The sequence below is a fragment of the Saccharopolyspora sp. NPDC047091 genome (assembly GCF_040643635.1).
GTDB lineage: Bacteria > Actinomycetota > Actinomycetes > Mycobacteriales > Pseudonocardiaceae > Saccharopolyspora_C.
Genome location: NZ_JBEYUS010000004.1, coordinates 124,205 through 181,875 on the forward strand (window position 1 = coordinate 124,205; position 57,671 = coordinate 181,875).

The 57,671-nt window shown below is 70.0% G+C and carries 35 protein-coding genes and 2 pseudogenes; 7 read left to right on the forward strand and 30 right to left on the reverse strand.

Going from position 1 to position 57,671, the window contains the following annotated elements; all coding sequences use genetic code 11:
• The 12 genes from ABZ805_RS03660 to ABZ805_RS03715 all read right to left on the reverse strand — a co-directional run.
• The coding region (locus ABZ805_RS03660; protein ID WP_358433771.1) for a toxin glutamine deamidase domain-containing protein at positions 1 to 11,333 on the reverse strand (11,333 nt) is incomplete at its 3' end.
• 199 nt (positions 11,334 to 11,532) lie between these two features.
• On the reverse strand, positions 11,533 to 12,171 hold the full coding sequence (locus tag ABZ805_RS03665; RefSeq protein ID WP_358433774.1) for a hypothetical protein: 639 nt from the start codon (positions 12,169 to 12,171) through the stop codon (positions 11,533 to 11,535).
• A complete protein-coding gene (locus tag ABZ805_RS03670) occupies positions 12,168 to 12,605 on the reverse strand; it encodes a YbaB/EbfC family nucleoid-associated protein (RefSeq protein WP_358433776.1) in 438 nt (145 codons plus the stop codon). Before ABZ805_RS03670 ends, ABZ805_RS03665 begins: the two co-directional genes overlap by 4 nt.
• Before the next feature lie 116 nt (positions 12,606 to 12,721).
• On the reverse strand, positions 12,722 to 16,036 hold the full coding sequence (locus tag ABZ805_RS03675) for a right-handed parallel beta-helix repeat-containing protein (RefSeq protein WP_358433779.1): 3,315 nt from the start codon (positions 16,034 to 16,036) through the stop codon (positions 12,722 to 12,724).
• Between the two features lie 94 nt (positions 16,037 to 16,130).
• Positions 16,131 to 18,827, reverse strand: coding sequence for a hypothetical protein (locus tag ABZ805_RS03680; protein ID WP_358433782.1), 2,697 nt, complete (start codon positions 18,825 to 18,827; stop codon positions 16,131 to 16,133).
• A gap of 7 nt (positions 18,828 to 18,834) precedes the next feature.
• On the reverse strand, positions 18,835 to 20,184 hold the full coding sequence (gene eccB / locus ABZ805_RS03685; protein WP_358433785.1) for a type VII secretion protein EccB: 1,350 nt from the start codon (positions 20,182 to 20,184) through the stop codon (positions 18,835 to 18,837).
• Positions 20,185 to 20,188: 4 nt separating this feature from the next.
• Complete coding sequence (eccD, locus tag ABZ805_RS03690) at positions 20,189 to 21,586, reverse strand: type VII secretion integral membrane protein EccD (RefSeq protein WP_358433788.1); 1,398 nt, start codon at positions 21,584 to 21,586, stop codon at positions 20,189 to 20,191.
• The gene (eccCa, locus tag ABZ805_RS03695) at positions 21,583 to 25,593 is read right to left on the reverse strand and encodes a type VII secretion protein EccCa (RefSeq protein ID WP_358433791.1); all 4,011 of its coding nucleotides are present in this window, start codon (positions 25,591 to 25,593) and stop codon (positions 21,583 to 21,585) included. Before eccCa ends, eccD begins: the two co-directional genes overlap by 4 nt.
• A 40-nt stretch (positions 25,594 to 25,633) precedes the next feature.
• On the reverse strand, positions 25,634 to 28,315 hold the full coding sequence (locus ABZ805_RS03700; protein ID WP_358433794.1) for a hypothetical protein: 2,682 nt from the start codon (positions 28,313 to 28,315) through the stop codon (positions 25,634 to 25,636).
• A 134-nt stretch (positions 28,316 to 28,449) separates the two neighbouring features.
• Positions 28,450 to 29,244, reverse strand: a complete 795-nt coding sequence (locus ABZ805_RS03705) for a hypothetical protein (RefSeq protein ID WP_358433796.1) — start codon at positions 29,242 to 29,244, stop codon at positions 28,450 to 28,452.
• Between the two features lie 115 nt (positions 29,245 to 29,359).
• Positions 29,360 to 29,659, reverse strand: coding sequence for a WXG100 family type VII secretion target (locus ABZ805_RS03710; RefSeq protein WP_358433799.1), 300 nt, complete (start codon positions 29,657 to 29,659; stop codon positions 29,360 to 29,362).
• Between the two features lie 62 nt (positions 29,660 to 29,721).
• On the reverse strand, positions 29,722 to 30,045 hold the full coding sequence (locus ABZ805_RS03715) for a WXG100 family type VII secretion target (RefSeq protein WP_358433802.1): 324 nt from the start codon (positions 30,043 to 30,045) through the stop codon (positions 29,722 to 29,724).
• Positions 30,046 to 30,296: 251 nt separating this feature from the next.
• On the opposite strand from ABZ805_RS03715, the gene ABZ805_RS03720 reads away from it, so the two are divergent.
• Positions 30,297 to 30,704, forward strand: coding sequence for a CAP domain-containing protein (locus tag ABZ805_RS03720; protein ID WP_358433805.1), 408 nt, complete (start codon positions 30,297 to 30,299; stop codon positions 30,702 to 30,704).
• Between the two features lie 33 nt (positions 30,705 to 30,737).
• Here the strand turns inward: ABZ805_RS03720 and ABZ805_RS03725 are convergent, their stop codons facing one another.
• Positions 30,738 to 31,268, reverse strand: coding sequence for a hypothetical protein (locus tag ABZ805_RS03725; protein WP_358433808.1), 531 nt, complete (start codon positions 31,266 to 31,268; stop codon positions 30,738 to 30,740).
• Positions 31,269 to 31,595: 327 nt separating this feature from the next.
• Positions 31,596 to 31,904, reverse strand: coding sequence for a hypothetical protein (locus tag ABZ805_RS03730; RefSeq protein WP_358433811.1), 309 nt, complete (start codon positions 31,902 to 31,904; stop codon positions 31,596 to 31,598).
• A gap of 610 nt (positions 31,905 to 32,514) precedes the next feature.
• Here ABZ805_RS03730 and ABZ805_RS03735 point away from each other — a divergent pair.
• Entirely contained in the window at positions 32,515 to 33,264 is a 750-nt protein-coding gene (locus tag ABZ805_RS03735; RefSeq protein WP_358433877.1) for a response regulator transcription factor, read from the forward strand.
• 135 nt (positions 33,265 to 33,399) lie between these two features.
• On the opposite strand, the gene ABZ805_RS03740 is transcribed toward ABZ805_RS03735, so the two are convergent.
• The gene (locus tag ABZ805_RS03740) at positions 33,400 to 34,755 is read right to left on the reverse strand and encodes a LuxR C-terminal-related transcriptional regulator (RefSeq protein WP_358433814.1); all 1,356 of its coding nucleotides are present in this window, start codon (positions 34,753 to 34,755) and stop codon (positions 33,400 to 33,402) included.
• 224 nt (positions 34,756 to 34,979) lie between these two features.
• Here ABZ805_RS03740 and ABZ805_RS03745 point away from each other — a divergent pair.
• Together ABZ805_RS03745 and ABZ805_RS03750 are read left to right on the forward strand one after the other, a co-directional pair.
• Positions 34,980 to 35,471: pseudogene (locus ABZ805_RS03745) on the forward strand (ATP-binding protein); the annotation flags it as partial.
• A 189-nt stretch (positions 35,472 to 35,660) separates the two neighbouring features.
• Entirely contained in the window at positions 35,661 to 37,679 is a 2,019-nt protein-coding gene (locus ABZ805_RS03750; RefSeq protein ID WP_358433879.1) for a hypothetical protein, read from the forward strand.
• A 159-nt stretch (positions 37,680 to 37,838) separates the two neighbouring features.
• Here the strand turns inward: ABZ805_RS03750 and ABZ805_RS03755 are convergent, their stop codons facing one another.
• The 3 genes from ABZ805_RS03755 to ABZ805_RS03765 form a co-directional block, all read right to left on the reverse strand.
• Complete coding sequence (locus tag ABZ805_RS03755; protein WP_358433817.1) at positions 37,839 to 38,522, reverse strand: response regulator transcription factor; 684 nt, start codon at positions 38,520 to 38,522, stop codon at positions 37,839 to 37,841.
• 312 nt (positions 38,523 to 38,834) lie between these two features.
• Positions 38,835 to 39,011 (reverse strand): hypothetical protein, encoded by a 177-nt coding sequence (locus ABZ805_RS03760; RefSeq protein ID WP_358433820.1) that lies wholly within the window; start codon positions 39,009 to 39,011, stop codon positions 38,835 to 38,837.
• A gap of 461 nt (positions 39,012 to 39,472) precedes the next feature.
• Positions 39,473 to 39,928: a helix-turn-helix domain-containing protein gene (locus ABZ805_RS03765; protein WP_358433822.1), complete on the reverse strand. Its 456-nt coding sequence runs from the start codon at positions 39,926 to 39,928 to the stop codon at positions 39,473 to 39,475.
• Between the two features lie 1,044 nt (positions 39,929 to 40,972).
• Here ABZ805_RS03765 and ABZ805_RS03770 point away from each other — a divergent pair.
• On the forward strand, positions 40,973 to 41,728 hold the full coding sequence (locus tag ABZ805_RS03770) for a methyltransferase domain-containing protein (protein ID WP_358433825.1): 756 nt from the start codon (positions 40,973 to 40,975) through the stop codon (positions 41,726 to 41,728).
• Between the two features lie 91 nt (positions 41,729 to 41,819).
• On the opposite strand, the gene ABZ805_RS03775 is transcribed toward ABZ805_RS03770, so the two are convergent.
• The 11 genes from ABZ805_RS03775 to ABZ805_RS03825 form a co-directional block, all read right to left on the reverse strand.
• Positions 41,820 to 43,223 (reverse strand): GGDEF domain-containing protein, encoded by a 1,404-nt coding sequence (locus tag ABZ805_RS03775; protein WP_358433827.1) that lies wholly within the window; start codon positions 43,221 to 43,223, stop codon positions 41,820 to 41,822.
• A 555-nt stretch (positions 43,224 to 43,778) separates the two neighbouring features.
• The gene (locus ABZ805_RS03780; protein WP_358433830.1) at positions 43,779 to 44,567 is read right to left on the reverse strand and encodes a class I SAM-dependent methyltransferase; all 789 of its coding nucleotides are present in this window, start codon (positions 44,565 to 44,567) and stop codon (positions 43,779 to 43,781) included.
• A gap of 94 nt (positions 44,568 to 44,661) precedes the next feature.
• The gene (locus ABZ805_RS03785) at positions 44,662 to 45,750 is read right to left on the reverse strand and encodes an MSMEG_0565 family glycosyltransferase (protein WP_358433833.1); all 1,089 of its coding nucleotides are present in this window, start codon (positions 45,748 to 45,750) and stop codon (positions 44,662 to 44,664) included.
• Positions 45,747 to 46,583 (reverse strand): carbon-nitrogen hydrolase family protein, encoded by an 837-nt coding sequence (locus ABZ805_RS03790; RefSeq protein ID WP_358433836.1) that lies wholly within the window; start codon positions 46,581 to 46,583, stop codon positions 45,747 to 45,749. Before ABZ805_RS03790 ends, ABZ805_RS03785 begins: the two co-directional genes overlap by 4 nt.
• A complete protein-coding gene (locus ABZ805_RS03795) occupies positions 46,580 to 47,425 on the reverse strand; it encodes a carbon-nitrogen hydrolase family protein (protein ID WP_358433838.1) in 846 nt (281 codons plus the stop codon). The genes ABZ805_RS03790 and ABZ805_RS03795 overlap by 4 nt, the downstream gene beginning before the upstream one ends.
• Positions 47,422 to 48,882 carry an MSMEG_0567/sll0787 family protein gene (locus tag ABZ805_RS03800; protein WP_358433840.1) on the reverse strand — a complete coding sequence of 487 codons (1,461 nt, stop codon included), beginning with the start codon at positions 48,880 to 48,882 and terminating at the stop codon, positions 47,422 to 47,424. The genes ABZ805_RS03795 and ABZ805_RS03800 overlap by 4 nt, the downstream gene beginning before the upstream one ends.
• On the reverse strand, positions 48,879 to 49,976 hold the full coding sequence (locus tag ABZ805_RS03805; RefSeq protein ID WP_358433843.1) for an MSMEG_0568 family radical SAM protein: 1,098 nt from the start codon (positions 49,974 to 49,976) through the stop codon (positions 48,879 to 48,881). Before ABZ805_RS03805 ends, ABZ805_RS03800 begins: the two co-directional genes overlap by 4 nt.
• Before the next feature lie 138 nt (positions 49,977 to 50,114).
• Complete coding sequence (locus ABZ805_RS03810; RefSeq protein ID WP_358433845.1) at positions 50,115 to 50,636, reverse strand: MSMEG_0572/Sll0783 family nitrogen starvation response protein; 522 nt, start codon at positions 50,634 to 50,636, stop codon at positions 50,115 to 50,117.
• A gap of 26 nt (positions 50,637 to 50,662) precedes the next feature.
• Positions 50,663 to 51,490 (reverse strand): amidohydrolase family protein, encoded by an 828-nt coding sequence (locus ABZ805_RS03815; protein WP_358433848.1) that lies wholly within the window; start codon positions 51,488 to 51,490, stop codon positions 50,663 to 50,665.
• A gap of 8 nt (positions 51,491 to 51,498) precedes the next feature.
• Complete coding sequence (locus ABZ805_RS03820; protein ID WP_358433850.1) at positions 51,499 to 52,809, reverse strand: MSMEG_0569 family flavin-dependent oxidoreductase; 1,311 nt, start codon at positions 52,807 to 52,809, stop codon at positions 51,499 to 51,501.
• Positions 52,806 to 53,096, reverse strand: coding sequence for an MSMEG_0570 family nitrogen starvation response protein (locus ABZ805_RS03825; RefSeq protein ID WP_358433853.1), 291 nt, complete (start codon positions 53,094 to 53,096; stop codon positions 52,806 to 52,808). The genes ABZ805_RS03820 and ABZ805_RS03825 overlap by 4 nt, the downstream gene beginning before the upstream one ends.
• A gap of 1,395 nt (positions 53,097 to 54,491) precedes the next feature.
• Between ABZ805_RS03825 and ABZ805_RS03830 the strand changes: the two genes are divergently transcribed.
• Entirely contained in the window at positions 54,492 to 54,659 is a 168-nt protein-coding gene (locus ABZ805_RS03830) for a hypothetical protein (RefSeq protein ID WP_358433856.1), read from the forward strand.
• Positions 54,660 to 54,729: 70 nt separating this feature from the next.
• Here ABZ805_RS03830 and ABZ805_RS03835 read toward each other — a convergent pair.
• Positions 54,730 to 54,981 (reverse strand): annotated as a pseudogene (locus tag ABZ805_RS03835) (WhiB family transcriptional regulator); the annotation flags it as partial.
• A gap of 263 nt (positions 54,982 to 55,244) precedes the next feature.
• Between ABZ805_RS03835 and ABZ805_RS03840 the strand changes: the two are divergent.
• On the forward strand, positions 55,245 to 55,448 hold the full coding sequence (locus tag ABZ805_RS03840; RefSeq protein ID WP_358433859.1) for a hypothetical protein: 204 nt from the start codon (positions 55,245 to 55,247) through the stop codon (positions 55,446 to 55,448).
• Positions 55,449 to 57,671 lie beyond the last annotated feature (2,223 nt).

Here is a 57,671-nt window from a genome sequence, read left to right on the forward strand (position 1 = left end):
TTCGCGTCCTCCCTGGCCTTCGCCTCCGCCTTGGCCCTCTTCGCCTCCGCTTCCGCCCTCGCCTTGGCTTCCTTCTCGACCTCGGCTTCCGCCCTCGGATTCGGCTGGGGCTGGGACGTCGGACGCGGCGGTCGCTGCGTTCCGGCGGACGGCTGCGCGCCGGATTGCAGGGCGGTCAGCGCGTTCTCGACCTCCTGGACGCGCTGAAGACCGGCCTCGCCCGGGTTCTCCCTGAAACGGGCGAAAACACGCTCCAGACGATGCACCGGGGTGCCCGGCGGCATGTCCAAGACCTCGCAGACCCACTCCAGCGAACCCGGCTTCGACCTCGGCTCCGGCTTCGCCTGAGTTCTCGGCTCGGGCTCGGCCGGTCGATTCGGACGGGGTTCCGGCTTCGGTTCCGGCTCGGGCTGCGACTCGGGCTCGGGCTGCGCCGCCGCCTGCGGCTGGGATTGCGCACCGGACCGCGACAACTCCGCCAGCGCGTTCTCGATCTCCCGAGCACGCTCCGGGCTCAACGACCCGGCATACCGGTAACCCGCGAAGGCACGTTCCACACGATGCACCGGCGCACCGACCGGCAGCCCCAGCTCGTGGTAAACCCAGTCGGAAGAGCCGGCACGCGACCCCGGCTTCGGCTGCGAACCCGGCTTCACCTCCGGCTCGGGCCGCGGCTGGGCCTTCGGCGGCTCCGGCCGGGCCGCCGGCTTCGGCGATGGCGGCTTCGCCTGCGGCTCTGGTTCGGGGCGGGCTTGCGGTCGCCGAGCCGGACTTCTCTCCGGGCGCGGTCCCGGCCTGCTGTCGTTCGGCTCGTGCTCCGCCTCGGATTCGGAATCGGATCCCGGGTCGGACTCGGAGTCCGAGACGTCGTCCGGGTCCGAGTCCACGTCGAAGTCCGACCCGATCTCGTCGTGGTCGTTCTCGACACCCTCGCCATCGCGACGATCGGGCTGCGCGGAGGGACGCCGTTCGGCACGAGCGGACCCGCCGTGCTCGATCTCCTCCAGTTCCGCCGCGGAGTACCGGGTCGAGGCGAGCGCGGTCCGCTCGACCACGTACCGGGTCTTCCGGACCGTCCGGGGGAAGAAGGTGCCAACGGTCGCGGTCTCCCGGCGCCTGCGCACCCGGAACCGCACCAGGCCGCGGTTGTCCGCCACCGCGATCCGGCCACCGGGCAGCAGCGAGGACCGGTGGCTGCCGACGAACACGTCGACGTCGTGCCCGAGTTGCGCCAACCGCCTGGTCAAGTCCGCGAGGAGCGCGTCGTTCTCCAACGGATCGGTCAGCAGCAGCAGCTCGGGCTTGTGGCCCGCGCGCTGCGAGTCGGCGAGCAGGTCCAGGAACCTGTCGCCGCGAACCAGGTACTCCGCGACGGTGGAGCCGCTCGCCCACACCGTCTTGGTGCGGCTTCCGCTCTTGACGGGGAGCTTGAACATCCCGTCACCGTTGCCGAGCGCCAAGATGGCCGGCTCGTCGAAGGGCGCCTCCGCCTCGCTACCGGCGACGGCCGTCGTGGCACGAGCCGGCTGGCCGGGAACCGTCCGCATCACGCGGATGCGGTCCGCGGTGCGCGCCCAATCCTGGACCCGCGCTGCCCGGTCCGGGTCGGCCTCCAGCAGGATCCCGTTCGGCCGCCCGTCGTCGGTGCGCAACGTCTCCCGATCGACGTCTTTGCGCCGGAATTCGAGCGGACGCCTGCGGGAGTCCTCGCCCTGGAACCCGGGGCGCGACTTGCGACGGCTGAACAGCCCCGCGCCCCGGCCGGTGGGACCGGCGGGCACGGGTTCGTCCGCGGTTTCCAGCGGTGTCGGGTCCAAGTGCAACTCGTCCTTCGACGTCACCGGGGCCAGCCACACCTCCAACGGGTCCGTGTCGAGATCCGCGAACCACCCGATCTGATCGTCGAGGAACACCGCTCGGCCACCGATGTTCTTGACCCGGAAGAAGTGGCCGTCGCCGTCGCCCTGGTCCCGATAGACGAGCGCCTGCGAACCTTCGGGTCGCCCCTTGATGTGCTCCGCGATGCCGACATACCCGTCCGGCTGCTGGGAGAACTGCAACCCTGTCCGAGCCTCCACCTCCTGGCGGTACATCGGGCCGCTCGGCTGCGCCGTGAACTCGCCCGCCCGTTCCGGGTGGTTGTCCGCGTTCACGCCCTGCACCGAGGTGATCTGGCAGTTCGTGTCGCTGCCAGGCACACCGTCGAGGTAGTTCTGCCGGTTCACCAGGCCGATGTCCGGCACGTTCTCGTTCAGGAATTCCGCACCGGCCGCGGGATCATTGGCGAAGGTCGACGCCGACACCATGTCCGGCAATCGGGCGTCCTGCTGACCGGGCTCGGTCAGCGCCGCCACCGACTCCACACCACCCCGGCCGTACCGGACGGCCGACTCCAGCGCTTGGTAGCCGCTTCCCCGCTCACCCGCGAACCCCTCGCGGTCGCTCCGGCGCGGCCGGAAGACGTCGAACAGCTCCCGCATGCCGTCGGAATCCGTGGCAGCGGACAGGAACCGGAACGAACCGTGCTCGGAGAGGCCGTCGAAGGCCTCCTGCTCGACAGCGGCGCCGAGCAGCCGCCCGCCCTCGCCCAGCGACCCGCTGGAGTCGAGCGGGCCGGACGAGGCGAACGGTCCCGCCGGGACCAGGGGCTCGCCGGTGTCGAGCGCCACCGTGTCGAACCGGGAGTTCCACAGGTCCTGCTCGGGCCCGTTCCCGGTCGACAGGATCGACTCCCGGACCGACCGCAGCACGTTCGCGGAGTCCTCGCCCCCGCCGTTGTACATCGCCAGGGCGTGCACGGCCCGCTGCTCGCCGAGGTGCCGCTGGAGGTGGTGCTGCGCGGACACCAGCGACAGCCCGGACCTGGTGAAGTCCACCAGCAGCACGTTCTTGTCCGCCGGGATCTCGCCCAGGAATTCGTCGAAGTGCTGCCCGAGCAGATCCTGCTCCGCGTCGCTGAGCATCCGGGTGCCCGGACCGTCGAACGCGCCGTGCGCGGCGGAATCCGGGTCCGGCGCCGCCCGGAAACCGGACAGCGGGAACGACATGGCCTGGTGCCCGCGCGATCCGAGGGCCGTGATCACCGCCGCGGGGCTGCGTCCCAGCCCCACGTAGGCGAAGCGGTCCGGCGGGTACTGGTCGACGATGCGCCGCGCCAGCTCGTTCGTGGCTTCGACGACGCGCTGCTGGTCGATCAGGTGCTGCCTGCCCCGCTCCGGACCGGCCGCACCGCCCCGGCCGGTGGGCTGCCGCGAATCGGTGGAGCCGTCGCCGTGACCGGGCCGGTCCCGCCGCTCGCCGGCCGAGGAGTTCGAGGGCACGACCTCGTCGTAGGCAGGAGGCGGGGGCTCGTACCCCGGTGGCTGCTCCTCCCGCACGTACGGGGGAACCGGATCGTCGATCTGCTGCCCCAGGTCGTCCACCGGCCGCGGTGCCGCCGACTCCTCGACCGACTCGTCCACCGGATACAGCAACGGGCGAGGTCTGGTCTCCCGCGCCACGTCCGGATCGCGCTGCGGGGTGATGAAGGTCGAATCGGTCCGCGCGAACGAACTGGGCCCGCGGGTACCGGAAGTTGCCGTCGCCGAGGCACCCGCCCTGGTGCGGCGCGGGTTGCGCCCGTCGGATCCACCCGCACCAGGCCCCCGCACGCCCTGCCCCAGCGGCATGTGGGTAGGCGCCATCACGCGATCAGTCGGCGCCTCGTAGAAGTACAACGCCTGCGCGGGAGTCCTGGCCCCCATATCGCCGGCCTGCCCGTCGAAGTACACGACCCAGTCGAACAGGTTGAGCGCCGTCAGCCAGTGCCCGATGCCCGCCTGACTCTGGAAGAGCGGGCCGTGGGAGCCGTGCGGCAGCCGGTCGACGTATTCGTCGACGGACTCGTAGGACCGGGGCGGCGTGGGATTCAGGTCGGCTATCACCTCGACCACACGCCGCGGCACGATGCCGCTCGGCCTGGCGCGGAAATCTCCCCTGCTCGCGCGCTCCGGGAAGTTCCTCGAGTTGGACGTGTTGATCGCGGCGGCCGCGCAGTTGGTCCGGTGCCCGGGGACGTTCTTGTCGTAGTTGTCCTTGTTCACCCGCAGTTGCAGCGCGAAGTACCTGCGCACGAACCGCTCCCGGCGAGCCGGATCGTCGGCGAAGGTCTCCCAGGAGATGACCCTAGGCCGCCCGGTGGTGTTCGGCGGAGTGCGGGAGAGGTCGTCCTGCACCTGGTCGAGCAAGGCCCTCGTGCGCACCACCTCGGCCTGCGCCGATTCCGTGAGCACCGGCGGCGAGGCCACCGCAGCGGCACCGCCGTAACCGCCGTAACCGCCGTACGGACCCGTCCCGTAGTACGGATCCGCGCCGTAGTACGACGGTCCCGCCGAGGACATCCCGACGGGGTTCCGCATCCACTCGTCGGGCAGGAAGAGGTAGTCGAACTGCTCGGTGTCCTGCAACGTCCCATCACGGAGATAGGCGGCGATCTGGTCGATGTTGCGCGCGTCGTAGGTGTACTGAACCCCGTTCCCATCGCTGGGTGTCATCCACACCGCCACCTGCTGACCGGAAGCGTCGAGTTCCACGGTGAACGTGTGCGTCGCGTCCAAACCCGGCCGGGTGAACACGATTCGGCGCGCCCGCCCGTCCGGGCGGTCGGACACGGCGGCCGAGGCGTCGGCGAAGTCGAGGGGGTAGGCGGCGCGCATCGATGCCTGGTCGAAGAAGCGGGTGAAGGCCGAGTACGCCTGCGGCATGCTGATTCCGGGCTGCCGCTCCAGGATGAGCTGGTCGGCCTCCTCCACGTCCAATTCCTGCGCCGCGACCGAGATGATCGTGAACCCGCTCTCGACCCGCCGCCCCATCTCGGTGTACCGGCTCGGCGCCAGCAACACCTCCGACTGATCAGGGTTGATCTCCCGGGCGTTGCCCTGCCGCCCGCGCAGCTCCGGCGGGTACGACAGCGCGATCAGCGCGTGCGACGGCTGGGTCCTGATCTCGAAGATCGCGTACTGCGAACGACCGCCCCGGTTCCGCGTCCACTCGCGCACCATGGCCGGATCGAGCGACGTCGACGACGGCAACCGGTCGACGAACGTGTTCGCACCGCGATCGGCCGAACCCATCCGGACCGCCCGGTACAACGTGACCGAGTCGCGCGCTCCCTCGGCATCGAGGAGGTCGTGGGCGTGGTCGTAGAACCGCTGAACGTGATCGCGAAGGGTGTCCAGCCGCTCCCCGGTGGTGGTGATCCGTCCGCCGTCCCCGCGGTGGCCCGTGAACATCCCGATGACGGCGCTCTGCATGAAACGCCGCAGTTCGCCGTCGCGCTGCGCCTCGCCCAGGTGCACGTCGGCCGTTCGGCCGAGCACCGCCGGACCCGAGCGCGACGACCGGGAGGAACGGGACGAACGGCTGGACCGTTCCGTCGTGCCGCTGCTGCGGACGTCGTCTCGGCGGGATCGTCCGGATCGGGAAGACGATCCGTGGTGGCGGTGGCGCCGGTGGCCGTCGCCGTGCACCAGATCGGCACCCTCGGTCGGCGCGTCCAGCGGCGCGGTGACCTGGGGCAACACCTGATCCGTCGATACCGGGGCGTAGAAGATCTCACGCGGTCCGGGCGGCATGTCGCTGAATTCCAGCCCACCCTGCGACTGCACGTGGTGGAGACCCTCGCTGTCCTTGTGGAAGAACGAAGCCGTTGATCCGTCGATCACCAGGCCGAACGAATCGTTCGGCTGCTCCGCGAGCAACCGTTCGTTGACCTCGGTCCAGCTGCGGGCGGGTCGAAGCGACACCCCGAGCTCGTCCTGGATCCGCGAGCGGCTGACCGGACCACTGGGATCCGCCCGGAACGACCTGCCTTGCGCGAGGGTGTTGATGCTCTGCACCGCCACGTTGAGGCAGTTGGTCCGCCTGCCCGCGGCGACCCTGGTGTCGCTCGGGTCGTCGAACTCCGCGCTGTTGACCGACTGCACGTCCGAGTAGCGCTCGCGCAGGTAGCGCGCCTCCGCTTCCGGGCCGTCGAAGGAGGCGTCCGACACCACCCGCGACGAGGCGGGCGGAGTCCGGGACAGGTCGTCATCCGACTGGCCGGGCAGGTCCCTAGTGCCGGCGGGCGGGTCCTGCTCGACCGTCGCCGCCGCACCCGGGGTCGCACTCGGCGTAGCAGGGGCTTCCGATGGAACGTCGCCCTCGGAGCGTTCCAGAGCGGCCCGGTAGCGCAGCGCCTGCACGACCTGGTCGTTGGCGGGGTCGTGCGCATTGCGGTGGGCTTGCTCGACGTACCGCCCCAGGGGGGAATCACGGTCCCTGAACTCGCGCACCGCGTCGGCGATGGGTCGGACGTTCTCCGGCCTTGGCGCGTTCGGCGGCAGGCTCCGCAGCCGTTCCCCGACCCGCGCCCGTTCGTCGCGCACCATTGCCACGACCCGGTCCAGGCCGTCCGTGGTCAGCGGCATCGGGAGCTCGGCATCGCGGAACATCCACCGCGTTTCCGCCGAGGTGTCCACCATCCGGCCGACCACCTCGGCCTCGCGCCCACCGCCGAGCGCCTCGGTGACCGCTGCGCCGTGCCAGTGCAGGAGTCCGAGCATGTGCCCGAGGTCGCCGATGGTCATCCCGGAGTCGTCCGGGTTCTGCTCGACGTGCCGACGCAGCGTCTCCAGCGACTCCAAGGCCGTGTCCGCGCTCATCGCCCAGGTCAGATCGTTGTCCTCGTCGAGGAAATCCGAGGCGCTGCGCGCGTTCTCCTGCCCGGTGGCGGCGGCGGTCCAGTCCGTTCCCCCGGCCAAGCCGCGGGTGACCGAACTCAACCTGTCGGCCACTGCCGGATCGTGCCGGGGGTAGGCGGTGCTCCCGTCGTGCAGCGACAGGTAGGGCCGGCCGACGAGAGCCGCGAGGTTCGTGGCGTTCGCGCCCTCGATCGCCGCCGGCAGGTCACCGAGCTGGAACAGCTGCCAGAACACGTCCTGCGGCAGACCACCGGTGCGCAGGACGAGCACATCGTCCGGCCCGAGCCCGGCGATCACCTCGCCCAGGTCGCTGTCGGTCACGTCGGCGTAGCGCAACCACGGGGCCTCGTGCCCGGGCACGTACTCGACCCGCGAATCGGAGATCTCCAGCATGATCGAAGGACGGCCCGGGTTCGACGCGTGAATCCCCTCCGCAAGGTGCGCGGACACGCCGGGACGCACGAACGGCTCCACGTTGCGCATGCCGTAGATCGGCATCAGATCCACCCGCGCGGGCCCGGTCACCGCGTCGACGACCGCGTGCACACCCGCGACCCGGTCATCACCCCGCATGTGATCGCCGATGAAGCCCTTGAGCTCCGCGGGATCGTCGATGCGCGGTACCTCGAACCGGTACAGGGCGTTCGGATCGATCTGCTCGTCGAGGTCGACGATCGCGGGTTCCGCGTTCGGATCGGGCCGCGACAGGTGCACGCGGGTGCCCGTCTCCCAGAGGTAGGGCTTGAGCACGATCGCTTCGTTCGCGCCGAAACGGTCGAGGAAGTTCGCGGCTTCCCGGACGTTCGCCGGACCGATGGCGTCGTCCGCGGCGCTCAGCACGACGCGATCACCGGCACCGTGCCAATCGGGCGATCCCAGTTCGACCACCCGCACACCATCGTCATTCCCGACGAGCCGGCGAAGCTTCGCGATCGGCTCGGCATCGCCCACGAGCGTGATCTCGCCGCGCACGCCGAGTCCGCGCAGCGACTTGACCAACGTGGTCGCCGCGGCCTGATGCCCGAAGTTCCGGGCATCGGCCACCGCGATGACGACGCCATCGCGATTCAGGTCCGCGACCAACGAGGCGGAATCCTGCTGCTCAGCGCCCTGCGGCCGAGTCACCGCGGATCGGTCCGCGCCGGGCTGGGCGGACTCCTCCTGCCGCGGAGCGTCCTGCACCTGCCGGTCGCGGTCCGGTCGGTCCTCCGATCGCGGGTCGGAGGTCGTCCGGCCGGAATCCGGCCGGGCGGGCGGCGGTGCTTCCTGTCCGGTCGTCGGGGAGTCCTCCGCGACGGACTGCTGATCGAACTCGTCGCCGGTGTCCACCGGCGAGTAGACCGGGATCAGCTCGTCGGTCGACGTCAACGGCGAGAACCACACCTCGGGGGCGGAATGCGGCGGGAGACTCCAATCCTGTCCGTCGAACAACACCAGGTCATCGCCGCGCTGGTGCACCGAGATCGCGTGCCCGTGCGTGTCCTCGTAGCCCAGGCTGATCATTCCGACGGGGTAGACCGCCTCCGCGCTGTCGCCGTAGTGCTCGTGGAAGGCCTGCTTCAGGTTCGCCGCGTAATCCCGCACATCGACGACCCCGTTCTCCTGCAGCTCCATCGGCGGCAGAGTGGACTCCGGCACCCGAGATCGATCCACCAGCCCACTGGGTCCCGCCACGAACTCCGCCGCCCGAGTGGGACGGAGATCGGTGTTGAGCGACTGGATCGCCGTCGCGAGGCAGTTCTTCCGGTACCCCAGCCGACCATCCTGGTCGCGGCGATAGTTCTGCTTGTTGACCAGGAGGAAGTCCTTGAAGTGCTTCTCCTTGTAGGCGAACTCCCCGAGCGGATCGTTCTCGAACGTCTCCTTGGACACCACGCCGGGGATCGCCGCCGACGGGCCGGGTACGGCGGGGCCGGAGTCGTGCGACGACGGTCCGCCCACGAGCTGCGCGGGCTTCGTCGTTGCGGTCCGCGGCTCGCGCCGGTGCTGCGGAGCGGGGTCCTCATCGCGACGCGCGTCCGGCACCTGCCGCGCGTCCCGGTTCGAGGCGTCGTCGATGCTCGGCGCGCGGGTCCGGGCCACGTCCTCGCGCGGCGGCTGCGCGGTGTCGTCCTGGTGCTGCGGCAGGACCTGGTAGCGCTGCTCGGCCTGCCCGGGATCGGTCGGTGAGACGTTCGGGAGGGGCGCGGTCGCAGCGTGCTCCTGCGGTGCCCCCCGTTCGAGGGACAGCCGGGGACCCGTGCTCGCGGCGTCGTCCTCGGTGGCGTCCGAGACCTGTTCAGGACGCCGGATGTCCGGGTCGACGGCTTTGGGGCCGCCCCGCACCACGCCGGACGCCGGGTCTCGCTGAGCCGCGGGGGTGCTCGTGGTCGTCTCGCCCCGGCTCCCCGTGGTGGCGGCCACGGGACTGGTCGTGAGCTGCCGACCGGATTCCTGCCGGCCCTGGTCCTGCTGCTCCGCCACAGGGCGTTGCGCAGCCGGCCGGTCGCCGTGCTGATCGGACTCGTCCCGCCGCGGAGCGTCCTGTTCCAGATCGCGAACCGGCTGGTCCACCGCGCGCTGGTCCGGAGTCGGTCGGGCCGGCTCCTGCCGGGCCGCATCCGGCTCCGTCGAGCTCGGCCGGGATCCCGATTCCGGACCGTTCTCCTGTGCGGGCCGGTCCTGTCCGGCGAGCGGCTGTTCGCCGGGCACTTCGCCGGGAGGCTGCGGCACGGAGGTGTTGAACCCGGGCAACCCGGCGCCCAGCCGCGGGGCGGTGTCGGAAACCTGCTGCTGCGGGCCGGAATGCGGCTGCTGCGAACCGACCGGCGGAGGTTCCGCACTCGGCTGCCGCGACGGATCCACATCGCCGCGGGGCGGCGTTGCGCCCCCGTGCTGCTGCTGAACCTGCTGTTCGCCCGGCGTGCCGAGCGGCGGCGCCGCGGAATCCTGCGGCGTTCCGCCGCTGCGCCCCGGACCGTTGTCCTGCTGCGGTGCCTCGACGGGTGAGCGGTGCTCGTCGACACCCTGGCCGCCTACCGGTGCGCCCTGGTCCGACTGGTGCTGCGCGGAATCGGCCGGGGACTGCCGGTCACCGACCTGTTCCTGCCCGCCCTGCGGCGCGTGAGCCGGCGGCGGCTCCTGCCCGGGGCTCTGCTCGGGACTCGGCGCGTAGGCCGGAGGCGGCTCGTGCGCGCCCACCGCCGGCGTGTAAGCCGGAGGCGGCTCGTGCCCGCCCACCGCTACCTGCCCACCGGGCGGGGCGTAGGCCGGAGGCCGCTCTTGCCCGCCCTGCGGGGCGTGCGCCGGCGGCGGCGCGTCCACCGTGCCCGGCGACTGCTGCGGGGCGGGGGGCGGCAGCTGCCCCGCTGCGGGCACCTGCTCGGACCTCGGGGTGTACGCCGGAGGCGGCTCCTGCCCGCCCACCGGCGACTTCCCCGGGGGTGGCAGCTCCGGCTTCCCCTGCCCCTGTTCCGGGGACGCGGAATACGCGGGCGGCGGGGTCTTCGACTTCTCCGGCGACGAGCCCTGCTGCGTCTCCGACTTCCCCGGTGGCTGCTGCGGAACCGGGGTGTACGCCGGGGGCGGCGCGGACTTCTCCGAAGCCGGCTGGGACGACGGGTTCTCCGACTTGACCGGTGGCGGCTCGACCGCACCCGGCGCGGGCTTCTCCGAAGGCGGCTGGTGGCCGCCGCTGCGCTCGTCGGGCAGCGGCTGGTCGGGGAGGTTCACCGCGGTGTCGAGGTCCGGCGAGTCCGGGAGGGGATTGCCGTGCTTGTCGAATCCCAGCTCGCGCTTCTTCTCGATCGCCCAGTTCTGCATGATCTTGGTGATCGAGCCGATGGAGGTGCTCGAGATGTAGGTCCCCAGTGGATCACCGGCACCGCCCAGCAAGGTCGCGACGATCATCTCGACGGGAAGCTCGCCCAGGAATTCCAGGTGAGATCCGCCGTACCAGGTGTGGGAGAGCTCCTTGGTGAACTGGTTGTAGCCGGCACCCTTGTACAGAGCGCTGATGAGGAAACCCGCGGAGAAGCCCGCCAGGAAGCCGACGTACATCGACTGGCCGTCGAGTTGGTTCCGCTTCCCCTGCACGATCGAATGGGCCTGCGGAATGGCGGATTCGAGAACCTCCTGGGTGCCCTCCTCGATCCCTTCCCAAGCCATGCGCAGCCAGCCGCTGAGCGACCCGGCCATCTCCTTGCCCTGGTCGACGACCTCCTTCAACATCATGCGCCCGGCCATCAGGCGCGAGGGCAGCAGGAAAGGGCCCCACGGCGAGGCCATGATCATGGCGATGTCGGCCACGATGAACGCGGAGGTGACGTAGTACTCGCCCCAGCTCTCCTCGCCGTTCACGCCGAACATGTCGACGCCGTCGGCGGCGTTGTACACCGCGCGAACCTGGTTCGGGACCTGGTTGGTCAGGTTCGAGCTGTAGTTGCGGATCGCGTCGGCGGTATCGCCCTCCACGCTGTCCAGCGCGCCCGCCGAGAGCTGGTTGATGCCGTTCGCCTGCTGCTGGTAGTTCTGCGCGTGCGAACGGAGCTCGCCCGAGAGCGAGTACATGTGCGACGACTTGACGTCGAGCGGGTCGATGCCGGTCGTGATCCACGCGAAGACGTCCAGGCTCACGGCTCAGCTTCCTTCCGAACGAACGACGACGACCAGTGCCGGTCCACCTTCCGGCGAGTGCGGGCGGCGACGACCGGCCGCGCGGCCGATCCGGGGAAACCATCACGAACCGCCGATCAGCGGGTGTCCTTGCGCCGATCGGCGCGCCACTCAGCCCAGGTCGGGACAGGCGGGGTGACCGTCCGGCCCCGGCACGAGGTCACCGAACTCCGCGGGGCACGCCGGGATCCACCGGCTCTCGCGCTTCGTCGAACTCGGCCACACCCGGCACACCGGGATCCACCGACTGCCGCGCCTCCTCGAACTCGGCCACACCCGGCACGTCCGGCTTCTCGCTGCGGACGAACTGCGATGCTTCGGCGTTCGCGAGAACGGCCTTGGCATCACCCGGCTCACCGGAGCCTTCCGATCGCGGCGAGTCGACCTGCTCACGCGGGGAGACCACGACCGGCGAAAGCGGCACGGGATCCTTCTCCGACGGCGGGGGCTGCTGCGGCGCCGGGGACTGAGCCGGATCGGACTCGCTCTGCAGGTTGTAGGTCAGCTCGTCGGCGCTGTCCCGGGAGTCCCCGTACAGCCGGCCGTTCTGGTGCAACCCCATGCCGATGTGCCCCAGGAGGCCGCTGAGTCCCTCGATACCTCCGGTGTAGGACGCCATCCCGTCGTTGAAGACCTGCCGGAACTCCTGGCCTTCCTTGTCGTTGCCGAAGCTGCCGGAGTACCGGAGCATGATGTCGCCGGCGCCGGAGTGCAGGTTGTTCAGCAGCGTCTGCTCGTCGTAGTAGCCCTGTCCGCTGCGGCCCAGCCGCTCGGGATCCACCCAGAACGAGTCGCTCATCGGCGCATCTCATCGATCCGGGCGGCCCGGTGCCGCTGCGTCTCGGCGACCATCGGCGGCAGCTGAGGCTGCACGGACGCCAGGGCCTCGGCGCTGACGTCGCCGCTGAGCACCGCCTTCGCGTCGAGACCGCCGGGCATCATCGGGGCGATCAACTCGGCCATCTGCTCGGTCGCCTTCTCCCGCGCCTCCGCGATCGTCTTCGTGATCAGTTCGGCCAGCTCGTTCTTGGGGAGCTTGCGATAAGCGGCGGTGGGGAAGTGGAGGTCCTTGATCACTCCCTGGTTCCCCACCGTGACCGACACCTCCCGCCGGGGCGAGACGGCGGTCGCCGAGAGCTCGGTGATCCGCCGCTGCATGTCGCCGAGGTTGGCGCTGACACGTTCGTACTCCTCGCGCAACATCTCGATGCTGCGACGATCCACATCGGACACGAAAACCTCCTGGATGAGACTGCTCCACCACTCAACCCGACGCGATCCCCACCGCTCGACCGCGAAGGCGGGATCGAGGACCGGCGGGCATCCGGTCTGCCCCGATTGCCGTCGCCTCACCCCACCGAGGCCAGCCCGGAGCGCGTCGGCTCGGCCCGCTCCCCCAACCCGGCGAGGTCGGCGAGCGCCAACGTTCGGGAGGCCGCCGTCCGGGCCAGATACCGGGAGAACCGGTGGGCGTCGTGCACCGTCGAACCGCCCGCCTCCGCGAGGCGCTCGTGCACCGCCGCGCACACCTCGTCCGGGACCTCGTGGCCGCGCTCGCGCAGGTACCGGACCGCGAGTTCCGCGAGCTCCGCGGTGGAGTACGCGCCGATCTCCCATCGCTGTCCGAAGTTCTCCGCCAGCTTCGGCGCCCGGGCCAGCACCACGTCCAGGCTCGCGCGGGTGCCGGTGAGCACCACCACCGAATCCGCGGTGTGCTCGCGCAGCGCCGCCTGCAGCGCTTCGGCCTCCTCCGGCTGGGAATCCCCGGCCGCGTCGGCGTCCACCACCAGCACCCCGCCGCGGGCGTCCTGGAACGCCTTGCGCATCAGGCTCTCGGCCTGCCCCGGCCACTGTGGACAGAGGTCGCCTGCCAGCGAGACCCGCACCAGCTGGCCGATTCCGACCAAGTCCAGTTCGGCGAGCCCCTGGGCGTAGAGCCGGGCGAGTTCGGATCGCCCGCTGCCGCGGCGGCCGACCAGCACCGCGTTGCCGTGCCGGCCGAGCGCCCGGCGCTGGTTCCTGCGCTCGCGCAACGAGACCAGCGCCGCCCCGACCGCCTGCCTGGCGCCGTTCATCCCGCTGAGCCCGGCCAGCCGCTGCCACGCGTAGGTGGCCTGCAGGGCCGACCGCGGGTCGTCGGCGGCGTCCGGTGTGTCCGAGGACTGCGACGGGAGCTGCTCCAGCATCGCGGTCTGCGGCGCGATGTCCTCGGCGGTCAGCCTGCTCAGGTCGGAGTCCCTGGCCGGCGGGCGCTGGGCGAGCCGCGAAGCCTGGAGGCTGATCATCTCCTCGAAGAGCTTGCGCGCCACGCGGCCGTTGCCGAAGGTATCCCCCTTCGGCACGCGGGTGAAGTAGTTGGTCAGTTCGTCGATCGCGTCGTCGGTGAGCTCGTAGTAGTGCTTGCGGCACAGGTTGCCCGCGATGGTCACCAGCTCTTCGACGCTGTAGTTCGGGAACTCGATGGTCCGGGTGAAGCGGGAGGCCACGCCGGGGTTCGACTCCAGGAACCCCTGCATCAGCTCCGAGTAGCCCGCGACGATGACGACCAGTTCGTCGCGGTGGTCCTCCATCATCTTCATCAGCGCGTCGATGGCCTCCTGGCCGAAGTCCGGGCCGACGCCGCCGCTCTGCGCGTTGAGGGTGTAGGCCTCGTCGATGAACAGCACCCCGCCGATGGCCTGGTTCACCAGCTCGGTGGTCTTGATCGCGGTCGAGCCGATGTACTGGCCGACCAGGTCGGCGCGGGCGGCCTCGATCATGTGCCCCTTGGACAGGATGCCCAGTTCGGCGAGGACCGCGCCGTAGAGCCGGGCCACGGTGGTCTTGCCGGTGCCGGGCGGGCCCGCGAAGACCAGGTGCCTGCTGATCGGCGGCATCGGCAGGCCCTTCTCCTGGCGGACCTGCGACATCCGGATCAGGTTGATCAGACCGCGGACCTCCTGCTTGACGCCTTGGAGGCCGATCAGCGAGTCGAGTTCGGACAGCGGTCCGTTCAGCTCGGCGCCGCTGGCCCCGAGCAGCGAGTTGTCCACTTCGGACTCCTCCGGTTCGGGCGCGGAGCGGTCGACCTCCTGCCGAGAACCGCGAGGAGACTGAGGTGAGGCGGTCGCGGCATCGGTCACCAGATCCTGCACGGTGATCCGGCCGTCCTCCTGCAGGCGCCGGACCGCGACTCCGCCGCTGCCCTTGACCGCGCACCGGTGCAGGGCGACCGGCTCCGCGGTGTCCAGGTGCGCGCCGTCGCCCGCGCTGCCGAGCACCTCGCACTCGTCGAACCGCGCGCCGCCCCCGGCCGTCACGTGCACGCCGTGCCCGCCCGCCGAGCGGATGCGGCAGCTGCCCGCCCGCACCGAACCACCGGCGGTGATCAGCACGCCGTCGGCGAGCGCCTCGACGATCTCGGTGTCGTTCATCGACACCTCGGCGCCCCCGACGCGCAGCCCACCACCGCGCAGCAGCGCCGAAACGAGCTCCGCACGGCCACCTGTGAGCACGAGCGCCGCTTCGGTGCCCGCGGTGATGCGGGTATCGGTGAGCGCGGCCCGCGCGGACTCGGCGAGTTCCACGGCAGCGGAGGTGGCGGTCTCGATCGAGGCGTTGTCGACCACGACTTCACCGGTGCCCGCGAGCAGCAACCCGGACCCCGAGTCGGCGGTGGCCCGGAACGCGGAGAAGTGCGAGCCCGCTGAGGAGGACAGCCGGGCGATCGCGTCCGTCGTCCCGCGCACCGAGGTCTTGTCGAAGCGGGGCCGGGCTTCGCCGTCGACGACGATCCCCACCCGGCAGTCCTCGACGACGCACTCGATCAGCCGGGGAGCGGCCCGCCCGGTCACCTGCACCCCGCACCGGGCGGCGGAGAACGTGCACCCGCGCAGCAGCGGGCTCGCCTGCTCGGTGAGGTAGGCGGCCTGGCCCGCAGCCCCGGAGAACCGGGAGTCCACGATCTCGACCGAGGCGCCGCCGGTCAGGTAGAGGTCGACGTTGACCCCGTCGCGCACGTCCAGTTCGGTGGCTGTGAGGGTTCCCTGCTGCTCGACCACGAGCGCGGGCTTGGCGGCCTCGGTGATCGTGCTCCCTTCGAGCAGGCACCGGCCCCGCCCGTTGACGCAGATCCCGTTGCCGCCCGGGCGTCGCACGACGAACCGGCGCAGCGTGAGCGAACCGTCCTCCCCGACCACCACGGCCGAAGAGGCCACGTCGGAGACCTCGCTGTCCTCCACCGTGCTGGCGGCCGAGGACGTGATCACGATGCCCGCGCCGCCGGTGCTCGTCATCCGGCAACCGCGCGCGGCGACCGAGCCGCTGCCCCTGGTCAGCAGGGCCGACCACGACGAGCCGGCGATGCGGCACCCGTCCAGCGCGACCTCGCCGCGCCGCACGTCGACCGCCGGGTAGCGGCCGTCGTCGCAGACCAGCACCAGCCCGCGCAGCTGAGCGCCCTCGGTGTCGATGACCAGCGCGCTGTTCTCGGCGGCGTGCACCTCGACGGTGCCCTCGCCGTCCTCGGCGGTCAGGTTGACCATCCGGTCGACGACCAGGTTCTCCTCGTACCTGCCGGGCCGGATGCTGATGGTGGCTCCGTCGTGGGCCGCCGCGAGCGCGGCGCCGATCGAGGGGAACGCGCCCGGCCGATCTGCTCCCACCACCAGAAGTTCGCGGTTCATCGACCTTCCCCTCTCTGACAACCCGTCCTCGAAACCGCTGCGCCGCCCGCTCCGCGGCGCTCCACCCGGACGGCGGCGCCGCGACCCGGCACCGCTACACCAGCCCGGGTAGCGCGCCGAACCGGCCGCGTGCCGACTCGCCGACCGTGCCGCTGGGACGGGCGTTCGCCCAGCGCTCCACGCACCGCCGCAGCGAGGTGGTCGCCAGCTCGTCCAGCGAGGCGCGTTCGGCCACCCGGCCCTGTTCGTCCACTTCGGAGCTCGCCAGCTCGCGCAGCAGGACCCGCCGCCGCGGTTCCTCCGCAGTGGCCTCGGTCGTTTCCAGGACCTTGAAGCTGGTGCCCGGTACGAACACCACGCGGTCGTCCGCGCGGTCGGCGTCGTCGAGTTCGAGCAGCTTGGTGCGCCGGGCGGTCATCGACCACACCAGCACGTCGATCTCGCCGTCCTGGTCCGCGCTGGGCTCGGTCAGCGCGTGGGTGAAGCCCCACTCGGTGACCAGGCGGCGCTGCCGGTAGAGCTCCCACTGCTCCGGCGTCGGCGTGGCGCTGAACACGGTGGCACCGCGGTGCGAGGGCAGCTTGCTCAACCCGGACACGACGCACCGGGCGAAGGGGACGTGCGGCCCGTTCGCGGCGGTCCGCAGCGAACGGTCGATCGCCTCGCCCCGCTCGGTCAGGTAGAGGCGCACGGCCACGGTGTCGGTGAGCACGTCGGCCGACGAGCGGGGATCTCCTTGAAAACCGGGGTGTTCCGAAAGGATCCGGGAGACCGAGTGGGCCATGGCGTCGAACTCGCGGCTGAGCGTCCGACGCAACCACGTGCGCTCCTCGGTGATGCCCTGGGCGGGCAGCAGCGCCGAAGCGGCGGCCTCCGGTACGGGTTGCGGGCGGGGCTTCGCGGGCGGGGCCGGCGGCTCGGCGACGGGAGGTCCCGGTGCGGGCTCGGGCTCGGGAGCTTCGGTAGTGGCGGCGGGCTCCGGGGCGTCCGGCACCTCCGGTGGCGGGCCGATCTCGGGCGCCGGTGAGCTCTCCAGCCGGAGCGGCATCGCCGAGACCGGGTCGGCATCGGAGGACGCCGGACGGGCCGGTGCGCCGGGGGTGGCGGACGGCGCACCGGCGACCGCGGCCGCGTCGGGGGGCGCGGCCGCCTCGGGGGACGGGGGAGGTTGCGGAGCAGAGGGCGGCGCGGCAGCAGGAGCGAGGTCGGGGACCGGCGCGGCGGCGGGAGCCGGGGCGCTGCTCCGCGGGACGGAAGCGCTCGCCCCGGGGACAGGGCCGGGCACGTGCCCGCCCCCGGGAACCGGTCCCGCGGCGGCTCGGCCCGTCATGGCCGACGCCGCCACGAAATCCGGCGCGGGCACCGAGATCGGCGGCAGACCGGCAGGCGGGGACGGGGGACCCACCGCGGGCTGCCCGCCGGAGATCGGGGTGACGAAGTCCGTGGCGGCCTCCGCCGAGGCGGTCCGCGCGGGCGCCTGCCCCGGCCCGGAGCCCAGCTCACCGCGGGCGGCTCCGGCGACGCGCGCGACGCCGCGCCCCAGCTCCGAGGCGGCCACCAGCCGGCAGCGCACGCGAGTGGCCGGGTCCAGCCGCGCCAGCACGTCCTCGGCCAGCAGCCGCATCCTGGCCGCCACCCGCTCGTCGGTCGCGTCGAAGGCCAGGACGTTGACCTCGGGGTCGGCCGGCGCGGCGCGCACCGCGGCCGCGTTCTGCGCGTCTTGCGGCGGACGCACCCACAGGCCCGACTGCACGACCTCCACGACCGCGTCCGGGGTGTACCAGTACACCGCTGGGGAGAGCCGCTCCAAGCCCTCGAACGGGACGCGGTGACTCAGCAGCGCCGGGGCTTCCCCGTGCGCCGCGTGTCCTCGGGGCACGTAACCGATCTCGCGTGCGAAGGCGTGCCAGCCCAGGTTCCCGTCCGCGCACATCGTGTAGATCTCCGGCGCGTGCGGGGACCCCACCGGCATCCCGGTGTAGCAGGCGACCCGGGCGTGCAGGAGATCCGCGAGCGCCTGGCCCAGCGAGTCGCCTTCGGGCAGGTGCACCGGGCCGTACTGCACGAAGCGGACCCGGTCGCGCACCGAGGTGTCCAGCCGCCGCCAGAAGCGCACCACGTCGTCGAGCGAGAGCGCGGGCGCGCCAGGACAGCCCAGCACCACGGTGAGCACCTCCGGCTGGCACGGCATCCCGCTCGCCAGCCGCTCCCAGTGCCCGCTGAAGGCGGCGTCGCGGACCGTGGGGTGGATCCACACCCCGCCGGGCACCGGCTCGGCGACGCCGACCGAGCTGGTGGGCCACGCCTCGACCAGGCTGGCGTCCCAGAGGGGCCGCGGGAACCGCTTGGCCTCCCACTCCGGCGCCTTCCCCGGCCGGAACCGGACCCAGCCGCTGCCCTTCCCGGCATGCACGAACAGCGTCCCGCCGGTCCCCCGGAAGATCACTCCGTCCGGGGCCACCACGGTGCGCCCGAGGCGTTCCGAGAGCCACTGCCCGGCCAGCGCGGTGGCCTCCCGGGACCGGCCGCCCACGACCAGCCGGACCCCGCGGCGCCGCTTGGGCAGCAGCGCGGCGACGGAGTCCCAGGCCGAGATGGGCATCCCGCTGGGCAGGTCGACGACCACCATCTCGTGTTCGGTGTCCGGAGCCACCGCCAGGGCCATCTCCTGGGCTTCGGTGGTCATCCGCCGCTCCGCGCACACCACGAGCGCGTTGCCCACGGTGTGCTTGGTCAGCGGCATGTCCGGTTCATCGCGACGGCGCCTGGTCAGCGGAGGCAGTGCGGGCATCAGCTGTTCATCCCTTCTCGCTCACGCCCATCGCGGCCCGGCTGAGCACCGGTCCGTCCGGGAGGGCGGCGAGCAGTTCGTTCGAGATCGGGCGCACCGGCGCGCTGCCGAAACCGAGGGCCTGCATCGACTCGTCGTCCGGTACCAGGTGCTTGGTGCCCTGGTCGGTGATCAGGTACCGGTCCGGCACCCGCTGCCCGGCGGGGATCGGCAGCGCACCGGCCACCAGGCCGGTTCCCGGCCGCACGTTCACCGCGCCACCGGGCGAGGCCGCCTGCCGGGGTGCGGCGAGCACCACCTGGCTGCGGACCTGGGTCCCGGCCGGGTTCTGGCGCAGGCAGAGCGCGTCCGCGCCGGGCTGCCAGCCCGCGCCGCCGAGATCGGGGATCCGGTCGAACAGCGACCGGTCCGCCGAGCGGGGCGTCCCGGCCACCGCGGCGGCGCCGATCCGCTCCGGCGCCGGATTTCCGGGCTGGGCCGCCAAAAGCGCGAACTCGGTCGTGCTCAGCGGTGCCAGCCCGTCGGCGCGGAGCACGAACCGCTGGACCCCGCCGTTGGCGGCGTGCTGCTCGAACAGCTGTCCCACCTGACGCGGGACGCCGCCGACGGGCGACCCGGCGGACCCGGCGCCGTCGATCCGGGCCGGTTCCAGCGCAGGCCCCGCGGGCACCGCGTCGAGCCACCACGGCGGAGCCGTGGACGGACGCGCGTTGGCCATGCCCAGCGCGACCTGGACCGACGGGTCGGCGATCCGGTGCTTGCGGCCCTGCCACAGCAGGTAGTCGGTGCCGTCGACCGAGCGCACCGGCAGGTACTGGTCGGCGGGCAGCTGCCGGGCGGTGGACGTCGGATCGAAGTCGAGGTTGAACCGCCCGGGGGCGGCTCCGGTGCTCGCCCCCGGCAGGCAGGCCAGCCAGTGCGAACCGGCCAGTTCCTCGGCCGGGGGAAGCGTCTGCGGCGCGTCCGGAATGCCGATCGGGCCACCGCGCGGGGCGCCCGCGAGAGAGGCCTGCGAGATCGTCTGCACCTCGGATCCCGCGCCCTGCAACAACTTCGCCGAGGCGTAGTTCAGCGTCGGGTGCAGCACCCCGCCCACGTTGACGAACCTGGTGCCGGTCTCCTTCTCCACCACGATCGCGCCCTGGGCCTGCCACTTCTTGCTGCCGCCGGGGACGAACAGCCCGTAGACGCCGAACCCGGCGCCGATCAGCAGCGCGAGCACCACACCGACGATCAGTCCGGTCTTGGCCCGTTTCGCCGGTACTTCGGCGCTGGCCGGGTCGGCGAGCACCAGGGCGGAGCTCATCCTGCCCATCAGGAACTGGTAGGCGTGGACGTGGTCCCGTTGGGTCTGCACCTGCTCACCCGGCCAATCCGCGCGCCCACGCGTAGAGCTCCAGCAGCTGGAACAGCAGCGGGAGCACCGCGATGGCCGTGCAGGTGTCGAAGATGTTCGCCAGATGTCCCCAGATCGGCAGCATCCGGCGGTGCAGCGGGCGCAGCGCACCCAGCACCAGCGCCAGCAGCACCAGGAGCAGGCCGAGCACGAGGAGCGCGCGCCACCCCGGGGAGAACTCCCGCGCGAAGGCCAGCGCCACCAGGGAGAGCCCGCTGGTCCCGGCCGCCACCAGCGACACCCGCTGCCAGGCGCTGAACAGGGCGCGCGAACGCAGCAGCACCGAGCAGGAGAGCACGCTGACGAGCGCCCAGGTCACCCAGCCGGTTTCGGTCATGATCAAGGGGAACGCGGCGACGAGGACGGCCGCGGCGCAGACCAGCGCGGCGCTGAGGTACCGGTCGGCGTGGCCGGTGCGAGAGGTCACGTCCTCGGCACCGGCCGGGTCGATGTCCTGCTGGAGGTCCGCGGCGTTGCGCGGCAGTTGCGGTCCGCGCAGGAACGCCGCCCGAACGGTCACTTTCGGGGCGAACAGCACGACCCCGAACACCACGGCGGCGAGCGCACCCGCCGTCTGGCCCGGACGCAAGCCGAAGCCCAGTCCCAGCCACACCCCGCCGTGGACCACCACGGCCAGCAGCAGGACCGTCAGGAACGGGCCGAACGGGACGGACCGGCCCGCGAACCGGTGCAGCACCAGCAGGACGACGGCCGCGAGCGCGGCGCACCCGGTGCCCACCAGGAGTCCCGGCGGAGTCGGTGCCACGCCGCCGGGAACGCCGTCGGCGGCGATCAGCCCGGCGATCCCCGCGTAGCCGCACCCGGCGAGCCCGATGAGCCGCGCCAGCGCGACGTCCTTGAGGTTCTCGGCCAGCGGCAGCGCACCACCGGTGAAGATCAGGGCCAGGCCGCCGGCGAAGCCGGCGTGCAGCCCGGTCGGTCCGTCGCCGAGCAGGACCATCGCGAGCAGCCCGAGGAGCACACCCGAGAGCACTTGGAACAGGCGCGAGCCGAACTCCGGCCGCCAGCGATCCGGATGCTGCTCGACGCTGGTGGCGATCCCGTCGGCGAGATCGTCGAAGTCCAGCTGCGGAAGCGGGTCGGCGGCCGGGCGCAGGTGCAGCCGCTCGCCTTCCAGCCAGTCCAGCGTCTCCGGGGTGCCGTCCGGGTCCAGCGGCGGCTCACCGAGGCGCTGCAGCACCCAGGAGCCCGGCTCGTCCTCCGCGGGCCGGCGCCGGGTGTGGCTGAGCAGCACCGGCAGCAGGTCGGCCACCGAGGTCGACACCGGCACCGCCAGATCGGCCTTTCCGTCCGGGCCGAACACCGTGACCCTGCACAGCTCCGCGGCCCTGGCGCTGGTCATCGGTTCTCCTTCCTGATCGTGCTCGTCGGCTGGGCGGCCGTGGCGAATTCGTCTTCGACCAGACCGGTCTGGATGAGTCGGATGCCGCGCCGGGTGACCAGCTGGGCGCGGCCGGGAGGCAGCTTGCGCGGTTTCGCCTCACCGATGAAGGTGCCCTCTTCCTTGGGGTAGGAGAGCAGCAGCGAAGGGGTGCCGAGCTCCCAGAGCCGGCGCAACACCGGGTCCATCATCGCCCGCATGGCACCGGAAGTGCTCCTGGCGACCACCAGGTGAAGTCCGATGTGGACACCCTGCGGGATCATCGACAGCAGCGGGTCCAGCGCCGATCCCATCCCGCCGCGGGTGAGCAGTTCGTAGTCGTCGACGACCAGGAACAGCTCCGGGCCCTCCCACCAGTCCCGCTTGCGCATGCGTTCCGAGGAGATCTCCTGGCCCGGCACCCGCTTGACCATCGAGGCGGCGGTCTGCTCTGCGAGCCCGTGCAGCGCTTCGGAGTTGACCCCGAAGCCGACGTTGTACTCGGCGGGCACCTCGTTGTCGAGGTCGCGCCGAGCATCGCCGAGCACGATCTTGGCCTGGTCGGGTCCGTAGCGCCGCCGGATGGAGCGCAGCGCCAAGCGCAGCAGGTTGGTCTTGCCCGTCGCGCCGTCGCCGAAGACCATCAGGTGCGGCTGCGCGTGGAAGTCGTGCCACACCGGCTGCAACCGTTGCTCGTCGTGACCGATGCACATCCGGAACTCGGGTTCCGGTGCGGGAAGCTGCCGCGCGGGCAGCTTCGTCGGCAGCATCCGCACCGGCGGGGCGGGCTCTCCGGGCCAGAACGCCCGCACCTCCTCGGTGACGGTCTTGGTCGCTTCCGAGAGGTCGTCGACGTCGGAACGCCCGTCCAGCCGGGGCAGCGCGGTGAGGAAGTGGTACCCGTCCGAGGTGATCCCGCGACCGGCCTGGTTCGGCACGGTCGCGGCCTTGCGCGAACCGAACTCCGACTCCATCGAGTCGCCGAGGCGCAGTTCGAGCTTGCTGCCCAGCAGGTCACGGAGCCAGGTGCGGATCTCCGACCAGCGGGTCGCTGCCAGCACCAGATGGATGCCGAACGACAAGCCGCGGGAGGCGAGCTCGCCGATCTTCGCCTCCAGTTCCTGGAAGTCCTGCTTGACGGTGAACCAGCCGTCCACGACGAGGAACACGTGCCCGTGCGGGTCGTCGACCTCCCCGCGCTCCCGAGCCCGCAGGTAGGCCGCGATCGACTCGAAGCCGTGCTCGGCGAACAGGGACTCGCGGCGCTCCAGCAGCTGGGTCAGCTCGGCGATGGTGCGCACCACCCGGTCGCGTTCCATCCGGGTCGCGACCGAGCCCACGTGCGGCAGCCCGGACAGCGACATGATGCCGCCGCCCCCGAAGTCCATGCAGTAGAACTGCACGTCGCGCGGGGTGTTGTGCAGCGCGAGCCCCAGCACCAAGGTCCGCAGCAGCGTGGATTTGCCGCTCTGCGGTGCACCGGCGATGCCGACGTGGCCATCCGAACCGGACAGGTCCGCGGTCATCAGGTCCCGCGACTGCTCGTAGGGCCGGTCGACGACGGCCACCGGAACTCGCAACGGGGTCCGGCCGCCGGTGGGCTCTACGGCCATGCCGCGAACCGGGTCCGGCACCACGCTGGGCAGCAGGCTGTCCAGGCTCGGCGCCGCCGACAGCGGCGGCAGCCAGATCTGACGGGCGGGCGGACCCGAGCCCTTCAGCCGTCCGATGAGGACTTCGATCAGCGACGGGGCGTCCTCACCGGACTCGTCCTCAGGTTCCGCCTCCGGCTCCCGCGGGCCCTGCTCCTCGTGCTGCCGGATCTGGTGCAGGCTCGGGTAGGGCTGCGTGCGGAAGGAGACGACCTCGGAGAACGCCCGCTCTTCGGAGGTGGCCGGGGCCGCGCCGTCGCGCTCCGGGCAGGGCCCGGAGACGTAGGCGCCCTTGAACCGCACCAGCGTGGTCGTGTCGATCTTCAAGTAGCCGTTGCCCGGGTCGGACGGCAGTTCGTAGGCCTTGGCCTGACCGATCACGGCCCGCGACTCCATCGAGGAGAACGTGCGCAGCGCGATCCGGTAGGACAGGTGGCCCTCCACCCGGTGGATGCGGCCCTCGTCCAGCCGCTGCGAAGCCAGCAGCAGGTGCACCCCGAGGCTGCGGCCGAGCCGCCCGATGGAGACGAACAGGTCCATGAACTCGGCCTTGCTGGCCAGCAGCTCGCTGAACTCGTCGACCACCAGCAGCAGGTCCGGGAACGGCACCAGCTGCGCGCCCCCGGCCCTGGCCTTCTCGTACTCGAACGACGAGGAATACCCGCTGGCGCGCAACAGCTCCTGGCGCCGCACCAGCTCGCCGTTGAGCGCGTCCTGCATCCGGTCGACCAGCGGCAGTTCGTCGGCGAGGTTGGTGATCACCGCCGAGGTGTGCGGCAACTCGTCCATGCCCAGGAACGTGGCGCCGCCCTTGAAGTCGACCAGCACCAGGTTGAGGATCTCCGACGAGTGCGTCGCCGCCAGGCCCGCCACCAAGGTGCGCAGCAGTTCGCTCTTGCCGGAGCCGGTGGCGCCGATCAGCATGCCGTGCGGGCCCATCCCGCCCTGGGCGGGTTCCTTCAAGTCCAGCTCGACGACCTCGCCCTCGGTGGTGACGCCGATCGGCACCTGCAACCGCGAGCGCTGCGCGGCGCGGGGGCGCCACTGCGCAGGCACGTCGAACGTGCGCGGGTCGCGGATGCCCAGCAGCGTGGTCAGCTCGAAATCGCTCTCCAACGGCTGGTCCACCACGTCCACCGAGCCGCTGGTGCGCTTGGGCGCCATCGACCTGGCCAGCGCTTCGGCCTGCACCAGGCTCAGCTGGTCGCGCCGGGCCGTGCCGGTGGACTCCCCCACCGGGAAGCTCACTTCGTCGTCCTCCGCGGTCAGCCGCAACACCTTGGGCCCGCCGGGCAGCCGCCCGGACAGGTCCAGCAGCACGACGTTGCGCAGCCCGGTGTCGAACAGCCGCGAGGACTCGGGGATCTCGGTCAGATGCGCGACCACCACCACGAACGGCTCGACCACGCCCGGACGGCTGCTCGGATCGTGGTCGGGCCGGTCGGTGATGTCCGCGCCGAGCACGTCCATCAGCTCGTCGTGGTCGCAGGCGAACAGGCGCAGCGGGCCCGCCGCGTCGTGCGCGGTGGGGTGGGCGTTGTGCGGCAGCCACTTGACCCAGTCCCACTCGGGCTGGCATGCCTCGCTCGTCAGCACCGCCACCCGCAGCTCGTCCGGCGAGTGGAAGGTGACCAGCTGGCCCAGAACGGACCGGACCAAACCGACCGCGCCTTCTTGCGCACCGGCGAACTCCACGCTGGTGAAGCTGCGCAGCCCCACGGACATCGGAATTCCCGAGACGGTGCCGTAGGCCTCCTGGAACCGTCGCAGCGAGACCGCCGCCAGCGGTTCCAGGTCCTCGATCGGCTTGGTCGACGGTGCCGTGTACTCCACCGCCGCGGTCTGCGCGCCCAATCCGATCCGGGCTCGCCCGAAGTCGTCCTGGTTCGCCCGCCGCTCCCACAACCGGGTACCGGCGGCGATCGACCACAACCAGGACGGCGCCGGGTTGCTCCACACCACGGCCCGGCGCTGCTGGTCCGCGGACTCCCTGGCCTTCTCCCGCAACTGCGCGATGTAGCGCAGGAAGTCGCGGCGCTCGGACGCCATCTTGCGCTTGCGCTCGGCCCCGTTGCGGCCGAGCTGGGTCAGCACCATGACCAGCATCGCCAGCGCCATGCCGCCGCCCATGATGTACATCATCGGCGAGCTGCTCCGGGACGACACCATCATGATCATCGCCATCGAGCCGATTCCCATCGGCACGATCATGGCCACCGATCGGAAGTCCATCGCAGCCGGTTCCTCCATGACCGGAGGCTCCTGCAGCTCGACCGTGCCCTCGGGCATCTCCGGCCCCGTGGCGCGCGGCGGGCGCTTCACCGTGATGGTGCTCATGGGTTTGCCTCGTTCGTGTCGACCGCTGGGGACATCGACCTCATCCCAGCGCGCCCGGCGGCGGTGTGGCGGAACCTCCGCCCCAGGCGGAGTTATCCCTCACGAGAAGGTCCGAACTGGAACGCTCCTTCTCGGTGTCCGCCTCCACCTCGGCTTCCGCCTTGGCCTTCTCCTCCGCCTCCCGTTCGGCTTCCGCTCTTTCCTCTGCCCGCATGGTCGCGAGCTCCTCCGAGGTGAAGTCCGGCCCGCCGCAGCGCACGGGCCGCTCCTCCTCCACCGCGGTCCGCCGGTCCCCGCCCAAACTCGCGCGCCGCCATGCGGCGTAGCCCGAATCGCCGGCGGCACCCTCGGGCTCCCACGGGGTGGTGTCCCGCAGCGAGTGGTCCGGGGCAGGCCGGTCGCGCTCCCGATCGGCATCGCCGGAGACCGGGAACGGGATCAGCCAAGGCAGGCCGCCAGGGCTGTCCCACGCTCCGGTGTCCTTGGCCCCGTCCTGGTGGCGCACGACCGGGACCTGGTCCTGGAGCCACTCCGGCTCGCCTGCCGGTTCGCCCTCGCGGACGGCGGGAACGACCGGCTCGGCCGACGCACCGGCACCAGCACCGCTCGTGGCGTCAGCGGATCCGGAGCCCTCCGGCAGCTGCTCGCGGGTACCGCGCTCGCGCTCCCGGTTCGGGCCGAGAGCGCCCAGCGGCGGCACCGCGAGGGGAACGACCGGCACGCCGCCGGCCACGTTCCCGGCTTCACCCACCGGAGCAGGCGGATCGGTCGGCTGCTGCGGCGCGGACGGCACCTCGACCGGCGGCACTCCCGCGGCCGGAGCTTCCGGATCGCCCGCGGGCGGACCCGCGGCCTCCCACGGCTCAATCCCGGCGTCGAGCAGACCGGACGCGTCGGAGCGCTCGTTGCCGCCACCACCGGCGGCGCCCGGCGGCACCATCGGCGGCATCATCGGCATCCCACCGGCCACCTGCTGCCGAGGCTCCTGCTGCTCGTCCGCGCCCGGCACGTCGACCGGCGCGGCGTCCCCGGCGGGAGCCTCGACCGGGGGTGCACCGAACGGGGCTTCCGGATCACCCACCGGCGGGCCGGAACCCGACCACGGCGCACTGCCGGCGTCGAGCAGACCGGAGGCATCCGAACGCTCACCACCGCCGTTCCCACCGCCACCACCGGCACCCGGCGGCATCATCGGCGGCATCATCGGCATCCCACCGCGCTCGTCCTGCCCAGACGACGACTGCTGACCCTCACCCGGCGACCAGCCCTCCGGCGTACCGCCCGGCGGCTGACCCACCGGAGGTGGACCGCCGACCGGAGGCGGGCTCCCCGCTGGAGGCGGACTCCCGGCCGAGGGCGGGCTGCCCACCGGCGGCGGACTCCCGACCGGCGGCGGACTGCCCACCGGAGGCGGACTGCCCACCGGAGGCGGATTCCCGACCGGAGGCCCATCGCCCACGGGTGGCCCGCCGACCGGCGGCGGAACGTTGCCCTTGTTCCCTCCAGGATCTCTCGGGTTGTGGCGGCTGCCAGGGGGATTGCCGACCGGCGGCGGCCCACTTACCGGCGGCGGCCCACTTACCGGCGGCGGGGTGCCGACCGGCGGAGGCGTCCCTCCCGGCGGCGGGGTGCCTCCCGGACCGCCCACCGGCGGCGGCGCACCCACCGGCGGCGGGGTTTGGCTGTTCACCTGCTGCTCAGGGCCGCCCACCGGCGGCGGCGTACCTCCCGGACCACCCACCGGCGGCGGATCGCCCACCGGCGGCGGATCGCCGACCGGAGGCGGATCGCCCTCCGGACCACCCACCGGCGGCGGATCGCCCACGGGTGGCGGATCGCCCTCCGGGCCACCCACAGGTGGCGGCTCCTTGGGCGGCGGCGGCTCCTTCGGCGGCGGCTCGTTGGGCGGCGGTTCCTTCGGCGGCGGCTTGGGCGGCGGCGGTTCCTTGGGAGGTGGCGGCTCCTTCGGCGGCGGTGGCGCCTTCGGCGGCGGCTTGGGCGGCGGGGGCGGTGACGGTGCCTCGCCCTTGACCGGGTCCGGGGTGACGACATCGTCCTTGCGCCACTCGTAGTTGGAGGAGACCTGGACGATGACCTGGCGCATGGAGTCGGTCATGGCTTTGACGACTTCCTCGTCCTTGCTCACCATGACCTTGTCGTCTTCCATCTTCGGGGCGACACCGCGCTGCAACGCCAAGTCGGCGTAGTAGCGGTCGTAGTAGTCGACGGTCTGCGCGCCCCAAGCGAGGTAGTTGCCGTTCATCCGCAGCGTGTCGGAGATCGACCCACCCGCCTCGCTCTCCAACGCACCGTCGCTGAGCAGCCTGGCGTTCGCGTCGATGTTGTTGGCGAACGTCTCCATCTTCGCCAGGAAGGCGCGCGCCGCAGGCCCTTTCCAGATGCCGTCCGGCCCCGCCGTGGCGCGGGCCTGGGCGCGGAGGTTCTTGGCGACGGACTCCATCGTCTTCTGGGCGAAGTCGAAGTTGTTGGCGGCCTGCTGCAAGGTCACCGGGTCGACCAGTCCGCGCAGCCGGTCGTCCTGGTCCCCGATCACGGCGGCGCCACCGGTCAACGCCGCCTTGATCCGCTTCCAGTCCCACTCGTTGAAGTTGTCGTCCCCTTCAGCGGTACCGGCGGAATCGGCGAATACGGAATGCTTGTCGTCATCATCCGTAGTGGTGTTGCTGCTGTTCTCGTCGTAATTTTCCTGGTGCGAACCCACGCCTGCTCCTACCGCCCCTGAACCGCTGATGAGTTGAGATCATCCGATTCGGGAAGATCTCGAATTAGTCACCCCCGGAGTGCGCGGACCGCCCCCTCCCGCACCCCGCACCGCTACGCCGCGCCCGACTCGCGCTACTTTCCGGACTCCGTTTCACCGATGTAGGAGTACGCTTTCGCCATGATGGCGTCGAAATCGCTGCCCGCCACCTTGTTCAGGTCTTCGGCTTCGGCGTATTCCTTCAACACCCGCGCGAGGTCTTCCTCGAGGAAGTCGAATCCCTTTTCCGTGTTGTGCAGGAAGTCGTAGATGGCCGTCTTGAGCCCGGCGGAGCCGTTCTCCCCGTCGGAACCCATGACCCGGTCGCGAAGCCGGTACGCGTTGGCGAAGGCTCCCGGCAGGACCTCCACGTCGCTGACGTAGTCCTTGGCCGGTGTGATCATGGCCTTCAGCTTCAACATGTTCTGCGCGAAGGCCTTGAGCGCCTCGGTGCTCACGACGACCTCGTCGCCTTCTTTTCCCTCGTTGTCGTACTTCGGGACCTTCGGCGGGTCTTCCACCTCCGGCGGGGTCTTGTCGTCGTCCAGTTCCCAGTCGAGCTTGTCGACGTAGTCGGTATCGTCCTTCGGCCCCTCCCCGTAGCCGTCCGGCTTCGCGAGGTCCTCGGCTTTGCCGTTCTCGCCGAACCGCGGGTCGTCCTTGTACTCCTCCTTCAGGTCGAGGTACTTCTCCCACGGGTCGTTCGTCTCGTCCGGGCTGCTGGCGTGCCCCATCGCGGCGGCACTGCCACGCGCCTGGAGGAGGTCCCGATCATCCTCGGTCAGGTATCCCTCTTCGACGAAGGCGTCGATCTTCTTCCAGTCGGCGTAGTCGGTGTCCTTCCACGCGTCGCTGTCCCGCCAGTAGTCGATTCCTTGCTTCTCGCTCATGACAACCTCCCAAAGCTCGTTCTCCGGGCGCGGCCCCGATGGCCACGGCGGTGGCCGTCGGGAAATCCGGGGTCACTTCCCCGACGGCCGTACCGCATCGCGAACGCGAAATCGCTCAGCCCCGAGTCTGGTCCCAGATCTGCCGAGCGCGCTGCTCGGTCGTGCCGTAGTTGTCGGAAATGTTGAGCAGGGTCTGCCGCCCCGCCTGCAGGTACTGCGGCATCAGGTTGGCCTGCTGGTTCCACGCAGCCTTGGCTTCCCAGTAGGCGTTCTGCGCATCACCGGTCCAATCCGCGAGGCTGGACTCGACGGCCCGTTCCATTTCGGTGAGCGCCGAGCGAACCTTGTTGTTGACCGCGTCCATGTCGTAGAGAGTCGCGTCCGCGACGCTGAAGTTGAAACGATAGTCAGACATCTGCACTCCTCATCGGTCCGCGAGCGAGCGGACTCGATCGATCGGGGAATTGATGGTTCCGCTCAGACTCCAGGCAGCGGGAGGACGGAACTGAAGGAGCCGGCCTTGCTCGTCGCGTCGTCTTCAGCCGTCACGTAGTCCTTGGAGTTGATCCCCATGACCTCCATCATGCCGATCAACTTGTTGATCACGATGTTGAAGGACTTCTCCCAGTTGTCCATCGCCTGGTTGAAATTCCTGGACGCGTCGCCGTGCCAGCTCGACTGCAACGTCGCCATCATGGTGTTGACGGCGTGCATGTCCCTGGTGAAGTCACTGGCGGTGTCGCTGAACTTCTGCCCCGCGGACTGCATCCCGGGGGTCGAGGTCTGCACCTGCTGTGCCATGGAAAATCTCCTCTCGCTCTGCTCGGCGCGCACCGCACCGGAGGATCGGCGCGCGTGCGCGGGCATACGCAAGTCTCACCGCGAACATTCGCGCTGGGCGCCGACGCGGACGATCCGTACCCGAACGCCCGGCACGCGTGCCCACTCGGGCACAGCCTGGCCGCCGCGCGTTCGGCGCCGGACTTCCCGATATATAAGAGATTCCGATGGTCGAGGCGGATTCCGCGCGGACCGAGGAGGTGTGGCGTCGCATGGCGCTCGGAGCCGGTCGGGACGCGGTGCGTTCCCGAACCGAGGACAAGGTCGTGTCACTGGTCAACGCCGAGCGCACCAGGCGCGGACTGCCCCGGTTGGAAGGCGATGAACGGCTGCGCCGTTCGGCACGACGGCACAGCGCCGACATGGCGCAGCGGGATTTCTTCGCACACCGAGGATTTCGCGGCCCGTCGCCGTTCGAGCGGATGCTGGCCGAAGGTTTCGAGGACCCGGCCGGGGAGAACATCGCGGTCGGGCAGGAAACACCGGCCAGCGTGGTGCGCGCCTGGATGCAGAGCATCCCGCACCGGGAGAACATCCTCAACGGCGAGTTCCGGGCGATCGGCGTCGGACTGCACATCGGCCGCGGAACTCCGTGGTGGACGCAGAACTTCGGTTACTGAGCCGCACGCGCGATGCACCGGCGCGAGCGGGCTTCACCGCCGCGCTGCGATCCTCAAGTGGTCGGCGATCGTGTTCGCGTAGTCACACGCGAGGGGATGCCGCCGGCTGTAGAGGTTCCAGTTCCGGTCCACCTCGCACATCGCGGCCGAACCCGACTCCTCCTGCTCCAGCGCGAGGTCCCCGGCGTGCCGAGCGTCCAGCACGGAGCGGTGGGCGAGCCGAACGGCCCGCGCGGAGCTCGTGTCGCCGGTGAGCGCGAGCAACCTGTCCAGATCATCGTGCGCGAGCAGCCAGGGCAGCGAGTCGTTGATCCAGTTCTCGCCCCAGCGGAGGAGTGGGGCTCGCTGAACGAGCCGCAGCGAAAAGGATCTCCCGCGCTCCGATCCCTGCCAGGTCTCGGGCGTCCTGACCGCGGTCGCCTCCCGCAGCTCCGAATCCGGCTCACCCGCGGCGGATCGCAACGCGAGCTGCGCGGTGTCGACCCACCACCCGACCCACAGGACGTATTTCGAAAACCACATCTCGCGAACGCCTTCGGCCCTGAACCACCGCTCGCGCCGCACGTCGGTGAGCGGCCACGAGTTCGCCCCGTCCGGTCCACCGTCGTCGGGCTCCGGTGGTACCGCTCGGACCGACTCGGCCCACTTCGCCCGCAGCATCGCCACCGCGACCGCTTGCTCCGACATGGCGGCCAGAAGTTCATCGACGCGTCCCGTGGCCGAACCTCCTCCGGTGAGGGCGGGGTGCGCTGCTTCATCAGTGATCGCGGCATGCCGCATCGGATCCCGCCTTCACCGTTCCGGCCGCGGATCCGCCGCGACGGAGCCGCGCGCGGGCCGTCCGAAGAGGGAAGGCGCCCGACTCCCCCCGAAGCCGCTTCGGCATCGACGTCACCGGCATCCGGGGCAACCGGGGCAGCAGCTGATCGATGCTTCGGCCGATGCCACCGCGCGCGGCTGCGCCTGGCCGTACTCGGCGCACCGCAGGCAGGGCCGGACCTCGGTGTCGTGGAAGCGTGTTCGTTCGCTGCGACCAAAGCCGAGGAGGAGCGTCTCCACGCTCAAGCCGATACCGCTCCGGAGCTCTTTCACGGGCGGGGGCACTTCCTCACCCGGGCCGTACTCCTTACCCAGCGCAGGGACTTTCCAGCCACTGCTGCCGACGAAGTGGTCTGAATACGACAGGAAACCGCTCGTCATCCCTTATTTCTCCCGGTAGTACGGCGCGCCGGACCGCCCGCAGCGGGCCGAGACCCCAATGCCGATCAATTGATTTACCCCAAGCTAACCGAATTCGCCACCGAGGCGGAGCAAACGGGAAGCGAATGGCACCTCCAGGTACCGAAATTGCCCGAAAGGACATCACCGAACCAGCGGATCGACCTTTCCGCCACATCAGCGAGCAGGCGCGGATCACACCCCTCCCGAAACGCCCAGCCCGATCGAGGACGCAACGAGGAGCGGCAAAACCGCTGATCAGAAGCGGTGAAACCACGTCATCCCGCTCGGCTGCGCGCTGGTGGACGCCGGACAGGATGAATGGCTTCCGCCCCTCCCCGGGTCGCTCCACCCGTCCTCGGAGGGACGTACAATTTCCACCACCGATCCAGGCGCAGCGTGACCTTACCCGGGCACTACCGATCACCCGGCGAATGTGGCGACTAATGGCCAGGCCGACCAGTTGCCTGCCACGCGACCGCCGTTGCGCACGACCGATTCGCCGCACCCGCGCTCGGCGGTGGCCCTCCGCCCGGTCGCCTCGGAACAAGGTGGGTGGAATGAGCTTGAGAGTGAGAAGCAGGTTCAGGAGATGACACCGCCGAATCGTGCTCAGCAGGAGCACTCGCGCACACGAGGACCACGCGTCCTGGTTCTCGAGGACGATCCCGTGACATCCCAGATGATCACCGATCACCTGCGCCGAGCGGACTACACCACGGTGGTCGTGTCCGATGGCCTGCTCGGCTTGGAGCTGGCGCACGAGCTGCGCCCCGGCCTCGTCGTGCTCGACATGACGTTGCCGGGCCTCGACGGCGCGAAGTTCTGCCTGGAGCTGCGAACTCGGAGTCGAGTCCCGGTGATCATGCTGACTTCGCCGGACGCCGAGCAGGACCGACTGCGCGGGCTGGAGGCCGGCGCGGACGACTACCTGACGAAACCGCTCAACCCGCGAGAGCTGGTGATGCGGGTCCAGTCGGTGCTCCACAGGGTGCAGGCCAGGCCTCCCGCGCCGTCTCCCGGCATCCGACGCGCGGGCGATCTGGTGGTGGACCACTCCGCGCGGATCGCCAGCAGAGGTCGGCGGCGACTGGCGTTGACCAACCGGGAGTTCGCGCTGCTGACGTTCCTCATGGACAACCCCGGCCGGGCGTTCCGCCGCGATGAGCTGATGCGCAAGGTATGGGAGCGCGATTTCGGCGACGCCTCCACCGTGACCGTCCACATGAGACGATTGCGGGAGAAGGTCGAGCTCGACCCGTCCCGCCCGGAGGTGCTGGTGACCGTGTGGGGTGTGGGCTACCGCTTCGATCCCCCCGGTGCCCGGGACGAGCTCCGCTGAGAGCGGTGCGCAGTGGCGAGAGCAGCGGAACCGACCAGGTCCGGTCACCGCTGGGCAGCTCGGGCGGGCGCACGGATCCAGTGCGTTGCGCGACCGCACGAGCGTCTCGCGCCGGGGCGCTCCGCAACGCATCGGTCAGGCCGTCAGAGAGGTCCGGTTGCCGACGGCCCCGCCGACCGGGAGCCGCGGCGCGTTCGCCACCGTCACCAACTCCACGCGGGACCGGCAGCCGGTCTTGGCGAACAGCCTGGTCAACTGGTTCTCCACCGTCTTCTCGCTCAGTCCCAGCTTCGAACCGATCTGCCGATTGGTGAGCCCCGAACTGATCAGGCCGAGTAGCCGACCGTCGGCTGCGGACCAGGCCTGCGCCCGCGCGGCCGGCTGCAACCGCGAACCAGAGGAGGCCACCGCTGTCATCGACCGCGCGGGCACCTTCGCATCCGACGGTGGCGGGGCGGCCAGGCGCCGCGCCACGTCCCGCTGCTGGCGCGCGAAAGTCGCCGCGAGGGCCGGGCAGCTGCACCGCAGCTGCCGCCCCTCATCCCCCACGAGCAGCCCCTCCTCGACGAGTTCGTCCACCACCCGCTCGCACTCCGCCAAGTCGTCGCCCAGGGCGCGGGCGACCAACGGCACATCATCGAGGTCGAGCGCTCCGAGCGCGGCCACCGCGGCGAGCAGGCGCGGGGGGAGCGCGCCGAGCCGGCGGACGCGCAGCACCAAGTCGTGGTCCGCGGGAAGCTCGATCTCCGCGTCCGCAGCGGTCAAGCGGTGGTCGACGATCCGCCCGTGGTCCCGCAATTCCTGCACGGTCGCCAGCACGGCGCCCGGATTGCCGTAGAGCGGACCGAGCGCGGCGTGCAGCGCCTCGTGCACGCTCTCGTCCAGGTCGCCGCCCGTGATCGTCGCGACGTCCGCATTGCGCAGCGGGTCCAGATCCAGCACCTCGTCGGCCAGCTCCAGCAGTTCACGAGCGACCGAGGAAGTCTCGGAACCGGTGCGCAAGGACGCGACGACCAAGCAGCCCGGACGGCGGGCGGCGAGCAGCAGCGGGACGGGATCGGCGATCTCCAGGACGTCGTCGACGAGCACCGCGGTCTGCCCGATGCCGCCGATCTGGCCGAACGCCCGGTTGAACTCGTCCACCACGGTGACGAATCGCGCGCCCTGATCCGCCGGCTCGCCATCGCGGAGCCGTGCCAACGCGCTGATGCACTCGATCAGGGCGGGCTCGCCGGACCGGTCGAAGTCCGCCCGGAGTGCGTCGACCACGGCGCCGATCCCGTAGCGCTCACGTCCCGCGTGCACCTGGGTCACTCGCAGCCCCCGGGACAGCCAGCGTCGAGCGGCGGCCTCCAGCAACCGAGTCCTGCCGATGCCCTGCGCACCGCGGACGACCAGCAGCCGGCCGTGCTTCGTTCCGGACGACAGCGCGGTCCACAGTTCCGCCAAGACCTCGTCCCGGCCCGCGATGGCCGTCTTCTCCCGCGTCATGATCGTCGTCCTCCTGCATCGCCGCGTCGCCTTCGACGCCTTGGCTCGACGGCCGCACGCTATCGCCGGGATCAGCGGAACAGCAGGAGATCAAGAATCCGGAATGACATATTTCAGAACGGTGTAATATGTTCCACTCGGCCAACATTCACGCAAGAAATCATTAAGGATCCTGTCATCACGTGAATGCAAACCGTCCCGGGATCACTGGCAATACTGGGACTGTGTTCACTCATCGACCCGCGCACCAGCCCGCCACCCCGGACCACCTGACACTCCCCGACGCGGCCCTCCAGCGCACGACCCCGCGGGGCAACACTGCTCGAGAACGCGGGCCGAGTGCCCGTTCGGTCGTCCGGGGCGAAGTCGTCGATCGAATCGTCGACGTCTGCCTGCACCGCCCTGACGTCCCGCTCGTCGTGGTCACAGGCCCCGCCGGGATCGGCCGCAGCACGACTCTCGCGCAGGCGCGGCTGCGGCTCACCGACGAGCGCATCTCCACGGTGAACGTTCCGATACCGCGCAGGGAGTGCGACGCGGCGCACCTCGCCGCCCGACTCGCCGACGAGCTCGGTGCGCCGACCGCTCGCGGCGACTCCGCACCGGCCTCGTTCCGGCGGCTGCTGGCGGCACTGACCGGGCAGCGCGACCGGCTCGTGGTCTTCCTCGACGACGCACACCGGCTCAGCCCGGAATCCGCCGGCTCCATCACCGCCGTCCTGAAGGCGCTGGCAGGTACTCGCATCACCCTGGTCTGCTCCGCTCGCAGCGGCGCAGCCGACCGGGCGGACCTCGATCAGCCGGCGGAGAACGGGCTGGTGCACGAAGAACGGCTCCGCCCGCTGGGCGGAACCGAAGTGGAGCAGGTCCTCTCGGAACTCCTCAACGCGGTGCCCGCACCCGGAATGGCCGCCGCGATGCGGAACTCCTGTCGAGGTCTCCCCGCCGTCATCGAGGCCGCGGTCGAGGGGTATCTGGCATCCGACTGCCTGCGGGTGGTCGACCGCCAGGTGCACCTGGTGCGGGACCGGGCTCCTCGCCTGCCGAACACCCATCCGCTGTTCACCGACCTGTGCGAGCCGAAATCGCCGGCCCGGGCCGTGCTGAAATCGCTGGCAGCGCTGCATCCGCTGGACGAGGCCGCGCCGTCGCTGATCGCGGACTGCGTCGACCGCGGCGAGGACGAGGTCCTCGAAACCCTGCGCGCGCTGGCTGAAGCGGGCGTGCTGCTACCCGGCCCGCAGCCGAATTCCTGGCGGTTCCGCGTGCCGATGCTCGCCACCATGCTCGCTTCCTGCGCGGGTCCCTTCGAACGGCGCAGGATCGCATTGCTCGCCGTGCGCGTCCTCTGGCACGGCGCACCGTGCACGGACCCCGACTACCTGCCCGAACGACTGGTCGACGCGGGCGGGTTGGTGGCTCCCGAGCGTGCCGCCGCGCAGTTGCTGGCGCACAGCGCCTCGGATGTGCACGACGATCGCGAGGCGCGATGGCTGCTGGCGGCGACCGAACTGACCACGGATCCCACCCGCCGAGCCGCGGCGCTGCACCGGCACGCCGTGTCGTGCGCGGTCGGGCAGCGGTTCGGTTCCGCCGCCGAATCGGCCGACCTCGCGCTGCGCGCGCTCCCCCACGAACTCTCGACCATCCCGGCACAGCAACTGCAACTCGTCTACGTGGCCGGTTTGGCCGGCCGCGGTGACACGACCGCGTTGCACGACTTCGCCCGGGAGGGTTGGCGGTCGCTTCCCGGCGGTGCTGCGGCCCGCACCGTGACCCGAGCCGCCGCGCTCTGCCTGCTCGACCGATGGCGGGAAGCTCACGAGCAGCTCGCCGCCGAATCCCAGCAGTGGCGAGCGGAAAGCCCCGCCACGGCGGCGTTCGGCCGGGCCATCGATCAGGTGGCGGCGTCGATGCTGGGTACGGCGTCCCGCCACGAGCAGACCGAGGACGACACGAGCAGCGCCGCCTGGCCGGCGAACCAGCTGGTGACGAACGCGCTCCACCTGCGCGGCGCGGCAGAACTCGATGATATCGGGGCGCACGAGCAGTGGGACGAAGCGCTCGACGCCGCCCGGTCCACGATGGCCGCGGCAACGGTCCACGGCCGAGCTCCCGGGCGGACACCGATGTACCGGGAAGCGGTGACGATCCTGACCGCCCGCGGCCGGCTGAGCAGGGCGCGCGCCGTGCTCGACGAAGCTCGCTCGCAGCACCTGCTGCTGCCGCACCTGCTGGCCGGGCCCGCCGCGGACTTGGAACGCACGATCGGCGCCCACGACCGCTCCCGCACGATCATCGAGCAGGGGCTCGCTCGCGCTGGCGCGCACGGGCTCATCGTCGGCACCGGTGAACTGTGGCTGCACCTGGCCGAATGGGAGTCGCGGCACGGGGACCAGATGGCCGGACGGAAGTGCGCGGCGCGGATCGAGCGGATCGCCGACCGTGTGGGGACCACCACCGCACGACGCAATCACCTTCTCGCACGAGTGCTGGTGGAGCATGATCCGGCTGCCGCGCGCGAAGCGGTCGAGCTCTCCCGCTCCCGTCGCCGGAAGGTCGAGTTGGCCCGCACCGTCCTGATCGTGGCTGAAAGCGGGCTCGGGGACCCGGGGCTGCTACGGGAGGCATACCGGACGTTCGGCGAGCTCGACGCCCTGATTCCGCGAGCGCGGCTGCGGCTGCTGATGCGCGCGCGCAACATCGCTGTCGCGGGCCGGAGCGCGACCCTCGCCGAGAACGAACGGTTGCTCGCGACCCTCGTCACGGACGGATTGACCAACCAGCAGATCGGTGTCGTTCTCGGAACCGGCGCGAAGAGCGTGGAGGGGCGGCTGACCCGGTTCTTCCAGCGCGCCGGGTACCGGTCGCGCGCCGAGCTGGCCACTGCGATGTTGCGCGACGTCGCGTCGGCGTCCGCGTGAGGACGTCGTGCCGCGGCGGCTGCGGGCCCGGACGCAGCCGCGCAGCCCACAGCGCCGGCCAAGACGGACGAAGGACACCGATCATCCCCGCGCCGGGTTTCGGGCGTGCTGCGAGGGGATTTCGGCACCATCTCCTGCCGTTCCGCGCCTCGCACCGTGCTAGATGATTCCGGAACGCATGGCGTACGCGACCAGCTGCGGACGATTGCGCAGGTTGAAGCGACTCGTCATGGCGTAGATGACGTTCTTCACGGTGCGTTCCGAATAGCACATCCGGGTCGCGATCTCCTCGGTGTCGCACCCTTCGGTGAGCAACCGGATGACGTCGATCTCGCGACTGGTCAGCCCGGAGGAGTTCAGACCACGCGGAGCCAGCACCTCTTCGTTCAGGTTCTGCACTTGGCGCAGCAGATCACCGAGCAGGTTGGGCGGTAGCAGACCGCCGCCTCCGGCCACGACGTCGATCGTGCTGACCAGCCGCTCCTCGGTGGCCGCGCTGCGATGCAGCACCGCGACCACGCGGCATTCGACCGCGGCCAGCAGCTGGGTCCGGTCGAGCTCGTTGGTCACCAGCACCATCGGCGCCGAGCACTGGGTGGCGGCCCTGCGCATGTTGACCATGACATCCGTGGTGATCCGGTCGGCGGCGACCACCAGAACATCCACGTCGGCTGGGAGTTCGCCCGTCGCGACGAACACGTCGAGGCGGCCCATCAACGCCTGCGTCAAACCGTTCAGCGTGATGGGATCAGCTGCCCAGGCCGCTACCCGCACGCGCTTCGCGGACTCTTGCTCCTCGTGCAGGGCCGGCGACGATTCTGCTGATTCGGCTTGGGAAGTCATCCCGATCATCCTCCGAAACTGGGAAGCGAGCAGTTCGGTTGCGCAGCGCCTTCGAACCGCTCCCCCACGGCGGATAATCCGCGGCAACGCGCGACCACCTCAAGTGTCCGCACCCCTCGGCGCAATCCAGACCTCGTTCGCGGCGGACGGGGATTCCCCCCACTTGAAAGCCGATACCGCCAACTGGATCAAGGGCGCACCTTTCCGGACTGCTCGATTCCTCCGCAGCGTGCCGCCGATCTCCGGCGACACGACTGTGCCGTTGCCACGGGTTCACGACAACGGCACAGCCCGGCCATCGGCCGACGTGGATCAGAACGGGTGGAAGCTCGGCCCTTCGACGGTGGCGATGTTCAAGCCCGCCCGGCCGTCGTAGGTGACCGGGCCGATGAGCGCGCCACCGCCCTGGTGGATCTCAACTCGCTCCGGCTTGTCGCCGTCGAATTCGAACTTCTCGCAGGCACCGCTGGGAACGAGCGTCGTGGCCATGCCACCGCGCTCCGGGAACACCGCGTAGGAAGCGTAAGACCCCTTCGAGCACAGTGTGAAGACCCCGGGAGTGGCAGCCTGCGCGGTCCCCGCCGTCGCCATGGCGAGCGCGGCACCCACGACCGCGGTCAGCGCCGTTCCACGCCCCATCCGGCGCCGCGTGTCCTGATTCATCGGTTTTCCCCTCTGCCGAATTTCATTTGCCGAACACAGTCAATCAGGCGAAACGGAGTTCAGCGCACCGGTACCACGAAGCGATCACGTACGTGAATCACCCATGCCCGATCGCGCATTCCCATACCACGGCTTCAGCAAGCTGATCTCATTTAATGAGTCTGGAAACAAAAGTTTCCCATTTGCCGTGACCACGTTCCAGGGAAATCCCGCACGAGGCCGCTCGCAGAAGTGCGCGCAGGACGTTTCGCAGACTCAGGAGCGTGGCGCCGCGTCAGCGGTCGTCCTCACCGCAGAGCCGACGATCGGGCTTTCACGACTCCTGCGAACCAGCATTCCAGCACTGCTCTCCCGGTCCGCACCGGCCGAGAGATCACCTTTCCTCCGCACACCCCGGGAGCGTCGAACCGATACCCGACACCCCAGACGGTGATCAAGAGCTCGGGCATCGGCGGTTCATCCTCGATCTTCTCCCGCAGCCACCGCACGTGGCGGCCGCGGTGGGCGCACCGCCGAATTCCTGCGCCTGGAACTCCCGCATCAATTCGTCCCGCCGAAGCTACCCGGCCGGGATCGGCCAACACGAACAGCAGCAGGTCGAACTCCTCGGTCCGCAGGCTCGACGCTCGTCCGCTCTTGGCGGCCGTCGGCGCCACCACGGGATCATCGGCGCTCAGCGTCTCGGAAGACCCCGGGGCGCTCGTGCGACCGGAGCACGGTCCGGACCTGCAACACCGGCTCACCGCTGATCGGATCGGCCTGCCTGAACAAGCTCCGTGCCGCAACGGCGTTCACCACCGACCATGCCATGACGCAAGTCGGCACGCGGGGAAAGCCGACCGGAGAACCTTTGGCTGATCAGAGATTGCGGACATCATCCGTTCGCGACCGAACATGCCGTTACGGCGAACCAGCCCACCAGCAGCCCGCGCCGGTGCGGGGCCCCGCAACACTGGGAGCCGGGCACCACCCGTCTCACGAAGCCACCGAGGTGCGATGCATCCGGGAGAACGAGCGGGTCGAGCTCAGCTCATCGCGCTCACGGCGAGGTACCCCGCCGGAGATCTCAACGGCGACATGCCCTCCCCGAAATGGGCACACGAGCTGGCCGCGGCGCGGATGCCGTACGGAAGCGCGCCGCAATTCGCGCCCGCCTTGGTCGCACCTCGTGCGGGACGGCTACCAGCCCGCTTCGTCCTTGCCGAGCCCACGGATCTGAACGCCACGCGTTGCCGGAAGGGGGCGAGATCAAGGGCGCACTGTGCGGAAGCACCCCGAACGGGAACCACGTTTTCGCTGTTCAAAGGACTACGGTGGGCGCAGTTGGGTTCGAACCAACGACCCCTTGCTTGTAAGGCATCAGTGGCCCAGCGGTGTGCGTGACCAGGAACTTCCTGGTCGGCGGCGAGCGTGGGGGCCACAGTTAAGGGGTCGCAGAACGATCTTGCCCAGCGCATCGGGAATTTCACCCGTCCAGACCAACCGATGCGCCGCAGATATTGTCTACTTCAAGATCGGCCGGGTCGCTCTCGCGCTAAAGCGCTCGCTCGAACTTCCCTGGCGAATGGTGCGACCGTGTGTGGCAACGGAGGATGCGCCGGCGAGGTCAGATCGCACACCGGCGCACGTAGCGCGGATCGGTCGCCGAGCAGTGCGTTGCATCACAGTGGCGAGAGACCGCGCAAGCTGCTCGCATCGACAAGGGCGGAGGAAGTCCGAGGCAACATCGCCGTGAGGAACACCGATTCGTTCGCTCGTCGGCCGAGGGACTGAGGGGAGTGTGGCCAGTGACCTATTTTCACATGCTCGAGCCGTCCGCATTCGATGAGTCGACGTCGTCGATCCGCAGTGTGCAGTCCGAGGTCGACGACTACGACGCGCTCGATGACGCGTTCTGGTGGGACCACGGGTACCGCCACCTGCCTGATCAGTTGCACATCGCGCCGGGCGACCGAGTCCTCGACGTCGGTTGCCGCACGGGCAAGTCCGCGCGCTGGCTGGCTAACGCGCATAGAGCGCAGGTGCTCGGAACGGACCCTTCGCCAGCGATGATCAGAACAGCCGAAGAGAGACCGACGCTGGGGGTCCGGTATCGACGAACTCCACGAGGATCTCTGCGCGGTATCCCCGACTCCTCCGCGGATGCCGCCTACGCAGGTTTCGTCGTCAGCTGCGAGTTCCTCGACCCGCTGGTCGAACAGCTCTTCTCCGAAGTCCTGCGCGTCCTGCGGCCCGGATCCCGCTTCACCGTCCTCGACGTCAACCCCTCTGCCGTCGGCATCCACTTCCCGGGCATCGTCTACGGTCAACTCGGCCGAACTGCCCGGCCCGGCGAGATGGTACCTCTCAGCCTCCAGCGGCGCGACGGTACGTGGACGCGCTCCCGCCGGCTGCACCGGCCGCTCGGATCCGTTCGCGGCATGCTGGAATCCGCCGGGTTCACCGTGGATCGGATCGACATCCCGCTCGTCCGCACCCTCGTGCTCTCCTCCCGCCAACCCGCCGAGCACGCACCGTTCTACCTGCTGACGAGCCGCACATGACGGGCCGGTGCAAAGATCGGACGGCGGCCGCGCCCCGGAGGCCTGGAGGGATGGCGGCGAAGCCTTTACGGTCCGGCGCTCCGCCTAGCCATCAGAGCTGTTCAGCTCGCTTGGCCGAGTACATGGCCGCATCGGCGCGGCTGAGCGCGTGGTGCGCAGTGTCGTTCGGTTCGAGCGGTACGTACCCGAAGCTGGCGGTGATCCGGTACTCCTCCCCCTCCAGCAGAACCGGTTCGGCCAGACGTTCGCGGAGCCGTGAGCACAGCGAGCCCGGGTCGGCGGGTGCCGGGTTGAGCAGGACCACGAACTCGTCCCCGCCAAGGCGGGCCAGCGTGGCCCTGCCGTCGAGCTCGGTTCGCAGCTTCGTGGCCGTCGCCCGCAGCACGGTGTCCCCCGCTTGGTGTCCCCACCTGTCGTTGACCTCCTTGAACTGGTCGAGATCGATGTAGAGGAGGCCGAGGTCGGTGTGCTGGGCGTACGCCTGGGGGAGGGCCTGTGCGAGGACGTCCAGCAGAAGTGCTCGGTTCGCCACCCCGGTGAGCGGGTCGTGCGTGGCGAGGTGCCGCAGGCGCTGGTGCACCTCCTGCAGCCGACGCGCCGTCGTGAGCTGACGCACCACGACGAGACCGACGACTCCGACGAGGAAGTAGACCTCCGAGGGACGCGGGCTGTCGATGGTCGCCCGCACGGCCGTGAACGCGCACACCGCTGCCAGCGGAACGTAGGGAAGAACGAGTGGAGGAAGGTTGGTCGCCACTCGCGACAGTCCGTTCTCCGGGGCGAGCGCGGCGACAAGCATGAAGTAGGGCGCCATCATGTACCCCACATCAGCGATGTTCGGCGGAGCGGAACTGCTGTTGCTGATGGAGAACGCGTAGAGGGCGTCCGAAGCACCGATCGCGATGAGCCCGGCCAGCAGCCACACCAGCGGTAGTCGCCAGTTGCGATGCATCAGGACCGATATCAGGACCGCGAGCACGATGAGGACGAGGTCGGCCACCGCGTAGGACACCGCCAGCAGCACTTCGCCGAGGCTGGCGGATCCGCGCTCCACGGCCGCTCCGAACGTGACCTGCCACACCAGACCGAGCAAACTGGTAGCGACGATCAATCCGTCGATCACCAGAACGCGCGGGCGTGTGATGGCATCGATGGCACCGGTGCGGGCGTGCTCGTTCTTGGCGATGTGCAGCAACGCGAAGAAGGTGAAGACCGGCAGTCCCAGGTAGAGCGCGTTCTCGACGTCCGGGAAGGTCGCCGCGCGCTGATCCACGCTGCGGTGCCACGTCCACACGGCTTGCCCCACGCCCCAGCCGAAGAGGGCGAGCGCCATCAGGGGCCGCCACCAGCGCCCCGTGCCCGACTTCGAAGGTGCCCGTCCGGTCCAGGCGAACGCGACGGCGGCCGCAAGGGCACCGATGAGCCCCGTGAGGTCTGCTACGGCCCACCTGATGGGTTCCGTGAGCGCTCCGGACACGACCAGCAAGACGGGCACGGCCACCACTGACATCACGAGCCAAGCCGCGCGGGGCCACCTCCACGACATCCGTTCGTTCTCCTGCCTGCCCCGTCCGCGGCGGACCGCGGGCCCAAGTCGGCCGACGCGAGCATCCGGTCGGGCGGAAGCCCGGCTCCCCGGTCGGTTCGGTGTCTTTCGTCCGCAGCCGGTGGATCGAAAACCTTGCCTTCGCAGACCCGGGCGCCGCAACGTGCAGGCGCGGGCCGAATCCCGCCTTGCCGATCTAGCGGTGTCCGGATCGTGCTGGGCGCGTTGCGCACGTCCACTGCGGCGTCGAGTTCGGCGGGCGCTGCGCGTCCCGAAGAGCTCCGCAAGCCGTCCCGCGCCTCCGAGGCTACCGGTACCAAGGCCTCTGCTGCGGCGGGCGGAGCGGCTGATCTCGCCATCCCCCGAGGAAAACGAATGCCCGGTGCCCTTCGAGGAGCCATCGACCGCCCTCCGCCGGGCCCCAGGCATCTCGTGCCCCACTGCCGGACTCGGGTGCCGGGGTCCCCCGCGGCTCGAACGCTGAGGCACGCGGTACGGCTCGGCCTAGTTTCCGGTGACGGTTCTGCGGGCGCTCACGATCAGGAACGGGGGCCGTTCCGTCGCGGCGTGCCACCGCTGCCGCCGCTCCGGTTCAACCGGGTCGTCGTCCCGCCCGTCGGCTGGATCCAGCAGCGGCTCGCGCTGCTCGACGTCCTCGAATCCGGCCTCTCCCAGCACCGAGTCGTAGGTGGCGCGCGTCCAGTAGGTGTCGGTGATCGAACTCCAGCTGCCGTCCTGCCGCCGCATCCGGACCGGGAGCCGATCCCCTTCGGAATAGGTCACGTCTGGTTCGCCCTGCACCACGTCTCCGAAATCCACTCCCGTGGTGTCGGGATGGCTGTCGAGCAGCACCACGCGCCCCCCGGGCCGCACTACGCGTGCGAGTTCGGCGACCACTGCCCGCAGTGCTGCCATGTCCGGCAAGCACACCGCCAGGAAAGCGGCCCACGCCGCATCGATGGAGTCGGTGGGGAGACCGGTGCGGTCTGCCGGCCTGTGGACGAACCTGGTGTGTCCCGCCGGGTCCGCACCGCGCCGAGCCGCGCGAATCATCACCGACGATCGATCCACGCCGACAACGGCGCTGGCGGTGTGCTGCGCGATCCATGACGTGACCGTCCCGTCCCCGCACCCCAGGTCCAGTAAAGTCTGGCGCTCGCCGTCGAACCGGTCAGGTGCGAGCAACTGCGGCAGGGCGCGATAACCAAGCCGCCACCACAGCGCGGTGTCGAACTCCGCGAAGCGCTCCGCCACCCCATCGGCGTTCCAATCGGTCAAGTAGTCCTCGGTCATGATCGCAACACTAGGAGAGGCCATCCTGCGCGGCCGCTCGAACCGTCGGGTTCAGAGAAGATCGTGGCCAGGGAAGTACGCGGGGCCGCTCCGCTCAGGAACGGCCCCGCCTGAGCGAGCGGTAGAGCACGATGTGGCGTTCGGCCGCCGTCCGCCACGTGTGCGCGGCGGCCAGCGCCCGCCCGGCCTCCCGACGGTCCGGGTCATCATCGGCCAGCGCGGCAGCGAGCTCGGCGGCGAAGGATTGCGCGCTGTCGGCGAAGCGGGCGGCGGCGCCGAAGACCTCCCGCAGAACGGGCAGTGCTCGCACCACCAGCGGAGTTCCGGCCGCCAACGCCTCCATCGCGGCCAGCCCGAATCCCTCCTTGGTGGACGGGAACGCGAAGGCGCTGGCGGCGGCGACCAGAGCGGGGAGGTCGTCCTCAGCCACCGGCCCCAGCACCACCGGTTCGACACCGAGCTCGCGGGCGCGGTCCTCCCAGCGCCGCCGGTATTCGCGGTAGTCGAAGAGGGTTTCGCCGCCGGCGATGACCAGTGCGATGTCGGGTTGCTGCTCGCGCAGCAACGCGTAGGACTCCAGCAGATCCAGCGATCCCTTGCGCGGCTCGATGCCGCCGACGGTGAGCACGTAGCGGCCCAGCCTGTCGGTCCAGTGCCGCCGGTCCTGTTCGGTGGTTCCGGCGAACCGGTCGTACGCAACCCCGTTCGGGATCACCTCGGCCTCGACACCCCATCCCGCGCTCAGCTCGTCGGCGACCGAGCGCGAGACGCAGACGTGCGAGTGCGGGGCGACGATGGCGCGCTCGTGGCAGGCTGCCAGTTCCGGTGTGCTGAAGTGGTCGATGTGGTGCACCGTGCGCACGCAGTCGCCGACCGCGTTCGCGCTGATGCAGTCCTGGGCGTGCACCACGTCGTACTGGTCCGGGGTGAAAGCCGCGCCGAGCACCTCGATCGAACGCAGCACGCGCTCGCCCGCGGTTTCGCCGTCCGGTCCGTCGGCGAACGGTACGATCCGCACGTCCACGGCGTCGTCGACCTGCCGGAAGAACCCGGTGTCGCCACCACGCCCCAAGGTCCAGACGGCCACGTCCTCGCCGAGCACTGCCAGTGCCTCGGCCAGTGCCAGCGTGTGCACCACACCGCCACGAGGTTTCGTCGAGTAGCTCAACAGCGCGATCTTCACCTGCTGCCTCCTCGGTAAGCGGATGGTCGCAGCTCTCCGAGGTGGTGCAGCACTCGCCGGGCGCGTTCGACCTCGGCGCCCACGTCCAGCTCTGCGATGGCGAGTCCTGCTTTCGACCAGGTGCGCGCCAGGATGTCCCCTGCGGGTCCGACGACCTTCGCCTGTCCCAGGAAGCGCATGCCGCCCGTGGTCCCCGTCTGGTTAGACGAAGCGAGCACGACCTGGTTCTCCGCAGCGCGCGTCTGGTCGTAGAGGTCGAAGAGCTTGGCCTGCCGGTCCTGGGCCATTCGCGGTGCGCGATTGGTGATGCTGGTCGGCCAAGCCGATAGACAGGCCAGCACCTCCGCACCATCCAGGGCCAACGACCGCGCGGCTTCGGGGAAAGTCTTGTCGTAGTCGATGAGCATGCCCACCCTGCCGACCGGGGTGTCACACGCCGCGAAGGACTCACCCGGCGAGTAGACCTGCGACTCACCGGCGGGCAGGTGCACCTTGCGGTGGCTGCCGAGCACACCGTCACCGCTGACGCACACCGCGGCGTTGTAGCGCACGTCGCCGCCGTCCTCGCAGTAGCCGACGCACACGACCATGTCGGCGGCCAGCGAGGCGACTCGCCGGATCATCGGCGAGTCGGGAGCGAGCGCGGGCGGCAGCGCGTCCACGCCGGGGTGACGCAGCTCCGCGAGGTAGCCGCCGAGGGCGGCGTCGGGCAGGACCAGTAACCCGGCACCAGCCAGGCGAGCATCGTCGATCAGCTTGGCGATCCGAGCCAGGTCGAATTCGAGGTCACGTCCGAAATGCGCTGCCGCAGCGCCGATGCGGACCAGGCTCATGACAGGTCCGCGCCAGCCAGGTAGGCATCGGGCCGCCGGTCGCGGAGGTGTCCCATGTGCCTGCGCGCCGCTTCGAGCGCGCGGTCGACGTCGACGTCAGCGACAGCGACCCCTGCTTCGACCCCGGTGTCGGCGAGCACCTCGCCTCCAGGATCGACGACCTTGGCGCTGCCGACGAAGCGCAGCGAACCGAAGGTTCCCGCCTGGTTCGCCGAAAGCCACAGCACCTGGTTCTCCAAAGCCCTGGCCCGGTCGAACAGGTCGAAGCGGCGCTTCCACCGGTCCTGCGCGAGATCCGCCGCGGCGTTGGTGCGCGCCCCCGGCCAAGCGGACACGCAGACCCCGATCTCCGCACCGTCGAGAGCCAACGCGCGAGCCGCTTCGGGGAACGCCTTGTCGTAGCAGATCAGCATGCCCAGCCGTCCGGCGGGCGTGTCGAAGGCGTGGAAGGAGTCACCGGAGTCGTAGCTGGCGTTCTCGCTCAGCGGCTGGTGCACCTTGCGGTGGTTGCCGAGCACGCCGTCGCCGCTGACGCAGACCGCGCTGTTGAACTTCCGGTCCCCGGCCCGCTCGCAGTATCCGGCGACGACGGTCATGTTCCCGGCGAGAGCGGCCAGCCGCCGCACTTCGGGCCCGTCCAGCTCGAGCGCGGGAGGTCCCGGATCGTCGGCGGCGGAGCCGTCGAGACCGAGCAGGTAACCGCCGAGACATGCCTCCGGCAGGGCCAGCAGCTCGACACCCGCGGACCGAGCCCGCTCGACGAGCTCCTCGACGATCAAGAAGTCCTGTTCCAGGTCGCGGCCGAATTCGGCGGCGACGGCGGCCAGGCGCAATGTGCTCATGCATCCCCCATTCCGGTCACCGTCGTGGTGATCGCTGCTGTGATCTCGCCGTCGGGCCACCGCAACCCGACGCCCCCGCCCTGCACCAGTTCTCCGCACGTGGCACCGGTGGCGGGCCCCGCCGGCAGCGGGTCGCTCCCCGCGTCATCGGTGGTGAGGACCGCGAAGCCGGGGAAGCACGTCAGCCAGTCGCCCACCGTCGCTCCTGCGGGGCGCGGCACGCGAGCGACGTCGATTACCGCCGCACACCCGCTGGCTTCGGCGAGCATGCCCAGGGTGCCCACGACCCCGGCCATCGAGACGTCCTTGGCCGCCGCCGGTCTCGCGGCGGCCACCGCGCCGAGCATGGCGCGCAGTTCTGGAGTTCTCCGGTGACTGGTGGAATCCCACTGCCGACCGCGGTAGCCGCGGCGCCAGCCACCGCCGAGATCCGCGGTCAGCCGGACCTCGTGTCCCACGCGGCCACCGCCGCCCGGGACGGGATGGGCGGTGCGCCCGAGCGCGGTGAGGGACAACGAGCCGGGCACGCCGAGCTGCGTGTGCCCGCCGAGCAATGGAATCCCGCCGTAGGCGTCCGCAGCACGCCGCAGCCCGGCGACCAGGCGTCCGGCGTGCGCGGTGTTCCTGGCACCGATCGCGTCGAGCAGCCCGACCGGTTCCGCTCCCATCGCGGCGAGGTCGTTGACGTTGGCCAGCACCGCGCACCAACCGGCCCACTCCGGGTCGCGCTCGACCATCGCCGGGACGATCGCATCGCACGCCGCCACCAGGTCGCTGCCCGGGACCGGGGCTCCGTCGTCACCCACGAATCCGGCGCCGCCGAATGCACCAGGAGGCCCGGTGGCCGCGTCCAGCAGCGGCCCCAGGGGAGCTTTGGTCGCCTCCACGAGGTCGTGCACGCGACGCACGGGCCAGCGCATCAACGTGTGCGGCACACCGGCCACGTCGACCTCGCGGACCCGGTCCCAGCCCAGTCGTGCGAACAGCGGCTCGTTGCACACTTGCACGGTCGCGTCGAACCGCAGCGCACCGGCTGCCTCGGCGTGCGCGCAGGCGGCGCGCACCAGCGCCGGACCCACTCCGCGCGTTCGGCGCACCGCCCCATCGACGACCAGTCTTCCGCCGTACCACCATCCGAGATCAGGGCCGTCGGTCGCCGGACCGAGGCGGACTCCCCCGAGCACGCCGCCATCGGCGGAGCGGGCCACCAGGACGACCGTCCGCGGATCATCGTCCCGATCATCCCGGTCGGTTCCGGCGAAGAGGCCCTGTTCCCGCACGAACACCTGGTGCCGCAGGCGTCGGTACGCGGCGAGGGCCCCGGCGTCGGCCGCTTCGATTCGAAACGGTGGCTGCCCGGACAGGGTCGCGCGGTCGCCGAGCAGCGACAGGACGTCCGGCATCGGCATCGGCGGGCTTCCGGGCGGAAGCAGCTCTTCGTAGGCGATCACACTCATCCTCCCGCCGTCCTCAGCACCGAGCAGGCACCGCAGGCCGCGCACCCCGCGCCCTGATCCGCACCCGACATTCCGGCGCGCCTGAGCAGCCCGGCCACCGCGTCCGTCACGTAGGCCAGCAACTCCCCGCTGGGCGCCTCGACGCCGTCACGGGCGGCCAGCGTGCCCGCCATCGGCCGGAAAGGGACGACGAACGGATACACGCCCCGCTCGATGAGCCCGGCGGCACCGTCGATCAGTTCGTCGGGGTCCTCCCCAAGGCCGACCAGCAGGTACGTGGACACCCGGTTGTGGCCGAACACGCGCACGGCCTCGTCCCACGCCGCCTCGTACTCGGCCAGCGGAACCTGCGACTTCCCGGGCATCCAACGGCGCCGCACCTGCTCGTCGAGGGCTTCGACGTGGATGCCGATCGCCGTGGCTCCGGCGGCCTCGAGCTCACCGATCCAGCGCAGTTCACCGGGCGGTTCGCACTGCACCTGGATCGGCAGGCCGGGCACTGCCGCGAGCACCGCGCGCACCGAACGCGCCAGGTTGCGCGCACCGCGATCCGGTCCGGCGGTGGTGCCGGTGGTCAGCACCATCTGCCGCACCCCGTCGAGCCGCACGGCGGCCGCTGCGACCTCGGCCAGCTGCGCGGGCGTCTTGGCCGCGACCGTGGCGCCGCCGCGCAACGATTCCTCGATGGTGCAGAATCGGCAACGGTCGGATTCGGCGTAGCGAACGCAGGTCTGCACCACGGTGGTGGCGAGCACGTCCGCGCCGTGCAGCCGGGCGATCCGCTCGTAGCGCACGCCGTCCGCGGTGCTCAGGTCGTAGAACCTGGGCCTGCGCACCGGGGTGATTTCGACCCCGACGTCCTCCTCCCCCAGCCAGACCCGGCCATCACGCACCGAGTACGGGCTGGCGGGGTTGGTGGGCAACGCCGCTCCGGCGCCGTCGACGAGGACGTGGCCGTCGTCGCTGGGCCCCGCGCCAGCCGGTCGCGCGACCTCGGCATCCATCCGGACCCCGTGCAACGCCAGCTCCGCACGCGTCATGATCCGCACGTCCACCGCCGTGCTGTTCCGCTCCTGGCCGGTATCGATGCTCACGACACACCTCCATGAATGGCCTGCGATTCCCCGCGAGCGGCGCCCGGCACCCGCGCTCGGACCCGAAGTCCGAGGGCGGGTGCGCGGCCGTCGCCGCACGCCGCGGCGAATCTCGGGATGAGATTTCGAAACAGCGGCTCAGAGCTGGTAGGTGGAGTTGATGATGGCGCCCTTCCGCGCGTAGTGGATGACCGCGTCCTGCACGTCGAGCGGATGGGTGGGAATGACGCCCTCGATGAGGTCCTCTTCCCGCGCTCCGTGCAGCGAGAGCCCGAACCGGCAGCAGTACACCTTCCCGCCTTCGGCGATGAAGGTCTTGAGCTGGTCGTTGATGTTGTGCTCGCCGGGGAAGGCGGAGTTCCCCGTCGTCGGGAATCCACGGGTGGCAAGGCAGTTCAGCGAACCCGGCCCGTAGAAGTAGACGGCCGACTCGAAGCCCTTGCGCAGCGCGCGGGTCGCCTGCAGCACGGCCACGAAGCTCACCGAGGATTCGTGCGCGATGCCGTGCACCAACGTGAAGTAGGTTTCCCCGTTCTCCGCCTCGTAGTCGGGGAACACCTTGGTGGCCCCGTAGATGCTGGACCCTTCCGGCAACGACGGGTGCGGAATCTCGTCGCGGGACTTGCGCTCGACATCGGTGAGTTCGACGGTCTCGGTCATGTTTTCTCCTCTGATCACGATGTTTTTCAGTCGTAGAGCGCGGCGAAGGCCTCGCGGAACACGAGCTCGCCGAAGTAGCCGTCACCGGCCGCGGACCGCATCCGGGCGTACTCGCCGGGAAAGTCACCCCACGGTTGGTCACTGGCGAAGAGCACGCGGTCGTGGCCGATGCCGCGGTGCTCGATCTCCCGGGCGAGCCAGTGCGGGGCGAAGCCGATGGCCCAGGAGAGGTCGGTGTACACGCGCTTTCCGGCGGCGACCCAGTCGAAGAATCGCGAGCCGGCCAGCTTGATGTGGCCGCTCATGCCCCCGCCGAAGTGCACCAGGTGCACCGCGCAGCGATCGGCGTACCAGTCGACCAGGTTGCCCACCTGGTCGATGTCGGAGGCGGCACCCGGCGAGGTGTGCACGTGCACGACCAGGCCGTGGCGCTCGGCGACCGCGAAGATCTCGTCGAGCAGGGGTCGGCACTCCGGCGCCGTCGGTGATCCACCGAGCAGGAAGCTCAGCTTCAGCGCCCGCACACCGGTTTCACCGGCCAACGCGAGCGCCTTCGCCGTGCGCGCTCGATCTTCCGGTCGCGCGGACACCCACAGCCCGGCACGCACCCGGTCGTCCCGCTGGGCGGCTTCCAGGACCAGCTCGTTGTGCGCGAAGGCGACGTCAGGGTCGGGCACGCCGTAGTTGGGCAGTACCAGGGCTCGTTCGGTCCCCTCCGCGTCCAGATCGGACAGCAACTGGTCGACCGTGGCTCGGGCGGTGGTATCGGCATTGATGGCCGGACCACCGTAGAAGGGATGCGCTGGCAGCACCCCGAGATGCCGGTGCGCGTCGAAGACCAGGTCGTCGCTCACTGCTCACCTCAATTCGGCGACGGGACGGCGGAACGTGACGGTGATCTGCCGGTGAGCGCACCGCACACGTCGGTGATGCGGCGGGACGCGGCGATCCGCTCGACGAGGTACCGCGCATCCCTGCCGACCCCTTCCATCCGGCCGGAGCCCCAGGTGTGCTGCCAGGGCAGCCCGAGGAAGTGCAGCCCGGGTGCGCTGGTCACGCCACGGCGGTGCACCGGATGACCGCGACCATCGAAGACGGGGACCTCGATCCAGCGGTAGTCCGCGCGGAACCCGGTAGACCAGATCACCGTCGTGATCCCGGCCTCGGACAAGTCCAGCTCGCGCGGATGGGTCGCCGGGTCCGGCTCCCACACCGGCGTGTACCGGGCCTCGGTGGGCGCGTCGATGCCGCGAGCCGCTATGTGCGCGTCGATGGCGTCCTTGATGGACTCCATCACCTGGTCCGCCGCGTCCAACCCGGACTTGAGGTCGTCACCGAACGCGGCCCGGCCGTCGCGGATGTCGAGCAGATGCCCGTACAGCCGCATGCCCTGGACCGCGAACGTGCGCAGGTCGATGTCCCGCCCGCCGTCCCGGCCGGTGACGTAGTGGTTCACCCGCTTCCGCACCTGGGCGGGGTCCGCGAACTCGTCGATGGTCTTGGCGTAATGCCCCATCTCGTCCAGCCACGCGACGCAGTCGCGGCCCCGATAGAACCGCGCCACCCGAGGCGCGTTGCCGACGGCCAGGTGCACACCGCGTCCCGCCAAGTGCAGGTCCTCAGCGATCTGTGCGCCCGACTGACCGCTGCCCACGACCAGTACGTCGCCCGGCGGAAGCACTGCGGAGTCGCGGTAGTCTGCCGAGTGCAACTGTTCGATACCGGCCGGGATCCGTTCGGCCACAGCCGGTCTGCTCGGCTCGTGGTAAGCACCGGTGGCGACCACCACCTGTTCGGCGATGATCTCCCCCACCGTCGTGTCCAGCAGGTACGAGCTACCGGTGAACCGTCGCAAGCGCGTGACGCGCACCCCTTCCAGCACCGGTGCGCCAAAGGATTCGGCGTAGCTCTCCAAATAGGACACGATCTCGTCACGCAGCATGAACCCGTCCGGATCGGCTCCCCGGTACTCGAATCCCGGCAGCGCACACTGCCAGTTGGGGGTGACGAGGCAGAACGAATTCCAGCGACGGGAACGCCAGTCGTGGCCCAGCCGCTCGGCTTCGAGCACGACGTGCCGGATTCCGCGCTGCCGCAAGCAGTAGCTGGCCGATAGTCCCGCCTGCCCACCACCCACCACCACGACCGGGTAGCGCGACTCGCGCGGGGTCATCGCCGCCTCCCCGCAGGCGAGTGCATCGCCTCGACGACGACCCGTCCATCGGACGGATGTTCGCGGGCGGTCGCGTTGATCTCGGCCAGCTGCCCTTCGGCAGCGGTGCAGCCGAAGCCGAACTTCACCCGCACCCGTTCGTCGGCGATCCGCAGCGCCTGTCTGGTGCGTTCGACGAAGTCGGTGACCTCGTAGGTACGACCGACCTCGAGGTAATCTTCGATGATCGTGGATGGCGAGTAGCACTGCTGGACCGCACCGTCCGGCCAACGCACTCGAAACCGCATCTCTGGCATCGGTCCTCCAGTAGCGGGAAGACGAGGCGGAACCTCGTCGCTGCCGACGGGAGCAATTCCAACGACCAGCTGTTTCCGAATGACGACATCCGGAAGAACACGCGGTACCAGCGCACGGGCATCGGTTACGACACGGCGAACGGGCTCGTGGGGAGTCCCCGCCCCAGCCGGGCCGCCGACTCCGACCGAGCGCGCTGACGCGCGCCGGATCCGCACCTCACTTCGTCCGTGCGGCTCACCGCTCGAAGTTCGTCCAGGACCCGCCGCTCGGCGCGGTCCGAGCGGTCGTGTGGAGCCGTGCGGCAGGCTCGATCCGCACGGCTCAACGTCAGGAGTGCAGCCGTCCGACCGTCCACATCCACTGTCCGCGCCGCGGGGCCGGCTGCTCGACCCGCACTCCACCGGGTACATCGATGCCGAGGAGATCGAATGCGGCGGACGCGGTCGACCTCGCCCACCGATGAATCGACGTCCTGGATGTCCGAATGTGCGACGGCTCGCCAGGACGGGGCAGACAGGGGTCCACGCTCCCCAAGTTCAACGACGGCCGCGTGCAGGCGATCGCGACGGAAAGCGCTGTACCGCAGTTGTTCGACGCCGCGTCGCCCTTAGGTTCGCGGCGGAGGAGCGGCCAGGGCCATCGGCGGGGCATAACCAGCCCCTGATGGATCGGTGGTGCACCAGGGGATGCGCCGCGGGAGGAGGAAAGAGCACACGGACACCCTCCGGAAAAGCCGATCATGCGGTACATCCGTCTCGTGCAGTTGATGAGACCGCTCCCGCCGCTCCCCGGTCGTTCGGGCAGTCGGGCTGATGGTTGCCTCGTCCGAGCCGAGGCTCGGCTCGGGCCCCTCCCCACGGGCAGGAAGGGCTCCCCACACACCGCCCGCACGGACCGAAGCGCGAGCCACGACGCCAGTCCCCGAGCCGACGGGACCACGGCAAGCGCCCCGCCTCCCCGCCCCGGCATCGGTGGACGCCCCTCGACAGAGCCCCATACCCGCGCACCGATGCCCCTTCGGCGACCACGACCCTCTCGGCACCGAGGCGCGCCTCGGATCGGAACGACCACCCGGCCACGCAGCGTCAGGCGCGTCGCCTGCAGTGCGCGCAGACCCGTTGCTGACGCCACCGGCGCCGGCCGGCCCGAGCGCCTCAGCTGGAGTCGCGCTGATCATCAGCGAGGGAGAGGCTCATTCCGGTTCCCCTGCATTGCGGGCACATTCGCGGAGCGAGGACGAAGCGCGGCGTGGCGTCGGTACCGTATCGGGCTTGCAAAGTCGTGATCGTCTGCTGCCCGTGGCAGCGTGAGCACCGCGATCGGGGCCAAGTCGTGGACGGTGATGCGGTGGCCCGCTGAAGCACCGCTGATCGCAGGTCGCGAAGGTGTTCGTCCTCATCTTCGACAGTGGCATGGCGTTCCTGCGTTCGTGCTCGTCCCGCCAGTGCGTGCTCGAACGCCGCGAGGGCGTTCTCGAGTTCGACGTCCGTTCTCGAAGTGCCGTCAGCCATCACGCCTCCTTCGTCGCTGAAGTCGTGCAGCGGAGCAAGTGAACGTTCACGCCACATCCTGCCGCCGGAGAGTGGTGTCGGGCCGCGGCGCGAGGAGATCGCGAAGGGGGCGAACGGCGGCACGCAGCTTGCGGCGGTCCGCTTCCCCGAGACCACCCCAAATCCCGTACCGCTCGTCATTCAGCAACGAGTGTTCGAGGCAGGCCTCGCGGACCGGACAAGCGTCGCAGATGCGCTTGGCGGCCGTACCCGGCTGGCCCTGCTCGGGAAAGAAGGCATCCGGGTCAGTCTGCGCACAGAGCCCGGACTGGTACCAGTCCGGCCGTCGATCTTCGATAGCCGGTTTGCCGTCACCGATGCGCATGGTCAAAACCCCCGTTCAGAGCGCTTGTACCCCCAAGGGACGGTCACCCGGACGAGCCATGATGCAGCCCATTTCGTGTTCGTCGTCACATCTAGCGCCGCAACGGGGCGAGCTGCCGGCGGGTCCACTCAGCGCCAGACCAAATCCGCGCCGACCGCCGGGCGTCGCGCTCGGTGCGGCCGCCGCAGCAAGTTGCGAACAACCGGCAAGTGCCACCGAAGGGGTGAATGCAACTGGTACTTGCGCCCTAATACTGTTGATCCATGCACAGACAGGCCACCCAGAGGCCGAATCCGGTACGCGAAGACACGCTGCTGCAGATTTGGCTGACCGGACGCATATCAGACCTGCTGGAGACCGCTTCCGGCGACCTCGAACGGGCTTGCCGAGAGTTCGACGAACTCGTCGCCGCATGGGGAGCCGAACGCGCCGGACGCGCTCTCGACATCCTCGTTCAAGATTTTTAGAGCCGAGAAGAAGCGAGCCCGCCCCGATGGCACCCCGGAGCGAACCGCGACCTATTCTTCGCAGTCCTCTCCCCTGCCGATCCCAGATCATCAAGACGGGCGACGGGGCCGGGCGCCGCGACGGCGCCTCGTGCACGGGCGAGCAGATTCTTCTCGACATGCTTTGCGCGGATCATCCGCAGGTAGCCCGGCGGCTCCGGCAATTCTCGGATTTCTTCACCAGGTGAATCATGCCGTTCGGCGACCGGCGCCGAGAAGCGGTGTGGCATACCGAGCAACCCGCTGACGGCTGTGCACGCGGGATACCCTCACACCTGGTTTTCCCGCACAGCTCCGCTCGAACGCACGCCCCCAAGGCAACCAGACACCCCACTTCCATCCGCAGCTCGCTACTGAAGTCCGCGATCGTCGCCGAGCTCAAAGAGTCTCGGAATCAACCTTTGGTACAGAATCCCTCATTCTGACACAGTCGGGGCGCTATATTCAACACCGCAGCAGCAAAGACATCAAGCGAAGAACAATCGATCACCCTACGAACCAGAGGACTCCTCGCCGACACACGGCTAGCGGACGCTACACGGATACCTAGTTGCTCCGGTGCCGCTCAATGGCCTCAGCCAACGCACGCGACAGTGCCGACGCTCCCCACCGCTGCACCAACCGATCAAACTCCGCGCACGCCCCCTCGAGGTCCCGGCCGGACTCGTCCAACAAACCGATGACCTGCCCAGTTAGCCAGATGTGCAGCAATTCAACTTCCGAACCCACGTACCGCTTCATCCACACTCGCCTCCATCCCGAGCCATCGCGTACTCAGGACAGTGACGACACTGGCCTCGCGACCTGACGAAGCCAGACCACAAATTATTTTGTGCCCTCAATCACAATCAGACGCAACATAGATGCATTCGCAACAACATGCGCGCACACTAGGTCAGTGGCGCCGATGTCGGGGCACGGCACCACCCCGGGAGGGCGCCGGCCTCGTCGCGATCGGGGAGACACGGGACCGGCGCCCTACCTCAGGCCATGATCGCCACGCCCGATCGCTACGACAGCCAAGAAAGCGATCACATTAATGCGGACACTCAGACATCCCCATCGATCGCCAATGTCGGAGTCGTGCTGTGCTCCCGATACGGACGCCCGCCCACTCTCCTATTCATCCACCACTCGCGGTATGTGTAATTACCACAATATTCCAGTGTTCACATTCGGACCCCGATAGCATCGGTTAATTTACCAACGAAGACAATTCCGCGGCAATCCCAGTGATATCCGCTGGCCCCGCAGCAGAACAGTCATTGCGCAAAATCGCCATCCCGGCTACATTTCACGCGAAAGGATTTCGCCAAGGGGTTCCGACCAGGTCCCCGATCAAAGTTTCGCCTGCCTCGAGTAAGGCGCAAATGTGACTCTTGCAGCTGCCACAGCCGAGAGCCGATTCGGACTCCGGCTCCTTGGAGCCACGGCACGTTGATCCTTGCTTAACTTCACCGTTGACGACGTAGGGCCGCCGGAGCCAGCAGCGAGCGCCCCAGTTCAGTTTAGAGCCGGAAGTCGCGGATGATAGTGACGAGCGCCCGACCGACTCGCTCGGCGCCCCACCGCCAGAGGAGTATATCGAACTCTCGACACGCTCGTTCGAGATCGACCGATGACACTTCCAGCAGAACTGAAATACGAAACGCCAGCCAAGCGTTCAGCGAGATATCGTCAGACGCGATCTTTGTCAGGGACCAGAGGCGCATTGACCAATGATATTGGCATGGAAGCACCAGGCGCACTCACCTCTTCGGGTGCGCCCGGAAGGCGAATTTAACAGAAATTTCCAGTTAATGCAGTCCTTGCATCCTCCGGCCTCACCCAAAGGTATGGTCGCCTGTGGCTGCGAGGTCAACGACGCAACACTGACGTCTTCACAGCCATCACTTTCTTGGCCGCGACGATCACTCGAGATCGACTGGGCGTCGTGACAGCGTTGGAGACGCTAATCAAACCAGCCCTGTGCTTTACCACCACGAAAACTACCGATGCCATCAGGAATCCCCTCACCATGAGGGGTTCATAGAACACGCACCAACGGCTCGACCACCGTATCGGACGGCAGCCCTGGTGGCACGAAGCACGGCGGCGGACCAGGTCTTCCCGGCGTCCGCCGCCGACGGGAACACCCACTGTCCGTGACCCTCGACAACGCTGAGGACACCCAGGAGCCTGGTC

Bases quoted from the DNA above. Each gene is read 5' to 3' on its own strand.
- ABZ805_RS03755 (WP_358433817.1), bottom strand. From the start codon at position 38,522: ATGACTTCCCAAGCCGAATCAGCAGAATCGTCGCCGGCCCTGCACGAG.
- ABZ805_RS03840 (WP_358433859.1), top strand. From the start codon at position 55,245: ATGCACAGACAGGCCACCCAGAGGCCGAATCCGGTACGCGAAGACACG.
- eccD (WP_358433788.1), bottom strand. From the start codon at position 21,586: ATGACCAGCGCCAGGGCCGCGGAGCTGTGCAGGGTCACGGTGTTCGGC.
- ABZ805_RS03715 (WP_358433802.1), bottom strand. From the start codon at position 30,045: ATGGCACAGCAGGTGCAGACCTCGACCCCCGGGATGCAGTCCGCGGGG.
- ABZ805_RS03735 (WP_358433877.1), top strand. From the start codon at position 32,515: ATGACACCGCCGAATCGTGCTCAGCAGGAGCACTCGCGCACACGAGGA.
- ABZ805_RS03750 (WP_358433879.1), top strand. From the start codon at position 35,661: ATGGCCGCCGCGATGCGGAACTCCTGTCGAGGTCTCCCCGCCGTCATC.
- ABZ805_RS03720 (WP_358433805.1), top strand. From the start codon at position 30,297: ATGGCGCTCGGAGCCGGTCGGGACGCGGTGCGTTCCCGAACCGAGGAC.
- ABZ805_RS03800 (WP_358433840.1), bottom strand. From the start codon at position 48,882: ATGAGTGTGATCGCCTACGAAGAGCTGCTTCCGCCCGGAAGCCCGCCG.
- ABZ805_RS03705 (WP_358433796.1), bottom strand. From the start codon at position 29,244: ATGAGCGAGAAGCAAGGAATCGACTACTGGCGGGACAGCGACGCGTGG.
- ABZ805_RS03780 (WP_358433830.1), bottom strand. From the start codon at position 44,567: ATGACCGAGGACTACTTGACCGATTGGAACGCCGATGGGGTGGCGGAG.
- ABZ805_RS03710 (WP_358433799.1), bottom strand. From the start codon at position 29,659: ATGTCTGACTATCGTTTCAACTTCAGCGTCGCGGACGCGACTCTCTAC.
- ABZ805_RS03810 (WP_358433845.1), bottom strand. From the start codon at position 50,636: ATGACCGAGACCGTCGAACTCACCGATGTCGAGCGCAAGTCCCGCGAC.
- ABZ805_RS03740 (WP_358433814.1), bottom strand. From the start codon at position 34,755: ATGACGCGGGAGAAGACGGCCATCGCGGGCCGGGACGAGGTCTTGGCG.
- ABZ805_RS03680 (WP_358433782.1), bottom strand. From the start codon at position 18,827: ATGCCCGCACTGCCTCCGCTGACCAGGCGCCGTCGCGATGAACCGGAC.
- ABZ805_RS03820 (WP_358433850.1), bottom strand. From the start codon at position 52,809: ATGACCCCGCGCGAGTCGCGCTACCCGGTCGTGGTGGTGGGTGGTGGG.
- eccCa (WP_358433791.1), bottom strand. From the start codon at position 25,593: ATGAGCACCATCACGGTGAAGCGCCCGCCGCGCGCCACGGGGCCGGAG.
- ABZ805_RS03795 (WP_358433838.1), bottom strand. From the start codon at position 47,425: ATGAGCACATTGCGCCTGGCCGCCGTCGCCGCCGAATTCGGCCGCGAC.
- ABZ805_RS03665 (WP_358433774.1), bottom strand. From the start codon at position 12,171: ATGAGCGACTCGTTCTGGGTGGATCCCGAGCGGCTGGGCCGCAGCGGA.
- ABZ805_RS03825 (WP_358433853.1), bottom strand. From the start codon at position 53,096: ATGCGGTTTCGAGTGCGTTGGCCGGACGGTGCGGTCCAGCAGTGCTAC.
- ABZ805_RS03675 (WP_358433779.1), bottom strand. From the start codon at position 16,036: ATGAACCGCGAACTTCTGGTGGTGGGAGCAGATCGGCCGGGCGCGTTC.
- ABZ805_RS03790 (WP_358433836.1), bottom strand. From the start codon at position 46,583: ATGAGCCTGGTCCGCATCGGCGCTGCGGCAGCGCATTTCGGACGTGAC.
- ABZ805_RS03730 (WP_358433811.1), bottom strand. From the start codon at position 31,904: ATGACGAGCGGTTTCCTGTCGTATTCAGACCACTTCGTCGGCAGCAGT.
- ABZ805_RS03760 (WP_358433820.1), bottom strand. From the start codon at position 39,011: ATGGCCACGACGCTCGTTCCCAGCGGTGCCTGCGAGAAGTTCGAATTC.